At 43.4% G+C, this 57,671-nt stretch carries 50 protein-coding genes, 1 pseudogene and 2 riboswitches (1 of these 53 only partly in view); of the genes and pseudogenes, 23 read left to right on the top strand and 28 right to left on the bottom strand.

Annotated features, from left to right (window positions below):
* A protein-coding gene (ftsH2, locus tag V7K27_RS24525; protein ID WP_334950751.1) for an ATP-dependent zinc metalloprotease FtsH2 crosses the window boundary here: on the top strand, window positions 1–1,581 show its 3' portion. 306 nt of this gene lie to the left of the window's left edge; the window shows 1,581 of its 1,887 coding nt (coding positions 307–1,887); its start codon lies off the left edge, out of view; the stop codon is at window positions 1,579–1,581.
* 324 nt (window positions 1,582–1,905) lie between these two features.
* Here the strand turns inward: ftsH2 and V7K27_RS24520 are convergent, their stop codons facing one another.
* From V7K27_RS24520 to V7K27_RS24510, 3 genes are all read right to left on the bottom strand, one after another.
* Window positions 1,906–2,313 carry a type II toxin-antitoxin system VapC family toxin gene (locus V7K27_RS24520; RefSeq protein WP_334950749.1) on the bottom strand — a complete coding sequence of 136 codons (408 nt, stop codon included), beginning with the start codon at window positions 2,311–2,313 and terminating at the stop codon, window positions 1,906–1,908.
* A 2-nt stretch (window positions 2,314–2,315) separates the two neighbouring features.
* On the bottom strand, window positions 2,316–2,555 hold the full coding sequence (locus V7K27_RS24515) for a DUF2281 domain-containing protein (RefSeq protein ID WP_334950748.1): 240 nt from the start codon (window positions 2,553–2,555) through the stop codon (window positions 2,316–2,318).
* A gap of 151 nt (window positions 2,556–2,706) precedes the next feature.
* Window positions 2,707–2,892, bottom strand: a complete 186-nt coding sequence (locus tag V7K27_RS24510; RefSeq protein WP_334950747.1) for a hypothetical protein — start codon at window positions 2,890–2,892, stop codon at window positions 2,707–2,709.
* 204 nt (window positions 2,893–3,096) lie between these two features.
* Here V7K27_RS24510 and V7K27_RS24505 point away from each other — a divergent pair, with 204 nt between their 5' ends.
* Window positions 3,097–3,642 carry a hypothetical protein gene (locus tag V7K27_RS24505; RefSeq protein WP_334950746.1) on the top strand — a complete coding sequence of 182 codons (546 nt, stop codon included), beginning with the start codon at window positions 3,097–3,099 and terminating at the stop codon, window positions 3,640–3,642.
* Window positions 3,643–3,856: 214 nt separating this feature from the next.
* On the top strand, window positions 3,857–4,468 hold the full coding sequence (locus tag V7K27_RS24500; protein ID WP_334950745.1) for a hypothetical protein: 612 nt from the start codon (window positions 3,857–3,859) through the stop codon (window positions 4,466–4,468).
* Window positions 4,469–4,709: 241 nt separating this feature from the next.
* Here the strand turns inward: V7K27_RS24500 and V7K27_RS24495 are convergent, their stop codons facing one another.
* A complete protein-coding gene (locus V7K27_RS24495) occupies window positions 4,710–6,020 on the bottom strand; it encodes an aminopeptidase P N-terminal domain-containing protein (protein ID WP_334950744.1) in 1,311 nt (436 codons plus the stop codon).
* A gap of 612 nt (window positions 6,021–6,632) precedes the next feature.
* Here V7K27_RS24495 and V7K27_RS24490 point away from each other — a divergent pair.
* The gene (locus tag V7K27_RS24490; protein ID WP_334950743.1) at window positions 6,633–7,874 is read left to right on the top strand and encodes an FG-GAP repeat domain-containing protein; all 1,242 of its coding nucleotides are present in this window, start codon (window positions 6,633–6,635) and stop codon (window positions 7,872–7,874) included.
* A 401-nt stretch (window positions 7,875–8,275) separates the two neighbouring features.
* Here V7K27_RS24490 and V7K27_RS24485 read toward each other — a convergent pair whose 3' ends face one another.
* The 5 genes from V7K27_RS24485 to V7K27_RS24465 form a co-directional block, all read right to left on the bottom strand.
* Window positions 8,276–9,043: an MBL fold metallo-hydrolase gene (locus tag V7K27_RS24485; protein WP_334950742.1), complete on the bottom strand. Its 768-nt coding sequence runs from the start codon at window positions 9,041–9,043 to the stop codon at window positions 8,276–8,278.
* 3 nt (window positions 9,044–9,046) lie between these two features.
* On the bottom strand, window positions 9,047–9,646 hold the full coding sequence (locus V7K27_RS24480; RefSeq protein ID WP_334950741.1) for an anthranilate synthase component II: 600 nt from the start codon (window positions 9,644–9,646) through the stop codon (window positions 9,047–9,049).
* Window positions 9,647–9,973: 327 nt separating this feature from the next.
* Window positions 9,974–10,429, bottom strand: a complete 456-nt coding sequence (locus V7K27_RS24475; protein ID WP_334950740.1) for a diacylglycerol kinase family protein — start codon at window positions 10,427–10,429, stop codon at window positions 9,974–9,976.
* Window positions 10,430–10,579: 150 nt separating this feature from the next.
* Entirely contained in the window at window positions 10,580–11,107 is a 528-nt protein-coding gene (ybeY, locus tag V7K27_RS24470) for an rRNA maturation RNase YbeY (RefSeq protein WP_334950771.1), read from the bottom strand.
* Window positions 11,108–11,146: 39 nt separating this feature from the next.
* The gene (locus V7K27_RS24465; RefSeq protein WP_012408076.1) at window positions 11,147–11,302 is read right to left on the bottom strand and encodes a DUF3285 domain-containing protein; all 156 of its coding nucleotides are present in this window, start codon (window positions 11,300–11,302) and stop codon (window positions 11,147–11,149) included.
* A gap of 6 nt (window positions 11,303–11,308) precedes the next feature.
* Here V7K27_RS24465 and V7K27_RS24460 point away from each other — a divergent pair, with 6 nt between their 5' ends.
* Complete coding sequence (locus tag V7K27_RS24460; protein ID WP_334950739.1) at window positions 11,309–11,473, top strand: hypothetical protein; 165 nt, start codon at window positions 11,309–11,311, stop codon at window positions 11,471–11,473.
* 124 nt (window positions 11,474–11,597) lie between these two features.
* Here the strand turns inward: V7K27_RS24460 and prfB are convergent.
* Together prfB and V7K27_RS24450 are read right to left on the bottom strand one after the other, a co-directional pair.
* Window positions 11,598–12,717, bottom strand: a protein-coding gene (gene prfB, locus V7K27_RS24455) for a peptide chain release factor 2 (RefSeq protein WP_334950738.1) whose coding sequence is annotated in 2 segments (ribosomal slippage) — window positions 11,598–12,644 and window positions 12,646–12,717 — 1,119 coding nt in all. Because the reading frame shifts where the segments join, the coding sequence is not laid out codon by codon here.
* A gap of 326 nt (window positions 12,718–13,043) precedes the next feature.
* Complete coding sequence (locus V7K27_RS24450; RefSeq protein WP_334950737.1) at window positions 13,044–14,234, bottom strand: sensor histidine kinase; 1,191 nt, start codon at window positions 14,232–14,234, stop codon at window positions 13,044–13,046.
* Window positions 14,235–14,661: 427 nt separating this feature from the next.
* Window positions 14,662–14,855: riboswitch (cyclic di-AMP (ydaO/yuaA leader) on the top strand.
* A 97-nt stretch (window positions 14,856–14,952) separates the two neighbouring features.
* On the opposite strand from V7K27_RS24450, the gene ntrB reads away from it, so the two are divergent.
* The 4 genes from ntrB (at window position 14,953) to V7K27_RS24430 (ending at window position 19,679) form a co-directional block, all read left to right on the top strand.
* Window positions 14,953–15,804, top strand: a complete 852-nt coding sequence (gene ntrB, locus V7K27_RS24445; protein ID WP_334950736.1) for a nitrate ABC transporter permease — start codon at window positions 14,953–14,955, stop codon at window positions 15,802–15,804.
* 332 nt (window positions 15,805–16,136) lie between these two features.
* A complete protein-coding gene (locus tag V7K27_RS24440) occupies window positions 16,137–17,579 on the top strand; it encodes an ABC transporter substrate-binding protein (protein WP_334950735.1) in 1,443 nt (480 codons plus the stop codon).
* A gap of 53 nt (window positions 17,580–17,632) precedes the next feature.
* Window positions 17,633–18,469, top strand: coding sequence for an ABC transporter ATP-binding protein (locus V7K27_RS24435; RefSeq protein ID WP_334950769.1), 837 nt, complete (start codon window positions 17,633–17,635; stop codon window positions 18,467–18,469).
* Window positions 18,470–18,507: 38 nt separating this feature from the next.
* A riboswitch (cyclic di-AMP (ydaO/yuaA leader) is annotated at window positions 18,508–18,814 on the top strand.
* A gap of 244 nt (window positions 18,815–19,058) precedes the next feature.
* Window positions 19,059–19,679 (top strand): universal stress protein, encoded by a 621-nt coding sequence (locus tag V7K27_RS24430; RefSeq protein WP_334950768.1) that lies wholly within the window; start codon window positions 19,059–19,061, stop codon window positions 19,677–19,679.
* Window positions 19,680–20,275: 596 nt separating this feature from the next.
* Here V7K27_RS24430 and V7K27_RS24425 read toward each other — a convergent pair.
* Window positions 20,276–20,488: a high light inducible protein gene (locus V7K27_RS24425; RefSeq protein ID WP_334950734.1), complete on the bottom strand. Its 213-nt coding sequence runs from the start codon at window positions 20,486–20,488 to the stop codon at window positions 20,276–20,278.
* A gap of 484 nt (window positions 20,489–20,972) precedes the next feature.
* Between V7K27_RS24425 and V7K27_RS24420 the strand changes: the two genes are divergently transcribed.
* On the top strand, window positions 20,973–24,092 hold the full coding sequence (locus tag V7K27_RS24420) for an MFS transporter (RefSeq protein WP_334950733.1): 3,120 nt from the start codon (window positions 20,973–20,975) through the stop codon (window positions 24,090–24,092).
* Between the two features lie 385 nt (window positions 24,093–24,477).
* Here the strand turns inward: V7K27_RS24420 and V7K27_RS24415 are convergent, their stop codons facing one another.
* Together V7K27_RS24415 and V7K27_RS24410 are read right to left on the bottom strand one after the other, a co-directional pair.
* A complete protein-coding gene (locus tag V7K27_RS24415) occupies window positions 24,478–25,308 on the bottom strand; it encodes a dienelactone hydrolase family protein (RefSeq protein ID WP_334950766.1) in 831 nt (276 codons plus the stop codon).
* Between the two features lie 225 nt (window positions 25,309–25,533).
* Window positions 25,534–25,713, bottom strand: a pseudogene (locus V7K27_RS24410) (DUF3352 domain-containing protein); the annotation flags it as partial.
* A gap of 417 nt (window positions 25,714–26,130) precedes the next feature.
* Between V7K27_RS24410 and V7K27_RS24405 the strand changes: the two are divergent.
* Entirely contained in the window at window positions 26,131–26,427 is a 297-nt protein-coding gene (locus V7K27_RS24405) for a helix-turn-helix domain-containing protein (RefSeq protein ID WP_334950732.1), read from the top strand.
* Between the two features lie 338 nt (window positions 26,428–26,765).
* On the opposite strand, the gene V7K27_RS24400 is transcribed toward V7K27_RS24405, so the two are convergent.
* Window positions 26,766–28,424, bottom strand: coding sequence for a DUF3352 domain-containing protein (locus tag V7K27_RS24400; RefSeq protein WP_334950730.1), 1,659 nt, complete (start codon window positions 28,422–28,424; stop codon window positions 26,766–26,768).
* Window positions 28,425–28,583: 159 nt separating this feature from the next.
* Between V7K27_RS24400 and V7K27_RS24395 the strand changes: the two genes are divergently transcribed.
* The 4 genes from V7K27_RS24395 to psbA all read left to right on the top strand — a co-directional run bounded on the left by V7K27_RS24395 (window position 28,584) and on the right by psbA (window position 32,733).
* Window positions 28,584–28,916 (top strand): rhodanese-like domain-containing protein, encoded by a 333-nt coding sequence (locus V7K27_RS24395; RefSeq protein WP_334950728.1) that lies wholly within the window; start codon window positions 28,584–28,586, stop codon window positions 28,914–28,916.
* A gap of 431 nt (window positions 28,917–29,347) precedes the next feature.
* The gene (gene hrcA / locus V7K27_RS24390) at window positions 29,348–30,478 is read left to right on the top strand and encodes a heat-inducible transcriptional repressor HrcA (protein ID WP_334950726.1); all 1,131 of its coding nucleotides are present in this window, start codon (window positions 29,348–29,350) and stop codon (window positions 30,476–30,478) included.
* Window positions 30,479–30,608: 130 nt separating this feature from the next.
* A complete protein-coding gene (locus tag V7K27_RS24385) occupies window positions 30,609–31,277 on the top strand; it encodes a DUF2834 domain-containing protein (RefSeq protein WP_334950725.1) in 669 nt (222 codons plus the stop codon).
* Between the two features lie 373 nt (window positions 31,278–31,650).
* The gene (psbA, locus tag V7K27_RS24380) at window positions 31,651–32,733 is read left to right on the top strand and encodes a photosystem II q(b) protein (protein ID WP_334950724.1); all 1,083 of its coding nucleotides are present in this window, start codon (window positions 31,651–31,653) and stop codon (window positions 32,731–32,733) included.
* Window positions 32,734–33,147: 414 nt separating this feature from the next.
* Here the strand turns inward: psbA and V7K27_RS24375 are convergent, their stop codons facing one another.
* Window positions 33,148–33,828 (bottom strand): RibD family protein, encoded by a 681-nt coding sequence (locus V7K27_RS24375; RefSeq protein ID WP_334950723.1) that lies wholly within the window; start codon window positions 33,826–33,828, stop codon window positions 33,148–33,150.
* A gap of 184 nt (window positions 33,829–34,012) precedes the next feature.
* On the opposite strand from V7K27_RS24375, the gene V7K27_RS24370 reads away from it, so the two are divergent.
* Complete coding sequence (locus V7K27_RS24370; RefSeq protein ID WP_334950722.1) at window positions 34,013–35,386, top strand: DUF2252 domain-containing protein; 1,374 nt, start codon at window positions 34,013–34,015, stop codon at window positions 35,384–35,386.
* A gap of 381 nt (window positions 35,387–35,767) precedes the next feature.
* Here the strand turns inward: V7K27_RS24370 and V7K27_RS24365 are convergent, their stop codons facing one another.
* Both V7K27_RS24365 and V7K27_RS24360 read right to left on the bottom strand, forming a co-directional pair.
* A complete protein-coding gene (locus V7K27_RS24365; protein ID WP_334950721.1) occupies window positions 35,768–36,652 on the bottom strand; it encodes a succinate--CoA ligase subunit alpha in 885 nt (294 codons plus the stop codon).
* Window positions 36,653–36,689: 37 nt separating this feature from the next.
* Complete coding sequence (locus V7K27_RS24360) at window positions 36,690–37,928, bottom strand: succinate--CoA ligase subunit beta (RefSeq protein WP_334950720.1); 1,239 nt, start codon at window positions 37,926–37,928, stop codon at window positions 36,690–36,692.
* A 653-nt stretch (window positions 37,929–38,581) separates the two neighbouring features.
* Here V7K27_RS24360 and V7K27_RS24355 point away from each other — a divergent pair.
* Both V7K27_RS24355 and V7K27_RS24350 read left to right on the top strand, forming a co-directional pair.
* Complete coding sequence (locus V7K27_RS24355; protein WP_334950719.1) at window positions 38,582–40,411, top strand: hypothetical protein; 1,830 nt, start codon at window positions 38,582–38,584, stop codon at window positions 40,409–40,411.
* Window positions 40,412–41,581: 1,170 nt separating this feature from the next.
* Complete coding sequence (locus tag V7K27_RS24350) at window positions 41,582–41,836, top strand: ferredoxin-thioredoxin reductase variable chain (protein WP_334950718.1); 255 nt, start codon at window positions 41,582–41,584, stop codon at window positions 41,834–41,836.
* Window positions 41,837–41,841: 5 nt separating this feature from the next.
* Here V7K27_RS24350 and V7K27_RS24345 read toward each other — a convergent pair whose 3' ends face one another.
* The 8 genes from V7K27_RS24345 to V7K27_RS24310 form a co-directional block, all read right to left on the bottom strand.
* Complete coding sequence (locus V7K27_RS24345; protein WP_334950717.1) at window positions 41,842–42,063, bottom strand: hypothetical protein; 222 nt, start codon at window positions 42,061–42,063, stop codon at window positions 41,842–41,844.
* Between the two features lie 138 nt (window positions 42,064–42,201).
* On the bottom strand, window positions 42,202–42,597 hold the full coding sequence (locus tag V7K27_RS24340) for a YdcF family protein (protein ID WP_334950715.1): 396 nt from the start codon (window positions 42,595–42,597) through the stop codon (window positions 42,202–42,204).
* Window positions 42,598–42,763: 166 nt separating this feature from the next.
* Complete coding sequence (locus V7K27_RS24335) at window positions 42,764–43,132, bottom strand: hypothetical protein (RefSeq protein ID WP_334950714.1); 369 nt, start codon at window positions 43,130–43,132, stop codon at window positions 42,764–42,766.
* A gap of 316 nt (window positions 43,133–43,448) precedes the next feature.
* Window positions 43,449–44,465 (bottom strand): type I restriction endonuclease, encoded by a 1,017-nt coding sequence (locus V7K27_RS24330; protein WP_334950713.1) that lies wholly within the window; start codon window positions 44,463–44,465, stop codon window positions 43,449–43,451.
* Between the two features lie 193 nt (window positions 44,466–44,658).
* Window positions 44,659–45,969: a nitrogenase iron-molybdenum cofactor biosynthesis protein NifN gene (gene nifN, locus V7K27_RS24325; RefSeq protein WP_334950712.1), complete on the bottom strand. Its 1,311-nt coding sequence runs from the start codon at window positions 45,967–45,969 to the stop codon at window positions 44,659–44,661.
* On the bottom strand, window positions 45,969–47,438 hold the full coding sequence (gene nifE / locus V7K27_RS24320; RefSeq protein WP_334950711.1) for a nitrogenase iron-molybdenum cofactor biosynthesis protein NifE: 1,470 nt from the start codon (window positions 47,436–47,438) through the stop codon (window positions 45,969–45,971). Before nifE ends, nifN begins: the two co-directional genes overlap by 1 nt.
* Before the next feature lie 372 nt (window positions 47,439–47,810).
* Window positions 47,811–48,776: a nitrogenase iron protein gene (gene nifH, locus V7K27_RS24315; RefSeq protein WP_334950710.1), complete on the bottom strand. Its 966-nt coding sequence runs from the start codon at window positions 48,774–48,776 to the stop codon at window positions 47,811–47,813.
* 495 nt (window positions 48,777–49,271) lie between these two features.
* Window positions 49,272–50,588 (bottom strand): substrate-binding domain-containing protein, encoded by a 1,317-nt coding sequence (locus tag V7K27_RS24310; protein ID WP_334950709.1) that lies wholly within the window; start codon window positions 50,586–50,588, stop codon window positions 49,272–49,274.
* Between the two features lie 381 nt (window positions 50,589–50,969).
* On the opposite strand from V7K27_RS24310, the gene V7K27_RS24305 reads away from it, so the two are divergent.
* The 5 genes from V7K27_RS24305 (at window position 50,970) to cydB (ending at window position 55,780) form a co-directional block, all read left to right on the top strand.
* Window positions 50,970–51,134, top strand: coding sequence for a hypothetical protein (locus V7K27_RS24305; RefSeq protein ID WP_334950708.1), 165 nt, complete (start codon window positions 50,970–50,972; stop codon window positions 51,132–51,134).
* Between the two features lie 236 nt (window positions 51,135–51,370).
* On the top strand, window positions 51,371–51,934 hold the full coding sequence (locus V7K27_RS24300; protein WP_334950707.1) for a Uma2 family endonuclease: 564 nt from the start codon (window positions 51,371–51,373) through the stop codon (window positions 51,932–51,934).
* A gap of 359 nt (window positions 51,935–52,293) precedes the next feature.
* Entirely contained in the window at window positions 52,294–53,253 is a 960-nt protein-coding gene (locus tag V7K27_RS24295; RefSeq protein ID WP_334950706.1) for a tetratricopeptide repeat protein, read from the top strand.
* Between the two features lie 3 nt (window positions 53,254–53,256).
* Window positions 53,257–54,699: a cytochrome ubiquinol oxidase subunit I gene (locus tag V7K27_RS24290; RefSeq protein WP_334950704.1), complete on the top strand. Its 1,443-nt coding sequence runs from the start codon at window positions 53,257–53,259 to the stop codon at window positions 54,697–54,699.
* 73 nt (window positions 54,700–54,772) lie between these two features.
* On the top strand, window positions 54,773–55,780 hold the full coding sequence (gene cydB / locus V7K27_RS24285) for a cytochrome d ubiquinol oxidase subunit II (RefSeq protein ID WP_334950702.1): 1,008 nt from the start codon (window positions 54,773–54,775) through the stop codon (window positions 55,778–55,780).
* Window positions 55,781–56,088: 308 nt separating this feature from the next.
* Here the strand turns inward: cydB and V7K27_RS24280 are convergent, their stop codons facing one another.
* Together V7K27_RS24280 and V7K27_RS24275 are read right to left on the bottom strand one after the other, a co-directional pair.
* Entirely contained in the window at window positions 56,089–56,658 is a 570-nt protein-coding gene (locus V7K27_RS24280; RefSeq protein ID WP_334950701.1) for a Uma2 family endonuclease, read from the bottom strand.
* Window positions 56,659–56,701: 43 nt separating this feature from the next.
* Window positions 56,702–57,442: a Uma2 family endonuclease gene (locus V7K27_RS24275; protein ID WP_334950699.1), complete on the bottom strand. Its 741-nt coding sequence runs from the start codon at window positions 57,440–57,442 to the stop codon at window positions 56,702–56,704.
* Window positions 57,443–57,671 lie beyond the last annotated feature (229 nt).

Raw genomic sequence — 57,671 nt, 5'->3', positions numbered from 1 at the left:
AAAGACATTAGTTTTGATGCTCACCCCATGCGGAATGATGGCGCAATTTGGGGATTGTTGGGCAATCTCATATTTCCAGTTTTATTGATTACTGGGCTGTTCTTTTTGTTCCGGCGTTCTAGCAACCTCCCCGGCGGGCCAGGTCAAGCGATGAACTTCGGCAAATCCAAAGCGCGTTTCCAAATGGAGGCAAAAACCGGGGTCAAATTTGACGACGTAGCCGGAATCGAAGAAGCTAAGGAAGAATTGCAAGAAGTCGTCACCTTCCTCAAACAGCCAGAAAGATTTACCGCAGTAGGCGCACGCATTCCCAAGGGAGTGCTGTTAGTTGGACCTCCTGGAACTGGTAAAACTTTACTAGCAAAAGCGATCGCTGGCGAAGCAGGCGTACCTTTCTTCAGTATTTCCGGTTCGGAATTCGTGGAAATGTTCGTTGGTGTGGGTGCATCCCGCGTCCGCGATTTGTTCAAGAAAGCTAAAGACAACGCCCCCTGCATCATCTTCATCGATGAAATCGACGCCGTTGGACGCCAACGGGGTGCTGGTATCGGTGGCGGTAACGACGAGAGAGAGCAAACCCTCAACCAATTGCTCACCGAAATGGACGGGTTTGAAGGTAATACAGGCATTATTATTATTGCTGCCACCAACCGTCCCGACGTACTCGACTCAGCCTTGTTGCGTCCTGGTCGCTTTGACCGCCAAGTAACAGTCGATCCACCCGATATCAAAGGGCGTTTGGAAATCTTGCAAGTCCATGCGCGGAATAAGAAACTAGACACTAGCGTATCTTTGGATGCGATCGCTCGCCGCACTCCTGGATTCACTGGTGCTGACTTAGCCAATTTACTCAACGAAGCGGCAATTCTCACTGCTAGAAGACGCAAAGAAGCGATCACCCTCCGCGAAATTGATGATGCGGTGGATCGGGTAGTCGCTGGGATGGAAGGTACTCCTTTAGTGGATAGCAAGAGCAAGCGCTTAATTGCATACCACGAAATCGGACACGCCTTAGTTGGGACTTTGTTAAAAGACCATGACCCAGTACAGAAAGTCACGCTGATCCCACGAGGACAAGCACAGGGTTTAACTTGGTTTACTCCCAATGAAGAACAGGGATTAATTTCTCGTTCTCAGTTAAAAGCTCGAATTACTGGTGCTTTGGGCGGTCGCGCTGCCGAAGAGGTGATTTTTGGGGCTGCGGAAGTTACCACTGGTGCAGGTGGAGACTTACAACAGTTGTCGGGAATGGCACGGCAAATGGTGACGCGGTTCGGGATGTCAAACTTAGGCCCACTTTCCTTAGAAAGCCAACAGGGAGAAGTCTTTTTGGGTCGTGACTGGACAACCCGATCTGAGTATTCCGAATCCATTGCCTCGCGCATTGATGGACAAGTTCGGGAAATTGTTGAACAGTGCTACGACAATGCTAAGAAGCTGATCCGCGATCATCGCACTGTCACCGATCGCTTAGTCGATCTGCTCATCGAAAAAGAAACCATTGACGGCGAAGAATTCCGCCAGATTCTGGCTGAGTACGCTGAAGTACCTGAGAAGCAGGAGTATGTACCGCAACTGTAATAGGTGACTCTTTTCTGGCTACTATCTGGAAATGAGTAAAGAAGCAAAAAATCGAATGAGGATGCTATGTGCCATCCTCATTTTTTTTAGCTCTACCGTACTCTTCTTAGCTAGGTAGGATTTTTGGGAGTTTGGCGGCGGTTGATAAGGCAAAATCAAGGATAATCAATGCGATGTTCTTTGACACAAGCGTTTATCTGTTTTTTTGCTTCATCAATTGTCTACAGTTGTAGACAATTGATGAAGCTGCGGCTCAGAAGATTCTGGCGATGAAGCCTCCTAATTAAAACTGATGTCTGATGATACCAGAAGTATTAACCCAAGTCATTCCCAGAATCGGAAAAATCTGTTTGTGTGTTGGCGATTTACTGAGTTTAGTGTATTTTGCGTTAGTGATGTGTGTAATGATATAACGCCAATTTCTTGTAGTTGAGTTGTTTTGCGTTTACTCTTTTCTTTGGCTGCAAATCTTTTAATAATTTCCGACTTGAAATCTCCGTAAATTTCTGCCGTTTCATCATCAATTGGATAAATATCAATTCGGTTGAGAAATGCGTGAATTTTGATGAGATTTGCAGTTTTTTGTTGGGAGTTTTGTGCCATGAATCTGAGTTCACCTGCGACAATAGCACTGGTGGCGAGTGTAACCTTACCTAGTTCCCGAAAGTGATTGACAACTTTTGGTTCACCTTCTATCAAAAAAGTGCAATGATTTGTGTCAAGCAAATACATTCTTAAAATTCCAGTGACATACGAGTATCATGAACAAGCTGAAGACATTCTCTGATATCATCACCTGACCAAGTTCCGGCAAATTCTAGTAAATCTTCAGCTGTAGAACCACGTAAGTTATTTGTACTTGACTGTTTTGCTGTATGACTGGTTTTGATTTCTCGAATAAAATTAAGTGCTTCTGTTAACAATTGTGGTGGTAAAGTTTCTATTTCTTGGATTAATAATTCTTTGCTAGTCATCTTCTACCTCTAATCATCGTCCTTACTTTCCACATTGTAAACGGTAGGAATAGCGAAACAAAAACAGTCGGCGTATCTGCTTGAGTTTTAGCAATACGCCCTAATGCACCCATTACAGAACCTTTATCACTACCATTGTCATCCCAACCCGTTACAATATCCCAAAATAAAAGCTTCGAGGTGGCTGGGATATTTGTGTGAGTTGATGTAAGACTTGTTCAACAGGTTCTTCTTCGACACTTACAATATACAGCAGTGGATAACGGGCGCGGATCATTAAGTCTAACTGCTGGAGCAATTGTTGATGAGGCTGCTCATTTACAACATTATTCATCATTTAACACCCAATTTTCGGTGCTTGAAGAATTGGTGGGAAAAGTCAGCATAAGTAGTACAAAACTCCTAATCTCGGCTAAGGGAAATGCTTACTTGCTATTGTTCCCATCTGTACCAAGAAAGTCACAGCTTGCGTTAAATTCAGTATGGTCTTGCTGTAATTGGCTATTGTATATAAACATATACCCCTTTTTATTTGCAGAAAATGAATAGCAAAGCTAAATTATTGACTCTTAGTACCGTAATGCTTGCTCTTTCTTCTCTAACTGTCAGCACAGTTGTAGCACAGGCAAAACTAACAAACCAGTCTAAATTGTTCATCAATGGTATCGGACAAGTAAGAGTTGGGATGACTGTTTCCCAAGCGGCAAAAGCTACTGGTATTAAGCTAATTGGCGAATCACCGAATAATAGTTGCTACTACGTTAAGCCGCAAAACGAACCCAAAAATCTTTTGTTTATGGTTACAAAAGGTCGCATTTCTAGAGTAGATGTGCGTCATAATACCCAGATTACTACCCTCAAAGGTGCAAAAATTGGCGACACTGAAACGCAAATCAAGTCTTTATACCCAGGACAAATTCAAGTCACACCTCATAAATACGTCCAAGGCGGACACTACTTGACATTTGTACCGAAAGACAAATCTGACCAGAACTATCGTATAGTTTTCGAGACTGACGGTAAGCGTGTTACTCAGTTTCGGTCAGGTAAATTACCGGAAGTCAAATATGTTGAGGGCTGTTCTTGATGTGAGATATCATCAAACTCAGTTCTTTAACTTTTGCAAGTTGCGTAGCTTGCCGTCGTAGGCATCGCTGCATTTTACTCCAGTACAGTTCAGTATTTCTTGCTTTTCTTCCTTTGCGTTCTTTGCGTCCTTTGCGGTTCGTTAAAAAAATTGACTTTGACAAAGAGTTAAGCCTTAACTGAATCGGATTGCACTTTACTCCCAAGATGATCCAATGCCGTACAGCGCCTTTAATCTTAGCAAAGTAAAAACCGACTTTAAATTAATCTTTGTTGAAAATCAAGATTTATTTGGGGATGTACAGGCAGTTTCTCCTAGTGAATATCTAAATTTGATTTTCTCTGAACATCTACCTTTGGTGACAGCAATAAATACAGAAAAAGCTCGTTCTGAACTAATTATTATGCCTGTTTTAATTGAAGTTAAACGCTTCTTTAAATACCAAATTAGTATATTTTCTGGCTCAGAATTTAATGTAGATGCTTCTAAAGGCTTAGAAGGACGCTGTGATTTTATTCTCAGTTGTTCACCAGAACAATATGAAATTACTAGCCCCGTGGTGACTATTGTGGAAGCTAAAAATGAAAGTATTAAATCTGGTTTAGGACAATGCATTGCGACAATGATTGCATCTCAACTATTTAACCAACAACAAGGAAATATTATCAATGAAATTTATGGTGTAGTCACAACAGGAACAGATTGGAAATTTCTCAAACTTTGTGACAATACCATCTTTATCGATAAAAACGATTACTTTATTAAAGAAATAGATAAAATCTTAGGAATTCTGACAACGACTCTCATGGCTTGTCCGCAATTTTAGCTTAGGGATGGTGTGTACCATCCCTATGTTTTGACTAATTCTGTGGGTTTAAGTCCACCGCTTCTTCTTGCGAATTACCAATTATATCATGTCCGCTTGATTACTTACTAAACCCCAAGAACCCCACCCCGCCAAAGCTACGCTTTGTCTCCCCTCCCCGCCGGCGGGGAGGGGCTGGGGGTGGGGTGCAATGACTGTGGGAATGATAACTAATTATCGGGACTTGATATTACAAATTATTTTATCTTTCCACTTCATCCACTGCTTTGGGAACTCCCGCAGTTAATACCTCATGTCCATCAGATGTAACTAACACATCATCCTCAATACGAATACCAATGCCAATCCATCGAGGATCAGTCTCTGGTTGGTCTTCTGCTAGTTTGGTGTCAGGCACAATATATAGTCCTGGTTCTACTGTCAAAATTTGACCTGGTTGTAAAATCTGCGGTTTATCTTCACCGTGCTGGTAAACCCCCGCATCATGGACATCCAAACCTAACCAATGACTGGTGCGGTGCATATAATATGGTTTGTATTTTTCTTCTTCAATTAACTTGTCAATTTCACCTTTGAGAATGCCAAGTTCAACTAAACCTTCGGTGAGGACGCGCACTGCTGTATCATGAATTAATTTGAAGGGATTACCTGGTTGAACTTGAGCGATCGCTTGTTTTTGTGCCTCCAAAACAATCTCATACAGCGTCTTTTGTTCTGGCGTAAATTTACCCCCAACAGGAAACGTCCGGGTAATATCTGAGTTGTAATAACCGTAGGTACAACCGGCATCAATTAGCAGTAATTCTCCATCCTGCATTTGACGATTATTTTCAATGTAGTGCAGTACGCAAGCATTCACGCCAGAAGCCACAATCGAAGGATAAGCGGGGCCTAACCCACCCCGCACTCGAAAGATGCGTTCCATCTCCGCCTGTATTTCATACTCATAACGTCCGGGTGCGGCGATTTCTTGCGCGTAATTGTGTGCAACAGTAGCGATCGCAACTGCTTGACGCATTAATTCCAATTCAGCTTCACTTTTAATTAGTCTCATGCTGTTGAGGACAGTCCCAGTATCTTCAATAGCGATCGGCCCTGTACCGCGCTTAGGATAAGTCCGCAGCAAACTTTGGTAATGTCCCAGAATTTGATCATTGAAGGCGCGATCGCGTCCTAAGTGATAGTAAATCCGACTGGCTTTTTCCAAATACTGCGGTAACTTTTCATCTAACTCGCTAATCGGGTACGCTTCATCAGCGCCATAAATTTCCTTCGCTGCATCTACCCCAGAAAGATAACCAGTCCATACTTCCTTTTCGCGATCCTTCGGTTGGACAAACAGCACAAACCGATGTTCTGAATGATGCGGCGCTAACACTGCAACTGCCTGTGGTTCGTTAAAACCAGTCAGGTAGAAAAAATCACTGTCTTGGCGATAAACATACTCGACATCGTTGTGCATCACTGCCATTGGCGCACTGCGAAAAATGGCTGTGCCATCACCAATTTTTGCCATTAACTGCTGGCGACGCTGCCGATATTCTGCTTGCATAGCTGATGTATATATGAAAGTATTGTGTTATTTTACACTTTTGACAACTAGATGATGCACAGATCATGCTTCTCCGTAGTTGCTAATCTAAGTTATTCTATCCAATATTTGTTTAAACTGAAGTCATAAATTATTAGACATCTCCAGAAATTAAATATGCGTTATCCATAACCATCTGAAAAACCTCTCTCTAAATCTTTAGGAGAGAGACTTTGAATTTTCCCCTTTCCCGTGTCGGGAAGGGGGTTAGGGGGTTAGGTTTTTCATGGGCTATTTCCAGATGACGTGAAAAGTCAGAGTCAGAATTATATATATGTGTATGTTTTAATTCAACATTTGCAATGTCAAATAAAATAAATAAGATTTTACAATTTTATCTCTAAATCATCACATAGATAAGGCACAAAAAATATTTTATAATTGCTTATATAGAACTTGAAAATTTTATAAAAATCGTTTAAAACAAACAGATGTTTATCTTTAAAGAATGACATTAATAAAGAAAAAATAGTTATAAAGAAATCTGGAAAACCTGGTAAATGTTATTTAGTTACAGAAAGAGACTATCAAAAAAAGTTAAAAAAATATGATAACCAATCATAAAAATACCCCATGTCTGTAAATACAAATTCCTCACCCTTAACTTTGAATACATCTGGATGGGCATCAGACTCTTTTGCAAAATCACAAATCTTGACATCTTCTTTTGAGAATTTAAATTTTGATTCGGGGTTTTTGAATAAGAGTTCCTTCCAAGCACTAGAAAGTCAACCGTTGACTCAGCCTATCAAAACGTCAGCAAATCCCAATCCTAATCCTTACTTAACTAGTGCGGCGATTACTCCTGACTTTAACGGTGATGGCAAAACGGATAAAGTATGGGTCAATTCTACAACCGGTGAGATTATCATTCGGTTGATGGATGGAACAAAAGTTCTCGAACAGGGTTCTCTAGGTAATTTCGACCTATCCGCCTATGATTATAAAATTGCTGACTTCAATGGTGATGGCAAAACCGACTTCTTATTACGCAATAAGACAACCGGCGAGAATAGCATTGTGCTGATGGATGGCACAAAAGTTGCTAATGCGGCTGCTCTAAGCAGCGTTGACCCAGCTTGGACTCCTGAGATTGGCGATTTCAATGGCGATCGCAAAACCGATATCTTCTGGCATAATGCCACAACTGGTGAGAACGCTATTTGGGAGATGGATGGCACAACAGTTCTGAATGCAACTGTTTTAGATAAAACAGACCCAGCACTAACTCCTAGCATTGTTGATTTCGATGGTAATGGCAAGAGCGACATTTTCTGGCGCAATCAGACAACCGGCGCTAACACCGCTTGGTTTATGGATGGTACGCAAAAGACTGAATTGGCGCTGCAATCACAAGATGCCGCCTGGACTCCTACCCTTGGTGATTTCAACGGCGACTATAAGACTGACATTCTCTGGAGAAACGCTCAAACAGGTGAGAACAAGGTTTGGACGATGAATGGGATCTTAGTCACAGAGGGTGCTTTGAAGACACTTGACCCAGCCTGGACTTCTAAAATTGGCGATTTCAACGGCGATGGCAAGACCGATATCTTCTGGCACAATGGCACAACTGGTGAAAACACCGCTTGGTTGATGGATGGTACAACAGTTGCTACTGAAGCTTTCTTACCAGCTAATAATCCAGCCTTGACACCATCCCTTGGCGATTTCAACGGCGATGGTAAAACCGACATCTACTGGCGCGATCAGACAGCAGGTGCAGACAGCATTTGGACTCTAGATGGGACAACAGCCACTCAGAATCCCATCAGCGATGCCGATAAGCTTACCCCAGAATGGTATACATTCTAAAATCAGAATTCAGAATTCAGAATTCAGAATTCAGGAGTCAGGAGTTATATCATGTCCGGGTAATTAGTTATGATTCCATAGTCATTGCACCCCACTCCTTAATCCCCTCTCCGCAAGCGGGGCTACGGTGTACACACAAGTCTGAAATAGTTTACTCACCTGGTTTTTTGCGTCAGTTTTACCCCACCCTAACCCTCCCCTTGTAAATGGGAGGGAACTAGATTCCTGTTTCCCCCCAATATATCGGGGGGATTAAGGGGGGTTATTTGACTTGTGTATACACCGTAGGCTCTTTGGGAGGGGAGACATAAGCACAGCTTTGGCTCTTTGGGGTTCTTCGGGTTTAATAAGTAATCAAGTGGACATAATATTAGGAATTCTTCTCCGGCTTCCCCGGCTTCTCAAAACTTGTAACTCAAAACCTGAATCACGCTATTTTCCGGCAAATCTTTAGGGCTAATGGAAATACTATCTCCGTTGCTACGCCGCACTGTCATACCTTTCATCAACGTCAGAAAATCATCGAGTGGCGAAAGATTGCATGTAGCAGCATCAGCCGCCTGTGTCCGGTAATGGGTGGGAATCACTAGCTTGGGATTTAACACTTGAACCGCCTGCTTTGCTTCCTCAGCATTGTAGGCTTTTGCACTGCCTCCCACTGGAATAAATGCCACATCAGGACGCCCCATCAGGATTTTTTGCTCAATGGAAATGGGTGCAGCAGCTCCCCCTAAATGTAAAATATTAATTCCGCCTTGCTTCCAACTCCAAGCAGTATTTAAGCCAAACTGCCTACCACCTTTGCGATCGTGGTCTATGGCAATTCCTTGGAACTTAATGCCTTTAAACTCGTAAACTCCTGGTTCGTAGATGAGTTTTGCATTTCCCGGTAGTACGTCCACAGCACCTTCATCCAGCAGTTGGCTGCTAATTAGTACTAAATCTGCTGCAACTTTTGGTAGACGATACCCAGCAGTACAGCCGACCGCCCGAAATGGATTGACGAGAATTTTCGCACCGCTACCAGTAAAAAGAAAGCAAGTATGACCCAACCACTGAACTGATAAACCGCTAGATTGTGCATCAGCTTGAGATTCAGAACCCAAGTTAGTAACTAAAGCTGTTACCAACCCCGCCCCAGCATAGCCCATCAACTGTCGTCGTTTCATTAATTATGCTCTTGACTGTAACTGTTCCAGAAAATTTCGCAATAACTGTTTTCCTGAAGATGTCAGGACACTCTCTGGGTGAAACTGGACGCCCTGAATGTGAGGATAGTTCCGGTGTCGGACTCCCATAATGGTGTTATCTTCAACCCAAGCGGTGATTTCTAACACATCTGGGCAAGTCTCACGTTCGATCACCAAACTATGATATCTGGTGGCGGTTAGAGGATTTTCCAATCCCTGGAACACCCCCACCCCATTGTGAGACACCTGAGAGGTTTTGCCATGCATCAACTCTGGAGCCGGAATTATTTTACCACCGAATACTTGACCGATGCTTTGATGTCCCAAACAGACACCCAAGATTGGCAACTCTTGGCCTAGCTGTTCAATCAATTCTAAAGAAATGCCAGCATCTTCCGGGCGACCTGGCCCGGGAGAAATAACCACGGCTTCCGGCTTTAATGCCCGAATCTCATCTATGGATATTTTGTCGTTACGAAAAACTTTAATATCATCTGCCACTGGGAATTCTGCTGCCAATTCCCCCAGATACTGCACTAAATTATATGTAAAACTGTCGTAATTGTCGATAACTATAATCAAAGCTCATCACTCCTGGTTTTTACCACTCATCAGTTGCAAAAAGCATAGACCAATATCTCATGCTATTTGTTCGCTAGGGTAAAATAATGCTAACGTGGATGCGTAAATATAAAGCGGCTACTCTACGATAAGCCAGTTCCTAAAGATTACCAAGTAACCCTTTAGCCAGGATGCTTGGCGTCGCAGCTACGCCCGTCGTAGACATCGCATTATTTAAATTTGGAATAGCTGATAATGTGTTCTCCAAAGGGGATCGGATAGAGTCTGCTCTCTTACCGAGTCACTTGCCGATACCTGCGGTGGGCTGTTCGGTGACGCAAATCACATCTATAAAGCCGATATAATTAACCTTACCAGAGGAGGGAGCAATAGCGTACCAGCTACCAGCACCGCTACCAAAGCAGAGACAAGGACTGCACCAGCCGCACAATCTTTAGCAATTTTTGCCAAATCATGGTATGTCTGCTTAACGGTTAAGTCTACAAGGGACTCGATCGCGGTATTTAGTAACTCTAATGCCAAAACTAAACCACTAGTTATGCCAATTACAGCTATTTCCACCGCTTGCAGATGCAAAAAAACGCTTAAACCGATTGCCAAAGCGCAAACACTTACGTGGATGCGAAAATTACGTTGAGTTTGAAAACTATAGCTGATTCCAGCCCAGGCATATTTAAAACTAACAAATAAATTAGAGGCTACTTTCCAGGAGAATTCCCGTTCGTTAGACACGAGTGTTTGTAACGAGGTGGGCGTTGGTGATGGAGAAATTTTTTGGGACATAGACTTAAAAACACAAGAACAGAGTTGCTACAGTGGGAATATTCGCCGATCTTAATGGCGGAATTAACTTTGAGACAATATTTAAGCAATTTTCCCCAAAAGTATTATAAAAGTATTGCCCAAAATTGGCACTAAGAGATACACATACTGCTATTCCATGTCAATAGCAATACCTATTGCGTTCAGCAATTTCACTTGCTGTTCTAACATTCGCCCCAAACTTTCTTCATCAGGATGATCCCAGCCCAACAGATGTAATAATCCGTGAGCAGCTAACCAGGCTAGCTCAGTTGATAAACTATGTTCCTGCTGTTGAGCTTGACGTTGTGCTGTATCTACAGACACAATAATATCACCTAAGTATAATGGTATAGAGGCAAGCATTTCTTGGCTTTGAGGAAAATCCACCTCCAAAGCAGCAAAGGCTAAAACGTCTGTGGGTTTATTTTGTTGACGATATTGGGCATTCAGTTCTTGAATTTGCGAGTCATCTGTCAAACGCAGCCCGATCTCATAACTTGGCGCTGGCGGAATATGAGGGTGAAGTATTTCTAACCAGCGATTAAACCAGTTTTCCCAAGTTTCAGGAGTAATTCGGGAATGAGTATCCCCAATCTTTACAGATGTTGTCGGGGACAACTCGTAAAAATACTCCTCCACATATAGTTCAACTCTCAGGGGCACACACTCTCCTAGTCTGAGGTTTACGGTTTGTCGTTAGTGAGTTAGGTAAGCAAGACCAACAAGGAGAGCTAGAAGCCCTACGGCAGTCAACGCAAAATGTTTAAGGGAAGTTGCACCCTTCCGCACCATGTTTCGCATGGCGAGTTTTACGTAGCTAGGTTGAGGTTCTGTTGAAGGAGAGTTGCTCATAGTTATTTGTCTACAGACTCTTTTATAACTGTAACAGTTGGTCTGGCACAGAATTGCGATCGCTGCATGTTGCTATGGGATTTCTTTAAAAACGCACTAATGATATGGGGTGCGATGCGATCGCGCTCATCTTACAGCAGAAATCATCTATTTGAACCACATCTGTTGTAGGGGCACAGCATTGCTGTGCCCCTACCGCGTGGTCTATTTACCTGAAAATAGCTGTAAATGCGAGAAAATAAATCATCGGTACTAAGTAAAAAAATACCTAGTACCGATTGCTAATTCCCAATTATCAGGGAGTGCTTTCTACCAGTTTATTTTCTTGGCGCAGATAAGCTTGGATGAATGTATCAAGTTCGCCATTCATCACATCGCCAATCCCGGTTGTTTCGGTATTTGTACGTAAATCTTTCACCATCTGGTAAGGGTGAAACACATAGTTACGGATTTGGTTTCCCCAGGAGGCTTCCACCATATCGCCACGAATTTCGGCAATTTCTTGGGCGCGTTGCTCCTTGGCTATGACCAACAGCTTTGCTTTGAGACGATTTAAGGCTTTCTCTTTATTTTGCAGCTGCGATCGCTCTTCTGTACAGCGCACGGCAAGACCGGTAGGAAGGTGAACCACCCGTACTGCTGTTTCTACTTTGTTGACATTCTGCCCACCTTTCCCACCAGAGCGAGTTGTGGTGATTTCCAAATCCTTGTCAGGGATGTCCAACTGTACAGAGTTATCGATCTGTGGCATCACTTCCACCCCGGCAAAACTGGTTTGTCGCTTGCCGTTAGCATTAAAAGGTGAAATCCGCACTAAGCGATGTGTACCCATCTCCGATCGCAAGTAACCATAAGCATAACGACCAGTAATTTCTAGGGTTGCCGATTTAATTCCGGCTTCATCACCCTCTGACTCTTCTGCTAAAGTTACCTTATAGCCGTGAGCTTCGCCCCAACGGGTGTACATCCGCATCAGCATAAATGCCCAGTCTTGAGCATCAGTGCCACCAGCACCAGCGCTAATCGTCAGTACAGCACCTTCCGCATCATAGGGGCCAGAAAGTAACTGTTGTAACTCCCACTGATCCAGGTCACGATTGAGTTTAGTGATGGTAGATTCCGCTTCTTGCAGTAGTGCTTCATCGGTTTCTAACTCCAATAACTCAACAACTGCCTTAGTATCTTCTAGATTCGTATGCCAGCGATCGTATTGCTGGAGGTGGGCTTTCAGGTCGTTGAGTTCTTGCAGCGTTTGTTGGGCTTGGGTTTGGTCATCCCAAAATTCTGGTTGAGCGGATATTTTTTCCAGGTCTTGAATTTTGGCTGTCAGTGCAGGTACGTCAAAGATAGTCCTGGGTTTTACCCAGGCGGCCAGACAACGTTTCGATTTCGCGTTTGAGTTCTAAGACTTCCATAGTGCTTGCTGTAATGATAGATAGAGCGCTTTGGAGAAAGAAAATTGCTCTTTATTCTACTATTTATTAATTTTAGCTGTATTTGGGCAAATTATCTTTGCACTAATTATATAGGACTCCTGTTTGATTTCTGAAAAATCTCGGTAGTCTTGTACTGAACCCTCTAGCCTAAATGTAGGTTGGGTGGAGGCTTTGCGTAACCCAACATCCTGATAATCAGTTGGGTTGCGCTCCACTCCACCCAACCTACCTCTACGTCTAATGCACTTATTCCCTATTCCCTACTCCCAGCCTACGCAAGTCAGATAAAAATCCGAGAAACTTTCTCAAATCTTCGCTTCTAAGGGCAAAATTACGGTAAAAGTAGAACCTACGCCTACCTCGGAAACTAAGTTAATTTGACCTTGTAGTAGTTTCACCAACCGCGAGACGATCGCTAACCCCAATCCAGTACTATCAGGAAGATAGGAACGATCGCTAGAACTGACGCGAAAGTAGGGTTCAAATATCTGCGCTTGGTTTTCTGGTGCAATGCCAATTCCAGTGTCAGAAATTGCGATCGCCCATTTCTGGTTCTCCAACACCTGACATATTATAATAATAGTCCCCGACTCTGTATAACGAATTGCATTACTAATAAGATTTGTGACAATATGTTGGAATTGAAAAGAATCTGTGATTAATTCTTTGGGAAGGCGATCGCAATCTACGACGATTTTTAAATTTTTCCCAACTGCTAAAGGTTCCAACATTTCACATACATTATTAATTAATTCACGCACATCGGTAGGCGCTAGTTGGAGTTTTATCTGCCCTGCGTCATACCGCGAAAGTTCTAATACATTGTTAATCAGGTGCAGTAATTGTCTACCATTGCGTAGCACGCGCTCAATATGTTCTAAATTGGCAGAAGTGTCTTTCACCTCCGTCTTTCGTCGTTGTTGACGTAAAAACAAATCCGAGTAACCAATAATAGAAGTTAGAGGATGTTTCAATTCGTGGGCGAGTTGGGAAAGATACTCTTGATTAGCGTTAATTAAGCGTGTGAGTTCCTGATTATGGAGCGTTAGTGATGACTGCAACTGCTGTAATTCTCGCAACCTCTCTTCAACATAACTCTTAAAACACCGAGCGATCGCTTCATCTACAATTGCGTCTATCAAACGCATGGAACGAATTATCTCTGATGGGGTTCCACTCAATAAATCTGCTTGTAGAGCATCAAATATTACTGTTCGCAGCAGATGATATTCTCTGGCAATTTCTCCTGGGTCAAACCCTTGTTCAGCTCGAATAGCTCCATGCTCGAAACTGGCAATAACTATCGACTGAATATCATTATCCTGGGATTTTGAAAGCACTGTCACCATAGCTTTCAAAACATCAGGGATATGATTTTTGATCGCTGTGTAAGATAAGTCATCAGCGCTTTCAATTCGTCTATCCTTGCGAACTGCTACAATCCATTGATCAAGGATGGTGTCCCCTTTTTCAGCCAGTACTTGACTAAAATCCATTATGTTAAATTCAGCTAGGAGATAGATAAGTAAACTTCCATATCCAAATAGTTTAGCGAGTGCAGTCGTTTTTTACCAGAATTAGCGATTTAATTAACCTATCAAAAGAAATAGATTTTATATGTTTTTTTGTTTGCTGGATTAACTATCAGTGTATAAAATTTGCAAAGTATAATATAATTCTTATTAAGAAATGTTAATCAAAGAGGTAACAGACTTGATGATTGATTCAACTATTGTTGTTTAGCTCTCTGTGCAATGGGTTCAGTCACAATACAACTAAAATTATCAAAAATTATAAATGTTGTTAATTACCGAAAAGCAAAGAGACACACTTGATTTTGGTATTGAAATAAACAACATTTATCAGAATGCAGCTGGCTTTTACTGAGCATTGATGTTATATTGTTGATAACTAGTATCCATTAGAGTAAGTCAGCCTAATCCATCACATCACAGTACGTGAGGTTGGAGCGGAGGAACCAAATTGTGGGGCGTATCTCAGAGAAAGTGAGAAGTTACTTTACTAAATATTCAACTCATAACTCATAACTTTCTTCAGAAGGGCATCTTTCAGCCCTAGCCCGTCAGCTAACTTCGTAGGCATTGAGAGGAGACTGAAGAGACGACATTTTTATAATGTTCCGATCTCATCGGTGTCCAAGGCTGGTACTGCTCAAATTTTTTGTACCTGCACTTAAATCTGTTGAGGTCGTAAATGATATTTCAACTAAATTTGGTTGCGATCGCAGCGATCGCTGGACAAGCCACTTGGAAAAAGGCAAAACCTGTCATCTTTAGAGATGTCTTCATTTTACCTGTATTGGGTTTCTTGGGAATAATTGTGTTGTGGTGGATTGTTGCACTTGCCAACCATGAATTGATGCCTACCCCACCAGAAGCGCTAATCGCTAATCTAGACTACATCTTAAATCCCTTCTACCAAAGAGGGCCAGGCAACTTGGGAATTGGTTGGTTGTTGATAGCAAGTCTGCGCCGGGTATTACTAGGCTTTTTGTTAGGTGCAGTAGTAGCGATTCCTCTGGGGTTTCTAATTGGCATGTCCAGACCGGCAATGTTAGCGCTCAATCCGATCATTCAAATTTTTAAACCCGTATCCCCCCTAGCTTGGCTGCCCATCGCCTTAGCAATTTTCAATTTAGCAGATCCTTCAGCGATTTTTGTAATTTTCATTACCTCCTTATGGCCGACAATTATTAATACCGCTTTAGGAGTTTCTAGCGTTCCCCAAGATTATTTAGATGTAGCACGAGTGCTGGAAATGCCTCGTTGGAGACGAATTACAAAAATCATCTGGCCTGCAAGTTTGCCGTATATTTTTACAGGTTTACGAATTAGTTTAGGGATAGCTTGGCTAGTAATCGTCGCCGTGGAAATGCTCACAGGCGGTATTGGTATCGGCTTTTTTGTGTGGGATGAATGGAGTCGCTTAAACCTGAGTTCAGTGTTTTTAGCTGTGTTGATAATTGGTTTAACTGGGTTAATCCTAGATTACGGCGTGGGCAAAATCCAAGAATTAATAACTCGCCGCCCGACAGCTTCTAACTAAGGGACTGACAAATAAAAAAATACTCAACTACTTCTTGTGGGGTGGGCAACATGAGCGCCCGTATAGAAAGGCGCTCATGTTGCCCACCCCACAAGATTGGGTAATTTATTTGTTGTCAGTCCCTTAACAAAAGTTGGCTGCTATCAAAACAGCAAGATGTAACGATACTCTGCACCTAAAACACGAGTAATTAACAAGTTCCGTGGATTTAAGTCAAGAGCAACTATCAAGCAGCAAGTTTTGCGGTGGCGTTAAAATCCCCATTGCAAAACTTAATTACGAATTACGAATTACGAATTACGAATTATTTAATCACCAATGGAGCTATAAGAATGGGTGATAATAGCTGGACTCGACGAGACTTTATCAAAGGAATAGGAGCAACCACAACAGGAATAGCGCTGTCCTCCTGTGCGATTTCAGGAGATAGATCAGCTAAAGGATTGACTGAAGAAGCCTTAGCTGTACAACCAATAATTAGATCCCAAGACCTAGAAAAATCTGATCTCACCATTGGTTACGTTCCCGTTAATGATTGTGCGCCATTTGCGATCGCCTGGAAAAAAGGCTTCTTCCGCAAATATGGTTTGAACGTCACACTCAACCGCGAAGCTAGTTGGGCCACCTCCCGCGACGGTTTAATTTTTGGTCGCCTGGATGCTTCGCCCGTAGTATCTGGTGCAGTCACCAACGCCAGAATTGGTGCTGAAGGCGCACGCCACGCCCCCTTGTGTGCAGCGATGACCATTCACCGCCACGGTAACGCCATGACCATGAACAAAGCCATGTGGGATTTTGGGCTACGTCCGTGGTATGAGTATCAAGAAAAATATGGCGATGGTGCGCTAGAAGCCTTTGGGCGCGATTTCCGAGGCTACTTTGACCAGCAGCCGCCAGAACGCAAAGTTTGGGCAGTTGTTCTGAGTTCCGCCATTTACGAATACTTTGTCCGTTACCTATCCGCCGCCGCCGGTGTTGATCCGCTTAAAGAGTTTCGCGTCATCATCGTTCCGCCCCCCCAAATGGTGACAAATGTGCGGATTGGTGCAATGCAAGCTTACATGGTTGCAGAACCTTGGAACACACGCGCAATTACAGGTAATGAAAACATCGGCTTTACCTTCGCACAAGGTAAAGAAATCTGGTTGGGACACCCAGATCGACTGTTGGGGGTGATGGAATCTTTCATCGAAAAATATCCTAAAACCTATCGTTCCTTGGTGAAGGCGATGATTGAAGCTTGCCAGTATTGCAGCAAAGTAGAAAATCGTCAAGAAGTAGCCGAACTGATCACAGACCGTTCCTTTACAGGTGCTAGACCTAAAAAGAAAGATGCCCCAATTGCGAAGTTTACAAGTCCCGGAATTCTCGGCAACTACAACTATGGCGGCTTTGACGGCAAAGACCGTACCATCAAAGCCGATGACACCACGATTTTCTTCGATATTCCTGATAACCTACCCAAACAGCCAGCAGAACACTCGACATTCTTATGGAGATCGAGAAGTATTTGGTTGATGACACAAGCAGCGCGATGGGGACAAATTAAGGAATTCCCCAAAAATGCCGAGAAAGTAGCAGAACTTGGTTGGAGAACAGATTTATATCGGGAGATAGCATCTGAAATAGGCATCGAGTGTCCCAAGGATGATTACAAGGTCGAACCACCAGAAGTATTTATAGATAAGAAAGGCTTCGACCCCAGCGATCCTGTGGGTTATCTAAATAGTTTTGCCATCAGGGCTAACGCTCCCACTAACTTTTTCATGTCTTAAATTCCAAGTTCAAATATTGACTGATGACTAAATTATTTGTGGAGCATTTGATGATGGAATATACCTCATTACCTATTAATACCCAGAGCGAAGTTCTGTCCCGCCCTGGATTTTTAGAAATTGAAAATTTAGTCAAGTCTTATCCGACACCTGATAAAGATGATTTTGTCGTTTTAGATGGAGTTAATCTTACGATTGGTGAAGATGAATATATTTCTGTAATTGGTCACTCAGGTTGTGGAAAATCAACTCTACTAAAGATAGTAGCTGGTTTAGAAAAAGCCACTTCCGGCTCAGTTCGGCTAGATGGACAAGAAATTCGTCAGCCAGGAGCCGAAAGGATGGTGGTATTTCAGAACTATTCGCTGTTACCTTGGTTAACAGTGCGAGAAAATATCCGTTTAGCCGTGGATGAAGTGTTAAAAAATGCTCATAGATCTGAGAAAATCAGCATTGTAAATCAACACTTGGCAATGGTAAACTTGACGGCGGCGGCTGACAAATATCCTGATGAAATTTCTGGAGGTATGAAACAACGAGTAGGTATTGCCAGAGCTTTAGCAATTCAGCCCAAAATGTTGCTGATGGATGAACCTTTTGGGGCACTAGATGCACTAACTCGCGGCAAATTGGAGCGGCAAGTATTAGATATTTGGGAAAACCATCGGCAAGCAGTGATGATGATTACCCACGATGTAGATGAAGCAATTTATATGTCCGATCGCATCGTATTGATGACCAATGGCCCGGCTGCTAGTATCGGGGAGATATTAAAAATTCCTTTTGAGCGTCCACGCGATCGCGCCGCCATGCGAAACTCAAAAGAATATTTTGAACTCCGCAACCACGCCCTGAATTTCCTTGATCGATATTTTACCCAAGACGAGTAAGTTAGATTATCATGTTTTTTAGTGGGTAGCCTAATTCAAATTCATGAAAGCTGAATTTGGAGCGGAGGAACCATATTGTGGGGCGTATCTCATAGAAAGTGAGGAGTTAGGATAGGACTTACGCAAAACTACACGCGGTAGGGGCAATTCATGAATTGCCCCTACTGGGAAATCGGGGTTTTAGCTATTGTTTGCGTAAATCCTATAGGAGTTAGGAATTATTAATCTTTAACTCAGCACTGGCTAAAGCCTAGCTACCCCTAACAGCACTCAGCACTGTTAAGAGAGAGACACCTTCCAGTCTTAGCCCGTCAGCTAACTCCGTAGGCAATGGAAGGAACCCCCAAGACTTTGGCTGTAATACAGTTATTATTGGGGTTTCCTTGACTGATTTCAGATTTGAGATTTTGGTTATCGTCACTCAATCTAAAATCCAAAATCGTTCGATGGTTGCTGAGCCTTGTCGTTCGCGTAGCGTCCCGCAGGGAAGGAGTGAGCGTAGCCGAAGTCTAAAATCTAAAATTTGTCCCCCTGCTTCTCATTGCTAATTCATTTCATTAGGAGAAGTAAAGCTGTGCAAATTAAGCCAATGTTAGCACGTCTGCAAAGTGCCACAGGCCGAGATGACTTAATTGAACAAATGGTACTGTTGCCAGAACCAAAAAAACCTTTTTCTAAAAAACCTCAAAGCTCAAAAGCAGTTAATTTAATTGTTGCATATAACGCATCTCCTAACAGTCATACGGCACTAGATATTGCCTTTTGGATTGCCCATCAAACGCGTTTAGCCACTAATGCAGAAGTCACAGTTCAAGCCGTTTATGTGGTAGAAGATAATCAAAACAGCCAGCATCCAAACATCTTGAGCTTTCCACAAGTACAGCCTTCATTGGAATGTCAAATCAGTGAAGTATCAAAGTCTGTCACACTGGTATTAACTCAACCCAAATTGCAGACAGTGGTAACACCCCTACAACAAGCAGATATAATTCTCTGGCAAGCCCGAAGTCTTGCTGAAGAATGGCAGGGTTCCTTCAAATCTCATTTGCGATTTGGCTGCATTTCCATAGAACTTAACAAAGTTGTTGAATCAGAAGCTGCCGATATTCTGTTTCTAGGTTGCAACTCTGTCAATCATCCGATGATTGAGGCACTAGGTTCTAATTTTCCCTGTGCTGTTTTGGGCATTCCTAGTTGTATTGATGAATAATCGCTGTTGATAATTTCAGTAATTTTTATCAAATTATAATCAAAAAAAAGTCACCTATAACTAGGTGGCTTTTTTCGCTATTAAATAAACGAGGTATTAAGCAATTAGAATCGTGGCAGGGAGTCATTAAGATATCTTTGGATGAAGTTACAGCAGAAATCATGTATTTGAACCACATCTGTCGTAGGGGCACAGCAATGCTCATTGGTGTCAACTTAACGTGAAAAGGGCGGTTAGAAACCGCGTCTACACGAGGCAAAACCCACCTTTCCTGCGGAACGCCAAGGGCGAACGTGGGTTAAGAATCCTTGATTATCTCGTTAAGAGTCTCCGACTGGGAATGCCCCTCATTGAGGCTCCGCCTCTGTAACTCGCGGCAGAGCCACCAGGATTTGCATTTCCAGCAAGAAGCTGGAAACGAGATTTTAAATCAGTTTTGGCTTAAGTTGACACCAATGAGCTTTTTCTGTGCCCCTACCGCGTGGTCTATTTACCTGAAAATAGCTGTAATATAATAAGTTCAAACTGATCAACGCCACTTGCTATAAAGGAGGAACCCCCGCAACGAGTGGCTCCTCCTAACTCCTTAGCTATTGCTAATATCCAATAATGTGTAGCACGTCACGAACAACGCTATAACCCGCCAAATCCCAAAGTAAATAGGCAACGAAGCCAATAGCTGCCAAGCGACCATTCCAAATTTCGGCTTGGGGAGTCCAGCCAAACAAAAATGCATTGCGATCTACACCGTTGTATTCGGGTGCAACAGGTGGTAAACCAGTAGAAGGGCGAGTTTCTGGAACTGCCATTTTTTTGTCCTCAACGATTTGTTTGTTAAGTTTAATGTAGCTATCTACAACTGAGATCCTATCTGTCTATAGGCATAAACTACAGGCACTTATTGCTGATGATAATCAATAACATCTTGGTACAGACAAATCCACCCTGAGAGGGTGATAAAAATCTAATTATAAAGAAATGTGAAATTCTCAGGATTAAACTGCAATTTTCGCAAAATAAATAGTTGTGACTTAGTAATTAAAAATTAAAAAGTAGCAGCCAATAATTAGCCAAATTTTTCATCTGATCGTGAATATTTTTAGCGTTAGATATAAAAGTTATATCTTTCGCCGGATAGACTTTTCAGCCTTTGGAGAGATGCTTTAAACAGCTAAATTCCACGATTCTGAACTAAACAGTTAGGTATTGCCATAGGTACAAACATAAATACTAAGAGTTGCTTCTCAAGAAATTCTTAATTCCCCAAATTTAAACTTAGTAGAAGGAAATACAATGTTCCAAAGTACGGAAATCATGGTGGGACTCTACAAACCACTATTGTGGATGGCACAGGTTCCAGTAGATACCTCAAACATCACGCCAACACAGGCATCGGCTCTCATTTCGGGGCCGCGCTTTTTTGTGGCTTTAATCTCCGGCGTGATTCTAGCCTTTGCTTTCCAATTAGTTCTAACTAATCTCTCCCTTGCAGCCGGTATTTCCTACCTGGGGCACTCATCTGACTCAGATTCAGATAGTGGGGAAGTCGGAAGTTTGGGCGGTAGCATTCGCAAAATCGGCACAGCAGTGGGGATTTGGACATTAGTCACTGTGACGATCGCCTTATTAATCGCTTCTTTCCTCGCGGTGAAATTGAGCCTTGTAATCTCAGACCGAGGATTGGGAGCGATTCTCGGCTTAGTGATTTGGGGTGCTTACTTTTTGCTCCTCGTTTGGGTAAGTTCCACCACCGTGGGTTCCTTAATTGGCTCAGTCGTCAATACAGCAACCTCCGGCTTTCAGGCGATTATGGGGACAGCCACCGCCGCACTGGGCGCAAAAGCTATCAATAACCAAGTTGTAGCGACAGCTGAAGCCGCCGCCGCCGCTATCGGTCGGGAACTAGGGAGCGCCATCGACCCAGTGAGTATCCGGGAGAACATAGAGGATTACTTAGAAAAGATCCGTCCTCCAGAGCTAGATGTGTCGAAAATTCGGAGTGACTTTGAAAATTTACTCAACGATCCGCAATTAAAAGCGATCGCGGGGACTCCAGATATTCGCAATATCGACCGCGAAAAGTTTATCGAGTTAGTCAGCAGTCGCACCGACCTTTCCAAAAAAGACGTTAGCCGCATTGCTGATACGTTGTATAAAGTTTGGCAGCAAGTGGTAAGTCAGCAGCCACCCACCGAAGACCGTTTGGGCGAGTTAATCGATTATCTCAAATCACTCCCAGCAGGACAAACTAAAACAGATGAACTTAACGCCAAGCTTGATCGGTTAGTCACAGAAACGCGTGGCTCGAAAGGATCTGACCAAAAGGCAGGTACTGGACCAATTCAAAGTACACTCCAGCAAGGAATAACTGCCTTAACCAGCATTGTTTTGGGACGGGCAGATTTGCCTGATTTGGATGTAGAAAAAATCTTGCGTAGCCTAACCACTGCCAAAGAGAAAGTCACCCAAGAAGCAGATAAGCTAGGGTTGCCAACACCATCGCAACCCTATAGCCCAATTCGGGCTGATGTCGAAAACTACCTATACAACACTTATGCTTGGCAACTGAGTCAGGAAAGAATTGTTCAGGAATTTCGTGATGTCATCTACGACCCAGCAGCTGACCCTGGAATAGTCCGCAGAGAACTAGAGCGACTATCCCGCAACGATTTCATCAATATTCTGCAACAGCGAGGACTACTTACCCAAGCCGAAATTCACCGCATTGCAGATCAGCTAGAAGTTGTCCGCCAAGATGTGCTAGTGACAGTGAAAGTTGTCGAAGAAAGAGAGATAGTCCAAGACTTGCAACGGGCTGTGGAAAGTTATCTGCTCGTTACCCCGAAAGCAGATTTGACACCTGAAGGCATTGAGCAGAATTTCAAACCACTGTTGGAAGACTCAGAGGCAGATGATGAAACCCTGACATTGCGACTGGCACACCTTGAACGTCAGGAGATTCGGGAGATATTGCTGCAACGTAATGATGTCCAGCTATATGAAGTAGACAGCATTCTCGATGAGTTGGAAAAACAGCGCGATCGCGTCTTGGTAGAATCCAAAGGACTAGCAGAACAGGCACAATATCAAGCAGAAACCCTGTGGCTGAATGTAGAATCATATCTGCGTAACACAGGAAAATCAGAACTGAATCCTGATGCTATCCGCGCGGAGTTCAAAAAGCTACTGGAAGATCCCCAAGCTGGAATTGCCTCAATTCGGGCGCGGTTGTCTCGCTTTGACCGCGATACCTTGGTACAGTTGTTGAGTCAACGGGAAGATTTGAGTGAAGATCAAGTTAATCAAATCATCAATGCTGCTGAGGAGTCGTGGCATAGCATTCGCCACACACCACAAGCGGTAGTGGATAAAGCTAAAGAGCAATACGACTCTGTGACTACGACGATCGCAGATTATCTGCGGAATACTGGTAAACAAGAACTCAACCCAGAAGGTATTCAACGAGATTTGACCAGATTGTTTGAAAATCCCCAGCAGGGAGCCGTCGCACTGCGCCGTCGGTTGTCGCAGGTAGACAGGGATACACTGGTGAAGTTGCTCAGTCAACGCCAAGATTTGAGTGAAGAACAAGTCAATGAAATCATTGATTCCACCCAAACTTCGATTCGCAACTTTGTACGTGCGCCTCGTCGCCTAGCTAGCCGCACACAGCAAAGAATAGAAACATTCAAAGGTTATCTGGAAGAGTATTTGCGGCAAACTGGCAAGGAAGAACTTAATCCAGAAGGTATTAAACGCGACTTGCAATTATTGTTGCACGATCCGCGAGTTGGGGTAGAAACTTTTAGCGATCGCCTTTCCCATTTTGACCGTTCTACGATCATCGCCCTGCTGAAAATTCGGGAAGATATTTCTGATGAAGAAGCGGCGCGGATTGCCGATAACATGGTATCCGTAAGGGATCAATTTGTAGAACAAGTGCGGAACATCCAACGAGGCATTCAAGATGCAATTGACGGGGTTTTTGGCCGCATTCGCAACTATCTCAACGCCCTGGATCGCCCGGAACTTAATTACGATAGTATCAAGCGCGATGTTCGCACATTTTTTGACGATCCCCAGGCGGGATTTGATGCCCTGCGCGATCGCCTATCCTCTTTTGATCGTGATACCCTAGTGGCAATTATGAGTTCTCGTGAGGACATCTCCGAAGCAGATGCCAACGGGATCATTGACCAAATTGAACGGGCACGCAACACAGTATTGCAACGTGCAGAACGCATACAGCACGAAGCTCAACGCCGCCTAGAAGAGGTGAAGCGTCAAGCACAGAAGCAAGCAGAAGAAACCCGCAAAGCCGCAGCTACAGCAGCGTGGTGGCTGTTTGCTACAGCATCCGTCTCTGCGGTTTTCTCAGCATTAGGAGGAGCGATCGCTGTAGTTAACGGCTAATCTCACAAGTTTTCTCCGCTAACTTTTAAGCCTCCCGCTATGGGGGGCTTTTCTATGTTTTGCAGACTTAGACTAATGGGGAGATGGGGGAGATGGGGGAGATGGGGGAGATGGGGGAGATGGGGGAGATGGGGGAGCAGTAGAAGTAAGCGAACAATTTAATTTAACGTGAGTTCGACAAGTTTTATTTGACCTCTCCCCCAACCCCTCTCCGACGCGGAGAGGGGAGCAAAAAGCTGAATTTTTCGTTGCTCCTCCCTTTCCGTTTCGGAGAGGGAGGCTGTCCGGGAGAGGTTCATCGAACTCACGTTAATTTATTATTATTCTTCCTCATCCCCCTCATCCCCCTCATCCCCCTCATCCCCCTCATCCCCCTCATCCCCCACTACACGCCATGCTGCTTAAACCATGCCAAAAGACGTTTCCAACCTTCCTTAGCTTCTTTCTCGCGGTAGGATGGGCGATAATCGGCAAAAAATGCGTGGGGTGCATCGGGGTAGACGATGATTTCAGATTTGCTGCTGCTTTCCTTTAAGCGATCGCGCATCTGCTCTACTGTATTGATGGGAATACCTGTATCTTTGCCGCCGTAGAGTCCGAGAATCGGGACTGTCACTTTTGATGCAATATCGATGGGATTCTGCGGCTGAAGTTCGGTAGCATCGCCCACAAGTCGCCCGTACCAAGCCACGCCAGCCTTCACCTTGGGATTATGTGCTGCGTATAACCAGGTAATGCGTCCGCCCCAGCAGAAGCCTGTAATTGCCAATTTATCAGCATTACCTTTAGCTGATTTCACCGCCCAGTGTACCGTAGCATCGAGATCGGATAGCACCTGAGCATCTGGCACTTTGGCGACAATTGGGCGAATTTCGTCTATGCTGCTTAATTTCGAGACATCGCCTTGACGGATGAATAATTCGGGTGCGATCGCTAAATATCCCAACTGAGCAAAGCGACGAGTGATATCCTGAATATGCTCGTGTACGCCAAAGATTTCTTGAATTACCAGGACGATGGGGAAATTTTCACCACTTGCAGGTGCTGCTCTATAAGCAGGAATTTCCCCATCTTTAACAGGAATTTTCACCGCACCAGCTACCAACCCCTTAGCATTGGTGGTGATGACTCCAGCAGAAATGGGTTGTACTGCGAGGGCAAAACCCGTCGCTAAGGTGGCTGTTGCAATAAATTTGCGGCGAGTTACTTCTTGCATCATCTCTACCTTGAATTGGCGAAAGTTTTATTGTTGGTTGACCGTACAGTACTATAATGCGAATACTACGGTTTACCAATTAGTTTACTGCAATACTGGCTGCGTTTGCTACCTCAGTTTTCGCCTATATACAAAGAGCGATCGCCTTATTTTTCCCGATTATTAAGAAAAGGCAAAAGGTAAACAATTCTTTTGCCTTCTGCACTTTGAGCTTCTATGAAAATCTCACGAATTATGAAGTTTAAAGAAAACGCCCCCTTTGAGCGATCGCGTCTCAGTTCCATAACTACTGACTGTGAGCGATCGCAGGTTGTTAAAAAATGGTTTACCTAAGACTTCCACTAACTTCAGAATCGGTACTTGACGCTCTAACAAATTCTGGCTCTTTATCCAGTCAAGATATAATATCGGCACGAAGGGCAACAAAATATGAAAGAGCTATTTGCTAGCAAGCAATAAGCTAGACAAAACTAGACTTATGTAGAAAAACTTGGACTATTTTTTGTTGCCAAAAATGAGTAATTCATGTATAATTTGAATTATCTCAAGTATTTAATAAAACTATTACTTAAGCGAAAACCAAGCAAAGATAGTGATAGTTTTTTGGGATTTAAACAATAAAGTGAAAGAATCGCGTTTGGCTAAAGCGTCTAAGCTTACTGAGGGATAACCGCTCCCATGCTCCCATTGAAGTAAGAAGTAAATGTCTAGACTTGTCTAGGATTTATATAGCAGACGACTATTACCGCCAGAATGCAGCAGGATGGGACGGTTCTTGAAATATTACCGGACGGTAACGCACAGACTATTTCCGGGGAGCCTATGCGTCCCATGACAGAGGAAGAGGTTTTAACCGCCGCATTAACCGACCCGGATGCTATTCCCATGACGGAAGCTCAGATAAGGAATGCCCGTCGGGTTTCCCGTGTCAAAACCATGCGTCGCGCCCTGCAACTCACCCAAGAGGAATTTTCGGAGCGTTATCATATCCCGCTTGGCACTCTGCGCGATTGGGAACAGGGACGCACCGAACCTGACCAGACCGCACAGGCATATCTCAAGGCGATCGCCGGCAATCCTGAAGCGGTTTACCAGGCATTACAGTTCAAGCCACAGTGATTTCAAGAAATGATTTTTATAGGCAACATAAAACTATGGGTATGGGACATATTCAGGGATAAATTGCCACTTTTGGCAATTAGCCTTATTTTTATTTAGAAAAAATAAATAAAATGTAATCGATGATCAGCATTGAACTGAGATGCGGCCACTGCAATCATTTAGAAATAATTGGAAATATAATCAATCGTGCTAATTGATTCCTGTGGCTAGAAATTACCGTACTGAAATATAAATAAAAAAATATTACAGAATAACTACGTAAATATCCTAGTACAAAAAAATGCAAAAGGCAAAATAATTTTTTACCTTCTGCACTTTCAGCTTTTATGAAAATCTCACGAATTATGGAGTTTGAAGAAAACGCCACCTTTGAGCGATCGCGCCTCAGTTCCATAACTACTAACTGTGAGCGATCGCAGATTGTTAAAAAATGGTTTACCTAAGACTTCCACTAGCTTAAGAATCGGTACTTGACGCTCTAACAAATTCTGGCTTTTTATCCAGTCAAGATATATATAGCCTTGGTTTGGTCGGGGAATCGCAGCGATACTATCTTTGAAATTGGGATTGTCAATTATGGAATTATCCTTGGTTGTGAGGATTTCATTTATCGTCTCTAAGTCAGACGTGAAAATTTCATAATTTCCTAAAGTTGTATGCAATCCCCGCACTTTTGTTTCAATGCTGAAAGATGTTCCCTCTTTAACATCAGTTTTTTTTGTAGCCGTAGTTAACTCAGTCCAAGCGGAGATTTTTTGCTTATCTATAGTCAGGGGATTGATGCTGAGTCCGTTGGATGAAGCGATCGCATCCAAACGAGCAACGCCTTGTTCTACACCCTCGGATTTTTCCACCACAAAAATCCAATGGGGGGTTGTTTGCTCTTTCTCAGGTAACAATGCTATGGCATATTCTCCCTGTACCCAGCTAAAAATATCCTCTGGTAAGTTTATCCCCCAGCGTTTTTGAATATCCGCCAAGGGTTTTGCTAATCGAGAAACCACATCCTCAGAACCATATATAGTTGCTGTTGCTTGTCTCCAGAGTTTAGCTAAATCACTGTTAGCCAAATTACTCAAATTTGAGCCGGAAATTGCCAAACCTACTGATGCTGGAATATACTGCAATGCTCCCACAGGTTTAGATAGCGGTGCAGATGGAGAAACAATTTCCGATGAAGTCAGAAAGGTGGTTTCTGCTAGCAATCCTTTGGGGTTTAACGCCAAGGATATGATTTGGCTGTTATAAAGTTCTTCTGGTAACTCTAAGCCTTGCCATTTTGCCACAATGGGAAGATTCAAGAAAGCTACAGCTAAACCCCCTTTGGGTAGTTCTTTGGTAGCTTTTTGATATTCGGGAGAGCTAGTCAAATTTAAATCGGGCGCTTGAACGTTATTGATCGCATCTCGCAGCACCTTCGGATCGTTGGCAAACAACACAAAGCCTTCACCAACAACAGCACCAGCTAGCAAATCTTGTTTTGGTTGAGAATTGTCAGAAATCAGCTTTACGCCTTTGTATTGTTCAACAGCTAAGGTTGCTCCAGCTAACGCCCGTTTGGAAAACAACAACTCAACAAACTCGCGGCTTTTCTCCGGTTGCTTGGTTGCTAGTGCCAAGAGATACCCTGGCTGCTGTCCGTTTTCTAAGTCCCGATCAATATCTAAGGTGGCGATCGCTAATGTAATTTCGTCCCCTAACCAGGGTTGAATGTCTTGTTTGTAATCTATGCCACTTTTGGCGAATAAACTGGTTTTGAGTTTAGATAGTTCCTCTTCCCGTCTCAACGCTTGCAAACGGTCAGGATTCGCCAGTAATGATACCATTACAGGCGAAAGTTTCGACACGAATATAGCTGCACCAGTCCCAGAGGTAGAACCAATGAGGTTAGCCGGACTTTTGCCGAAAAACCAGTAAAAGCTAGCGATCGCAATTACTAGCAGTGCGATCGCACCAGCGACGATAAAACCGATAAATGAACGTTGCCTATTCACATTAAACCTATTAAAAAAGACGGTTTACAGCCATTTAAACAGAAAGCTTACCAAAATCAATCAGCCCTGTTGAGAATGGATGCTCATGCCAAGGCAGAGATTTTCTGTCACCATAAATAATATTAGGACTGTTTACAAAAACCTCATGACAGGGAACTGATGAACCAAATTAGTGTAAAAGAACTGGCGCAACGTCTATCTTCTAGTGATCCAAGTATTCAGCTAGTAGATGTGCGTGAACCAGAAGAATTGGCGATCGCTAGCATTGAGGGCTTTGTCAACCTACCTTTAAGTCAATTTGCCGAATGGGGAGATCAAGTACCCAATCTGTTCAATCCCCAAGCTGAAACTTTTGTGCTATGTCACCACGGCATCCGCTCCGCCCAAATGTGCCAGTGGTTAATTGCTCAAGGTTTTACAAATGTGCAAAATATTTCCGGTGGTATTGATGCTTACTCCTTATTAGTTGACCCTTCAATTCCCCAGTATTAATTTCTGACTGTAATCCATAACTCAGCTGGGATTTACTCTTCCAGCTGGCTTCTGCTATTGTAAAAATAGGACTAGATCAACTTAGGGTTTTGAGGGGAAACTTTACACCTTTTGCTAGTGAGTATATATTTACGGAGCTTTTCGACTCAAATATATCATCTATTCCAGAAAAATACGTATTCAATAATACTGTTATAAGTTTAAAGTTATGCAAAAATACTGTTATGAGTAAAGGCAGCTTTTGCAGTATAAATCTAGCTCCTATTTCCAGCGCACTCTCAAAAAATCAACACGTAAACTTTAAAAATACTTATCATTAGAGAACTGGATAATTTGGTATCTTAATTAATTATTAATAATCTTTGTTTGCGATCAAATCCAGAAATTTTTTCAGAGTTTGATTAAAATTTGCCTTCAGTAAAAGATGCCTTATGGAAGTCCAGTTAACAAATCGACAACAGCATATACTTTGGGCAACGGTACGTCACTATATTGCTACAGCAGAGCCGGTTGGTTCAAAAGCTTTGGTTGATGAGTACGACCTGGGTGTAAGTTCAGCCACAATTCGCAATGTGATGAGCGTTTTAGAAAAGTCTGGGTTACTTTACCAACCACACGCCTCCGCCGGACGAATACCTTCAGACTCAGGCTATCGCATTTATGTTGACCAGCTAATTACACCTTCTCTGCGTTCGCGCAGCGTGTCGCAGACAGATGCTACGCGAACCGAAACTTTAGGGCGAGAAGTAGAGGTAGAACTGCAAAAGCTTCTCCACTGGGAAGATCGGAGTTTAGAAACCCTACTGCAAGGAGCTGCCCAAATTTTAGCAACCTTGAGTGGTTGCATTAGCTTGATTACCATGCCCCAAACCACTACAGCGATCGTGCGGCATCTGCAATTAGTGCAAATAGAAGCCGGAAGGATCATGCTAATTGTGGTAACAGATGGTTATGAAACACATTCCAAGTTGATGGATTTGTCGCCAATACCAGAGGAGACACAACGCGAACCAGAAGTCATCGATCGCGAGTTGCAAATTGTTTCTAACTTTTTGAATAGCCACTTACGGGGGCGAAGTCTGTTGGAATTAGCCAACCTCGACTGGACTGAACTAGATCAAGAGTTCCAACGCTATGGAGAATTCTTAAAAAATTCAGTTACCGAATTGACTCGTCGCACTCTTGCACCGACTGCAACCCAAATTATGGTTCGGGGTGTGTCAGAAGTTTTACGCCAGCCGGAATTTTCCCAGTTACAGCAGGTACAAACGATTATCCACCTGTTGGAAGAAGAACAAGACCAACTATGGCGATTAATATTTGAAGAACCAGAGTCTGAGGATGTGGGGAAGCCAAAGGTAACGGTTCGCATTGGGGCAGAAAATCCTCTAGAACCGATACGCACCTGCACCTTAATTTCTTCCACCTATCGCCGAGGTTCAATACCAGTAGGAAGTGTGGGAGTTTTGGGGCCAACGCGCCTAGATTATGAAAGTGCGATCGCAGTCGTAGCATCTGCTGCTGATTATCTCTCAGAAGCTTTCAGTTATTTTAATCCTTAAATAGAGATTAATCGGATCATCTGATATTTAGCAAAAAGTCGCACTGGTTTAGGCAGTCAATAATACAATAGCAAGCAGATAGCCCAATTTTTAGCGGCAAAATCAATAATTAATACTACTTAAATCTTTTATGGGGAGAAAAATTGCCTTTGGGGTGCTGTGGCTGGGATTCATTACCTATGCTTTTTTCTTTGCTCCTCCTGAGCAACCCGGTACATTCGAGTTAATTAAAAACCTTTCTATTGGCCAGTGGCAAGGCGTTAACCCGTTAGTAATAGCACTATTTAACCTCATGGGCATCTGGCCTCTTATTTACAGCGCAGTTGTGTTTATTGATGGCAGAGGGCAAAAAATACCTGCTTGGTTATTTGCGATCGCCTCTTTCGCAGTTGGTGCTTTTGCCTTGTTGCCGTACTTAGCCCTACGAGAACCAAATAATAATTTTGTCGGTAAAAAGAATGCCTTGCTCAAGCTGCTAGATTCTCGTGTGACTGGGATTGTCTTGACTGTAGCCACGGTTATTCTAGTTGCCTACGGTTTAACAGCAGGAGATTGGAGCAGTTTTGTACAACAGTGGCAAAGCAACCGCTTCATTAATGTGATGAGTTTAGATTTTTGCCTACTTTGCCTAGTCTTTCCCACATTACTAGGGGATGATATGGCGCGTCGCGGTTGGAAAAATCCGCAGTTGTTCTGGTTAATAGCGTTGATACCGCTATTCGGGCCATTGATTTATTTATCTGTGCGATCGCCTTTACAAGGTGTAGAGTCAATATCCAAGCAGCCAGCAGTGAATTGAAGAAGAATATATGTTATATAGATAGAAAGTGTTTAGTTTCGTTAAGAGTAGACGTAGGTTGGGTGGAGCGGAGCGCAACCCAACTGATTATCAGGATGTTGGGTTACGCAAAGCCTCCACCCAACAAAGCAATTTTTTTTGCAACATAGAAAGTGTTTAGTTTCGTTAAGAGGTTTTTACAAACTTTTATAGAACAGAATTTACCCAAAGTCCCCTTTTTCAGTAGATTGGGGATTTTCTGTTACGGATGCGTAAATTCCAAGAAAAAAATTTTTCTGAAAGTACTTTACAAAACTAAATAAATTATTTAAGATGTGTAACAGGTAGTCAAACCTACCTAAATTCATTCACAAACAATCGCATTTATAAAACAATGACAACAACCTTACAACGTCGCGAAAGCGCCAACGTATGGGATCGATTCTGCGAGTGGATCACCAGCACCAACAACCGCATCTACATCGGTTGGTTCGGCGTAGTCATGATTCCCACCCTGCTAGCAGCCACCGCCTGCTTCGTAATCGCTTTCATCGCCGCACCTCCAGTAGACATCGATGGTATCCGTGAACCCGTTGCAGGTTCTTTAATCTACGGAAACAACATCATCTCTGGTGCAGTAGTACCTTCCTCCAACGCTATCGGCTTGCACTTCTACCCAATTTGGGAAGCAGCTTCTCTAGATGAGTGGTTGTACAACGGCGGCCCTTACCAATTGGTAATTTTCCACTTCCTGATTGGCATATTCTGCTACATGGGTCGTGAATGGGAACTATCCTACCGCTTAGGAATGCGTCCTTGGATTGCGATCGCATATTCTGCACCAGTAGCAGCAGCAAGTGCAGTATTCTTGGTATACCCCATCGGACAAGGTTCCTTCTCTGATGGTATGCCCTTGGGAATAAGCGGAACATTCAACTTCATGATCGTGTTCCAAGCAGAACACAACATCTTAATGCACCCCTTCCACCAATTAGGTGTAGCTGGTGTATTCGGCGGAAGTTTGTTCTCTGCAATGCACGGTTCACTAGTAACTTCTTCCTTGGTTCGTGAAACAACTGAAACCGAATCACAAAACTACGGTTACAAATTCGGTCAAGAAGAAGAAACCTACAACATCGTTGCAGCCCACGGCTACTTCGGTCGTCTAATCTTCCAATACGCTTCCTTCAACAACAGCCGCAGCTTGCACTTCTTCTTAGCAGCATGGCCTGTAATCGGCATCTGGTTCACCGCCTTGGGTGTAAGCACAATGGCGTTCAACTTGAACGGTTTCAACTTCAACCAATCAATCATTGATTCTGAAGGTCGTGTGATTGCAACTTGGGCAGATGTAATCAACCGCGCTAACCTGGGTATGGAAGTAATGCACGAGCGCAACGCTCACAACTTCCCCCTAGATTTGGCTGCTGGTGATTTTGCTCCTGTAGCTCTAACCGCTCCTGCTATCAACGGTTAATTCTGAAGTTTAGCTAAATTAAAAAGCGCTCTCCCAGATTGGGAGGGCGCTTTTTAGTATCCCTGCGTGTCAACATCAGGTGAAAACTAGCCTAGAACCAGCTTTTAGCAGATTATCTCGTTATCTCGTTCCCAGTCTCCGACTGGGAATGCCCCTCATTGAGGCTCCGCCTCCGTAACTTGCGGCAGAGCCACCAGGAGTTGCATTTCCAGCAAGAGGCTGGAAACGAGATTTTAACTAAGTTTAGGGGTTTAAGTCCCCTGCTTCTATCAAGCAGCGCGAATTGAAGCCTAAGGTAAATCCCCGTCACAAAACTTACTTGCGACTTGCGACTTGCGACTTGTTTTAAATGAGTTTGGGCTTAAGTTGACACCAATGGTCACTATCAACGCGCTTAATTCTAGCAGCGCATTCTCAGTAGAGTGTACGGTAGTGTAAAAACAACTCACTTCCAACCTGACGAGTTTCGACGAGTTGGAGATGAGGAGCAGCATTGGGAACAAAACCTTCTCCCTCCACTGGGCTAGGGGCGTGCTTTCCTCCATAAATGACAGGCCAAATTGTCAACCACCAATCGTCAATTCGCTTTGCTTGCACTAGAGAAGCTGTTAAAGAGCCGCCTCCCAAAGCAACGACTTTGTGAATACCCCGCTCTGCCATCAAGGTGTAAGCTCGATCCCAGTCCAGGTTTGTATCTCCCAAATCAATTAATTCAGCCAGTTTTTGCAAGGTTGTTGCATCAGAATTGCGCTCCAAACCAGTCCGTGTCGTAAATATCCATCGCTCAATGTCCTGGCTCAAAAAAGGCAAGTCCAGCGATAGGTCTAGGGAACCTGAGACAACGCAGGTAATGGGCTGGGGAGGCTGACCCCGAACCTTACGTGCTGCCAACAGTTCGGGATTCCGAATTGTATAGGTTGACCCCTCAGCCCGAATCGTCCCTGCTCCTACCAAGACTAAATCAGCAAGGGAAACTTGATACTCCAAGTGTGCTTGATCAGCTACATCGGAATCACGAGGTGCTTTCGGATCTACGGCGCTAATCTTTCCATCGGCCGTCATGGCAAGAACCACAGTTGTTTGAATAGCTGACATGATTACGTTCTGATGGTTCTTTATAATTTTACCTTTTTGAATTCTTTGGTATGAATAGTTGCTGCATTGTGCTTTAAATCAGTTTCTAAGTTATGGTTCAAGGTGGTAAAAGAATTGTTGTTGGATGATTGCCTTTACACATGAGTCTAACAAGAGTCAACTTTTTTACGCCTAAGATACTATTATGCTCAAATACATATCTGCGATCGCATTTATCTTAATTTTAGTTTTGGGGTTCGCATCTCCAGTTCAAGCTGCAACTCCCCGTTTAACTTGGGTGAAGAATGAAATTTACCAATATAATCATCCCTTTGCTTCTCAATTGCCTCAAGAACTGGCAACGAAAATGCAAAAGATGACAGTTGGTCCTTTCGCCTTTTATCGGGGGACGGCTCACATTTTTTATCGTGATATGCAGACCTTACCAAGTTCAGGATTTGTGAATTCTTCAACCTCAGCCATCTGGTTAGAGGGAGATATGCATCTGCAAAATCTTGGGGGGATCAGAGATAGCAACGACAACAACGTTTTTGACACCACTGACTTTGATGAAAGCTATCTTGGCCCCTACGTTTGGGACTTGCGACGGATGGCAGTCTCCATTCTATTGGCAGCTAAAGAGAACGGTCTTAGCTCAAGTGATGCTCAAGATATTGTCCGAAATTTCTTGGATGCTTATCTGAACAAAATGAGTGACTTTAAGGGAAGCAATGATGAACTGTCATACCGTTTGGAATCCAGCAATACGAACGGTGTGGTCAAAGATTTGATTCAAAAGGCATCAAACAACAGCCGTTCTAGCTTGCTGAGTAATTACACGCAGTTAAATAACAGTAATAATCGAGTCTTTCAGACAACCTCGGAACTCCAGCCTGTATCCAACAGCACCTATTCCGACATTGCTGGGGCGATGAGCAGCTACATCTCCTCAATTCCTAGCAGTAAGCGCTACAACAATAGTTACTACACCCTCAAGGACATTCGGCTCAAATTAGGTTCAGGCATTGGTAATCTTGGTAAGTACCGATATTACTTGCTGATTGAGGGTCCAAGTTTAGCAGCCGACGACGATCGCATTTTGGAGATGAAGCAGGAAGGCAGTAGCGCCGTAGCGATCGCAGTTCCAGGTCTGCTGCCAACTTCAGTTTACGGAAACCAAGAAGGGGCGAGGGTGACAATCGCCATGAAAGCAATGCTCTCCAATACTGATCCCTTGGTTGGCTACACTACGGTCAGTAGCATCCCCTTTATGCTGCATGAAAAATCACCCTACCAAGTGGACTTTGACTATACTTTGCTAACCACTAAGTCAAAATTCATGGATGCGATGGGGTATGCAGGGAAAGTCGTTGCCAAGAACCATGCAATCTCTGATAAAGACTATGATGCTGCGATTATTCCCGTAAGCGTTGACAAAGAAGTGACTGACATTGTTAGCGGTAATAAGGCTGCATTCAAAGATGAGATCGTTAATTTTGCGGTAAACTATGCAACTCAAGTCGAGTATGACCACAGGAGTTTTGTAGATGCTTATAATCAAGGGGTGACACTCTACTAGAACACCGATTTAGTCATTAGTCATTAGTCATTGGTCATTGGTCATTAGTCATTAGTACCAATGACTAGTTATATCATGTCCGCCAAGTTACCCATAATAAAAGAACCCCACCCCCAACCCCTCCCCGCTTGCGGGGAGGGGAGCTAAAGCGCAGCTTTTGCGGGGTGGGGTTCCGGTATTATGCTTAATTGCCCGGACATCATCTGACTCGAAATCCCACGGCTTCAAGCCGTGGGATGAGTTAACAATTCTTCCTTGTGCCTTTTCTCATTTAAGATTTTTAACATTAAACGTACAGAAGCTTTTTTTAACATCTATTCATTAACAATCAGTAGAGACGGAGCAACTGCTACGTCTCTCCATTCTTTTTCACGCCTATATCTATAAGTTAATCTCCTTTCTCAATAATTCTGGAATCTGAGAAGGACGTTCGGCTACTGAAACTTGCGCTTCTTTGAAAGCAGCTAATTTACTTTGGGCTGTGCCAAAGTTAGGATCGCGTCCGATAACGGTTGCTAAAGTCCCAGTTTCACGCCAACTTTTTCCTGGTGGTGCGTGTTTGCCTGCAATGTAGGCAATTACTGGTTTATCGATTGCCTCAGCAATGTACCGGGCTGCTGCTTCTTCACTACCACCACCTGGTTGACCGACTAAAACGATCGCCTGTGTAGTTTCATCTTCATCGAGAATTTGCAACCATTGGAGAAAGGAGGAACCGACGATCGCATCACTACCAATACTGACACTAATCGACTGCCCCAAACCTGCTTTTGTCAATTCGTAGGCGATTTCGTAAGTGAGGGTACTGCTACGACTCACGATCCCCACTGTTCCAGGGGTATAAAACTCGCTAGGTTGAGTACCTAAAAGAATTTTTCCCGGCACAATGATCCCCGGACTATTTGGCCCGACTACCAAAGTTTCACAGGCTTCGGCTTTGCGGAGTAATTGCACCATATCTAAAGGCGGCACGCCAGCAGTGATAATAATGATCTGGCAAATATGAGATGCGATCGCTTCTAATGCCGCATCCAAAACGTCGTAAGGATCTACACAAATAATTGTCGTGTCAATTGTCCCAAATTCTTCTATTACTTCCTCTACTAAGTCAAATACTGGCAGTCCATGCAGTTCCTGTCCGCCGCATCCAGGATTTACACCAGCTACCAAATTCGTGCCATAAGCTTTCATTTGAGCAACATGAGTGCCTGATATAAATTCACAAAAGCCTTGAATTAATACTTTGCTGTCTGGCGTTAGGTTCATAAAAAATTACCGTAAGTTTGGCAACCCAGTGCCATGACTACTTCTTATTAGCAGTTTTATTAGCAGTTGGTTTAGCAAGGCGAACTGCTGCCGCCACTGCCTCATCTAAATCTTCTACCACCAGAAGCGCGTCGCTGTGGGTTTTTAATGTTGCTAAATATTTTCTAGCAGCATTAAATTCAGAACCAGCAAGGCGGACAACTAAGGGTGAAAAATTCCGCTCTCGCCGACTTTTACTACCATTAGAATGTCCAACCTGTGATTGAAGTTCGCTGTTGTCTTGCTGCACAACTCTGGCTATAACTTCGGTGACTTCCTCAGTTTGAGGAATCGTACCCATAAAGTTAATTAGTATTACTTGAATGCTTTTGTCAGCCTCCAGGATTTTCAGACCTGTCTCTAGGCGATCGCGGAAGGTAGTTGGTGTAGTATCTGTGAGGAAAGCATGACGTAGATTCAAACAAACACCTGGTTTGCCACCAGCGTTAGCGACTAAATCCAAAGTTGCCATCACTGAACCAGTACCATTACCTAATATACCGATTTTTCCATGCATTTGCACACCATCCCAGTCGCCCAAAATACCGTTGATTTCAGTACTGGTATGACGGCTAATAATTTTTGCCGCCATCTCGTCAAGATCGGGATGACGCTTGATCGCCCGTTCGTTGACTCTGACTTTACCATTAAGAGCCATAACTTGACTAGTTGCACTGACTGCCAAGGGATTTATTTCGACTAAATCCAGGTCTTTTTGCACAAATAAGTGATACATCTTCTGGACAACGCTGCTTACCGACTGCATCAGCGTTCCTTGCAAACCCATTTTCAAAGCCAGTCGTCGGGCATAAAATGGCGAGAATTCCTGATCTACAACGACATAGTGCATTTTTTCCCCAGCCGATTCCCAATCGATGTCTGCTTCTTTGCAACCTAAAAGTACTGGTCGGCAAACAGCAGTGTCTAAAACCACCGCTAGATAAAATTCCTGGCTAGCATCGTATTGGGATTCTGCCAGCACAACTTCCGGCAATTCGCCCCATATTGGTAAACTAAAGATATTTTGAGCAGCTGCGATCGCATCGATAGTCGTCTCCGCAAACCTGACTCCACCAGCTTTAGCCCGTTCCGCTCCATGTACTTGAGATTTCAGTACAATTGGAAAACGAATTTTTAAACGTTTCAAATCTGTAGGATGGTCAATTCGTTGCGAGGGCAATACAGGAATGCCTATCTTCCCAAACCATTCTTTAACTTGGTACTCTAATAAATCCATTGATACACCTTGTATTGACACTTTCCAAGCCTTTGCTTAGTGCTGTTTTAATATTTTGCAGCACCTTTATTGCAGAATTAAGCTTTTGGCAGCTATAAAAATTTATTTTTCACGGATCAATTTTATCGAATTCAGCAAATGAGGCACATTAATTTTGATAGTCAACCTGTGTGTGCCAGAGCCACAACACGTAATTAATCTCCTTAGTAAGTTTTCCAGCATAGAAGATAACTAGCATTTCTGTCAAAACCCTCTGACACAGCATCCTTTTCTTAACCCTTGGATAATTTTGTCACAACTGCTCTGCAACCAGAATTTTGCACACCAGTGGCTCCAGTGAATTTAATTGTCGCAAAATAATCCAGTGAAAATACTCAAAAAATCTATTATTCCCATTTTTTAGTTGTAATTTATATCTAACTAAAGATAGATTATTTATTTTTGCATTTAGCACTGTAAAAATGTAGCGGCGCGAACAATAACTGCTTTTTAAATTTTTGGTGAAAAGTCAGAATTTGTGTTAGAAAGTTGGTCGTTCAGATTTTCAGGCTGTGATTGATTAAAGTGTGCATTTGCATTCAACAAACCGAGAAAGTTCATTTCATCCCCTTAAAGATAATCAAAACAATATAGAAATTTAGCGGGAAAGCTCTATGAAAGTAGCAGTCCAGCAGGAAGATTTGCAGCTTTTAGCCAAAACTGTGCAGGAACAATTACTTGTAGAAGTCTCAACGGCTGAAGTCTTCGAGGTTAAGTGTGCCGTCAAGAAAGACGAATTAATGATTTTAACGCAACACACATCAGATGTAATAGTTGACGCTCAACTAATTTTTGCAGTAATTGAGGAAGTACTTCAGTCTTTAGCACCCCATAAAGAGCAGAGGGTGCAATGTTTCCTCAGAGTTTTTGGCGAACAACTCCCTTATGCCAAATGTTTCTTAGCGTTGAAGCAGAAGGGGGGATGGGGAGCAGGGGGAGATGAGGAAGCAGGGGGAGATGAGGAAGCAATATCCTACTCATCCCCCTCATCCCCCTCATCCCCCTCATCCCCCTCATCCCCCTCATCCCCCTCATCCCCCTCATCCCCCTCATCCCCCTCATCCCCCTCATCATCTCTGACATATTTTCCATTAATCGATGAGACTAAAGAGGAGGAACCCTTTGATCCGTTTGCAGATGCGCCGAATTTGTCGGCTTCAAAGCCAGCATTCCAAGTCAAACCTATCCTACTGGGTGCAGCATTGATGGGAATTGTAGTCTTAGGCGGTGGTACTTACTTATTGACTCGCCCTTGTGTGATGTCCGAGTGTAAAGAAATACAAAATGCCGAGCAATTAAAAACAAAATCTCCCCAACTGATGCGCCGCGCCAACTCTGAAAAAGAATTAGTAGCTGTACAACAGCAACTTGCAGCAGCCAGTACAGCCCTGAATGTAATTCCTAGTTGGTCGCCCCGTTACCAGGTGTCAGAAGAACTAAAAGCAACTTTGTCTGGACGATCAGAAAAAATCAACCAGGTGGTCAAGGCTTTGCAGATGGCATCCTTGGCGGCACAAAAAGTTGCATATAGCCTAGAGGAATTACAAGCTAGGCAGCACTTATGGCGACAGGCTATAGCGCCACTAGAAACTATAAGTTCCAGTAGTGAACTCTATGGACTGGTGCAAGGGAAATTACTTAGTTATCGTGTCCGTTTGCACGTTGTAAATCAACAGATATTTACTGAGGAAAAATGGCTGAAAAAACTAACAGCAGCAAAATCTGTAGCCAATGCAGCCGAGAACCGAGAAACTACTGCTAAATCCTTGAATGAATGGCAAAAGGTGCAGTCTACTTGGCTAGTGGTAGTTAATGCCTTGAATTCCATTCCCCAAACTAGCGCTGGATACCAAGAAGCCCAAAAGCTGTTAATAGATTATAAACCTAAACTAGTTGCAGCACGCGATCGCGCTACAAAAGAACAATTTGCTGTTAAAACCTACCAACAAGCCGTTAACAGTGCCAAGCAAGCCAAAGTTTATGAGCAACAAAAGCAATGGCTTGCAGCAGCGACATACTGGGATCAGGCTTTGCAAACTGTTAAAAAAGTTTCCCAAGATAGCTTGTACTACACTCAAGCTCAGTCTCTCATCGAACCCTATTCAGCAGCCCTCAAACAAGCACAAGAAAAACTCCAAGTTGTTAGTAGTTTGCAACAAACCCGCACCGACTTAGATAAAACCTGTATTAATGGAATTCGGATTTGCACATTTAGCATAGACAACACAAGAATTATTGTCCGGCTAACCCCTGAGTATGACCAAGTAAGGCAAAATAACTTGGCTAATCCTGATTCTAAGAACTCGGATACTGGTGTTGATGTCACCAATCACTTACAAATCTTACGGCAAGCTTTAGCTGTAATTAGTGACAATGCCAACCTGTCCCTTTTCCTCTATGATTCCCAAGGTCAGATAATTTATACGCGAACTTTAGGGGGGTAGAAAAGTAAATAGACCACGCGGTAGGGGCACAGCACTGCTGTGCCCCTACGAGAGATGTGGTTGAAATACATGATTTCTGCTGATTAGGCTAGTAACTGAAGCGATCGCTGAAAATACTGAGCGTCCTTTTTCTTTTTATGAAGAACTGGGATTTGCTTCTGGTCACTGGTATCAGATAGGAATCCCCCAGACGTGCAAATTTATCCACGAACTTCGCCTAATAACGGGTCTAACTCAAGAACACTTTGCAGCAGCATTAAGTAGGTCGGCGCAATTAAAGCTAACTGGTGAAGGCTGTCATTTGTCCTCTCTTACAAAGTTCTGAGCGGAGGAAACCTCCGCTCAGACTTTGCGCTTTGTCACTTGTACTGAGCGACGTCGAAGTATTGGTCAATGCCTTTCCAGTCTTACAAAGAAAGGCAGAAGGCAGAGGGCAGAAGGCAGAGGGCAGAGGGCAGAAGGAAAGAAGTATTAATAAAAACTTTAGTTGTGGGTTTAAAGCCCACTAGTATAAAAAGATTTGTGTCGAGATGCGTAGCACGAGACACAAGGTGTCCTTATTTCAATCCCACGTTTTTAAACGTGGGTTCCCTTCTGCCTTCAGCAAGAACTGCCTTCTGCCTTTTGAAGTTCGCTCCACAGACTGTCACCGAGCGTCAAACCCTGGCACCAAAATCGCCATTATTGCCGCCAAAAATTGCATTACTTTCTGCCTAGAAGGAATCTCGTTAAAGTACCATTAAAGGTCGCAAAGGTCAATTAGAAAAATTAAAACCCGTCCCTGGCTGGCGGGTGCCTACTCTCAATCTAAAGAGTGGATTCCATAACTCACCATCTTGGCAACATCTTAAACAGCGCCTCTGCGATCGAAAATTGGTGAGAGAGTTGACCTGGGGAACATCCTAGAGTGAAGATAAAAGGGTTAATTATAAAGTATTCCAAAAAGTTGACGCGGCAAAAAACTTAAAAAAGTACGCACGACGGATTGCTAAGACGTGCGCCAGTCGCCTACGGAGGGAAACCCGCCTACAGCGCTGGACTCACCGCAACGCGTTGCCTTGCCTGAATGCAGAGGTTTAAATGCGCCGTCTTACCCCGATGACGCGTCAAGAAATAGCTGATTAAATCAAATTCTAGACGGTTTAATCATATATTTTGTAGCAGATACTTATGGAAAAGCAAATGCTAGGTGTAAATGTTGTTATGAAAGTTGGCGATCGCATCCGCGTTAAAGATTCGGTAGTAGTGTATCATCATCCTGAACATCGGAATCAGCCTTTTGACATCAAAGGTACAGAAGGCGATGTAGTAGGTATTGCCACCCAATGGCAAGGCAGACCGGTAAGCGCTAATCTGCCGATTCTAGTCCAGTTTAGTAAAAAATTTAAAGCCCATTTGCGTGAAAATGAGTTAGAAGTCATCTAAATCACTTATCGGCGGCGAAACCACTGAAAAATATTCAGTTCGCCGCGCATTCTTTTAAGCTCTTGGCGGTGCTGTTCTGCCGTTGTATAATACCATTCACAATAACGCTGAAACTCTGACCGTGACCGAACTTCGTGGTAAAACTGGTGGGTTGTTTGGTAAGTGGCAAAAGCTTCCTCAACTTGGGGTTGAGGCGATGGCATAATATAAGGTAAATTTTTAGACATAAAGTTAAAAGTGGAGTGGGGAGTGGGGAGTGGGGGGTTTTAAATTCAGGCAATTACCGCACTTCATAATTAATAACTCATAACTCATAACTCCTGTACAGACGCGATTAATCGCGTCTCTCCTAACTCATAACTTGATTAAAGCCAACCGCGTAAGCGATATACAAAAGAACCAATGTACTCTTTTAAAGCGGTGGTAAATTGGTGTAAGTTGTCGCTATCAGGTAATAAATTCAGTATGGCGGCTTTAGGAGTGCTGCTGAGTTCTTGCAACTCACCCTCACTTACAAGAAAGTCAGTGGGTGTGGGAATGGCATTGATTCCTTGACGCTGGAAAATTCTTAGCGATCGCACTAATGATTTAGCAATCCAAGCATTCCTACAAAATAGCAATAAAGTTAGAGCAAAAGCAATTGCGATCGCCGCAGTACGCGGTCGTTTCCATAACGTCACTAATGCTACTACCAAGCTTACGCAGGCTAGTCCTAGTGGATAAAAAAATAGTGGCAGTAATTTGGATAATAAGCCAAGCAATGTTAAATCAACCTCTCCAGCCTTTACTTTCCGTGAACTACCTACACCGCCCTGACGGGTCGGTGTAGGCTTCCGGTTTCATCGACAAATGCCTTGCTCAAATACCCTAATTTTACCCTACCAGTCAAGCAAGTAACTTTTCGTAATTGCACCCAAAGTCGGGAAATCATAGCAAGTGTTCTTGTTCTTGTGTTGCAAGCCATTGCAGTTCTAACCACAAACGCGGATCTGTCTGCTTTACCTTCGACATTGGATCTCGCAGCAGATGTGTAGCATTTAGGCAGACAACCTCAACTAATCCGGCATATTCTGCTACTTCTCTGAGTATAGATATCTGGGCTTTGACAGCAGCAATCAGATTGTCAGGACAATAAATTGTGAAGTATGGCAGAAAGTGAACACGGGGTCTTCCCCAATAAGATTCAATGAGTTTAACATGACAGTATTTTAGCAATTCCTCGACTTGTGGGAAAGAATGAGCAATAACCGTTTTGAATTCTTTGACTAGCTCTTGTTCATACCAACTTGTGTTCATAGTTATAACTTTCATGCTGAAAGTAGCAATTGGGAATTTTGAATTGTGAGTTAGTTTTTCTATTAATCACTGATAACTCAGCACTTACCGAATTTTAGATTTTAAATTTTGGATTTTGGATTAAAGATTCAAAGTCCCTCTTGGAAAGTTTGCTCAAGTCAAGCCACTCCGTTGCGGTGAGGTAGTCGCTTAGAGGGGGTTTCCCCCCGTTGTAGTCAGTGGCGCGGCAGAGCCGCAAGAGCAACTTTGGGCAAAATCTAAAATTAAATAACAGAGCTAGTGACTTGATTGCTCTTTTCAATCTAAAATCTAAAATCTAAAATCCAAAATTGTGTGACCAGCCTTGGCGCGAAGATTTTTTGGGATACTGTGTAGTACAAAAAGGTCGGCGAAGCAATTTTTTACTAATACTGGTTCCGTTCTCCTCAAACACTATCAAGTGCAATATTTGCTCTAGAAAACGCCGTTTGTCAAAAATGCCTTGAATTAACACCTCTAGCTCAGTTGCGCCCTTGGCAGGAAAATCTTCCCCATCAATCGTGCGCCAGGGTAAAAACTCCTGCCAGTCTGAGGTTAATGTCCCGACTCGTGCCTGATTTCCATAAGTAATAACTAGGAACGTATTGTAGTAAAACAGCTTCGGTATTTGTTCAATGTAGGTCTGAATTCGCTGATAACCTGCTTTGAAAGTGGCCTGTTCATCACTTGGCTGAATTGAGACAATAACTGCCAAAGGTAAACCATTGATAAACACAACTACATCAGGACAGTGAGTATAACTCCCCTCAACTACAGTCAAGGGATGAATAGCTAGCCAATCATTTTTCAGTAGATTAGATGTATCAATGAGCCACACAAAGTCATGAACTATTTCTTGGTTATACAGGTATTCAACTTCCACACCATTGGTCAAGAATTTGTGAAAGCGACGGTTATTTTCCAGCAAGTCGGAACTCTCTATGCAAGTAATCTGATGGATAGCTGCGGCGATCGCTTCATCAGGTTTTTTCGGGTTAATTTTCTGCAAAGCACTATAAAGGCGCTGATACAAAACCACATCACCATAACTACTCCGCCCGATCTGATGCTTACCCAAAGCAATATCTGGCTCTAACAAAACTATGTAGCCAATGACCTCGAACCAAGTGAGCGCATATGGTGCGATCGCTTTGCCCAAAGCAGGCATCGCTTCTTTACAAGAGGCTCCGCCAACGCGTGGCTGGCTTTTGAGTACGGCAGGCATCGCAGATTGTCTCAGGTCAAAACGGCGGCGAAGTTTTCTGGTAACACGACTCGCTTTGGCAGTTGTTTTTTTTAGCTGTGCTGGATTCATGAAGAAGACTTAATTTGAGTCAATGCAGGAGCTAGGCACGAGCTTGCTGACATTGGTTAGTATATTCACTCATGGCCGTATACGGCTTGATAGTAATTATCAAAGCTAAACTTGATCGGCAATATTGTATCCTGTGCTACATATTACCAATATTCTTGGTAAGATTGCGATCGCAGTTGGAATTGGCTCTGTATTAATGCTTAACTTTTGTTTCCTGCTCTAAAAACAGGTTGCCAATATCAAATAAAAGTTGCATAGTACCTCGATAGCCAACCTTGGTAAACTGACCATGATCTAAGCGGTCAAAAATGGGAATCCCTTGACGATAGAGAGGAATTTTTAAGCGTTGGGCGATCGCCACTCCATGAGAGTTGGTAATTAGCAAATCAGATCCAACCGCCAATTGTTCAAAATCTTCCAAATCGCCGATAGTGACGCTCTTAATCGGAAGTTTTTCTAGCAGAGGAAAGCGTGTTGTTGTCACTGCTGAGTGAATTTCAACTCCAAGCGATCGCAAAAAAGAAACTGTTGACCAAAGTAAATCTGGTTCCAGCGCCAAAGAAACTCGCTTGCAACCAAAGTAAAAGTGATTCTCCAACATCATATATTGCAACTGACGGCGTTGACGGCGGTATTTCTCTGGTACGCTGACACCACTGATATCCGCCAAAGCTTGCAGGAATTTATCTACTGCTGCTAGTCCCGTCAGTTCACCAAATACCTCATAAGGTATATTGAATCTCTGCTCCAAAATTTGCGCCCCAGCCCGCATACTATCACCTAGTGCCAAAGTGAATACAGAGCTACCAATTGAGCGCAACTGTGCTGCATTTGTGCCATTACCTGTAATGGCACTAGAAGAATCTTCTATATGACCATCTAATGAGCCAGAAAGATCAGGTACAACAATAGGTACAAGTCCAAAGGAAGTGACAATCTCTTTAATTTCCTGGACATCCCCTGGTGTGAAGGCAGAACTAGCCAAAATAGTGATTTGTGTGGGGCAAGCGTCTTGCTTGGAGCCTTTTTGGGGGATTTCCCTGACTATACTTTCAACTGCACCAGCAAAGCCATCCTGTAAAGTACCTTTGAAATCCGGTGTAGAGACAAGCACAATTGGTAAATAATCTAGTTCTGGGTGACGGTGGCGAATCTCCTTAACAAAGCGCCCCATGTCATCCCCTCTGGTTTCCACCAGTCCAGTGCTACAAAGACCGATAATTTCTGGTTTGGATCTCTGCACCAAAGTCAAGATTGCTTGTTCAACTCTTTCCTCGCCACCCAAAATGGTTGCTACTTCGGTCATCGCTGTACTGGAAAGGGGAATCGCCTGACGGAAATGCTGTACTAATACTGCCTTAGTCAAAGCAGTACAACCTTGAGAACCGTGTAATAAAGGCATCATTCCCTTCAATCCCAAAAAGGCTAAAACTGCACCCACAGTTTGGCTTTGCTTCAGGGGATTAACTGCAACTGATGTACTCGTAACGCTAATAATCGCCATTAGATTTCCTCCTCTTGAGAAGATGAGGGGGATGAGGGGGATGAGGAAGTAATTTCTCCCTCATCTCCCCCTGCTCCCTCATCTCCCCCTGCTCCCCCATCTTCTGACCACGGGGCTGGCTGGCATAATTGCTCCCACACAGGGTTGTAAAAAGCGGCATACAGTTCTCCTGCTACCTCTAAAATTCCCATATAGCCTGCATAGGGATGGTTCCGTTCTTGATTAATGTCTAGGAATGGAATCTTAGCTGTGAGAGAAGTGTCTTGATGGCGTTTATCAGCAATTAACATATCAGCTTGATTTTCGTTAATTATCTGTAGGATTTCTTCAGGACTATTTTGTTCTAGAATTATGCCATCTTGACCCAGCAAGCTTTTGACTCTAATTCTATCTTCCTCACTATTATTCTTGGTAAGAATAGCAATAACTTCCATCCCCAATTTCTTAGCCGTAAAGATAATTAACCAACTCTTGAAACTTCCAGTAGAAAGGATAACGCGCTTACCTTGCAATCGGGTGATATAAAGAGCGAGTTTTTCATCTATTGCAGCAGTTTCTTCTGCAATTAGTTTTTCTGTACGTGACTGCAAATCAGAATTACCCAATTTTGAGGCAATATTCCTTAAACACTGATTGATTTGCTCTATGCCATAAATAGACTCTTCAATATAGGGAATGCCATATTCTTTTTCCATCCCTTTTGCCATATTGATTAGTGCTTTAGAGGAGAGGATCACGTTAAGCTTGGCACGATGGGCATAGCAAACTTCTTTGTAGACAGCATCGCCTGTAATTTTTGCCAAAACTCTGATACGTAATTTCTCCAATAATGGTAGAACATTCCATATTGCACCTGCAATGTTGTATTCACCAATTAGGTTGATGTCATAGGGTGTAGTAGTATCTGGTTCAGCTGTTCCAATAACATGTGAAAGCATTGCTTCACCAGCAACACGATTGCCCAAATTTTGGTTCCCAATGAATCCAGGGCAATGTACAGGGATAGTGGGTATTCCTGTTTTCTCGGTGGCATTTTTGCAAACTCCCTCAATGTCATCCCCAATCAGGGCGGTGATGCAAGTCGAGTAAACAAATACTGCCGCAGGTTTGTAGCGTCTTTCCAATTCTAAAATGCCTTTGTACAGCTTTTTGGCTCCACCGAAGATGATATCGTTCTCATCGATATCGCTGGTAAAGCGTATTTTGTACAGCATCGAACCAGAGGAGAGACTGCTGTAACTTCCCCAAATACTGGCAGCACAGCCGCTTGGCCCGTGAACTACATGAGCAGCATCGGTGATTGGTACTAGGGTAATCATTGCACTATCAAAAGCGCAACTCCCTTGAGTAGTTCCAGGTTGGGGTAATTGTGTGGAAGGCTTTTTTTTCTTTGGTATCTGCTGCTGACGAGCATCTTCAGAATTGGAGTCACTGAGTGAATCGTTGGTTTTTCCTGGAGTGGGATTCATTTTTTTTGGTGACAATAGGTAGAAGTTATTAGGTGTTAACTGAATTCCCAAAGGCTTTTATCGGATTTTCATTTATTCACTATATCTAAAGTATGGAATAAAAGGGAATGATCAAGATAATTTCCCATCCCCTAAAACATAAATATCACCTAGGTTAGAGAAGGAGAAAACAAAAGCACTAACTAGACTATTAAGGTATTAATTTTGCCGTCTATACCTTGACTAATTAGTGTAATCACGATGAAGAAAAAACACACAGAGTTAAGATTAGTTATTCGATTACCTCCATTTTAAATGATTTGTGAGAGGGTGGGCTATTCTCGCCCACCTGATATTTACTCTGTATTTAGCATCGAAGTCGGAACAAGAACTTTACTTCTTCTCGCTACCGGAAACTATTTCTACATTTCCTTTTTTCAGTGCTTCTAGTGCTTCGCCTTGAGCATCTTCTTGCTTTTTAGCAGCGTCTGCTTGGCTAATCATTTTCGCAGCATTTTCTTCACTTTCAAGGATGCCGAACTCAATCAACAAATCTTCTAGCTCATCCATCTCGATGGGTGTGGGAACTGTCAGATTTGTATTGTTGATAATCTTGTCTGCTAATGTGCGGTATTCATTAGCTTGTTTGCTGTCAGGCGCATACTCGTTCACCGTCATCCGGCGCAATTCGGCGTGTTGCACGATATTGTCACGCGGGACGAAGTGAATCATGTGGGTATTCAATCTGGCTGCTAAGGTGCTAATCAGTTCGTCTTCCCGGTCAGTTTGACGGCTGTTACAAATCAGCCCACCCAAGCGCACGCCACCAGTATGAGCGTACTTGAGAACGCCACGAGCAATGTTGTTAGCTGCAAACATCGCCATCATTTCACCGGAGGTAACGATGTAGATTTCTTGGGCTTTACCTTCACGAATAGGCATGGCGAAACCACCGCACACAACGTCGCCCAATACGTCGTAGGATACGAAATCTACATCTGCGTAAGCGCCGTTTTCTTCGAGGAAGTTGATGGCGGTGATGATACCGCGACCGGCGCAACCTACACCAGGTTCTGGCCCGCCTGATTCTACGCATCTGATATCCCGGAAGCCAGTGATTACCACTTCTTCGAGTTCGATATCTTCCACAGCGCCCCGTTCAGCAGCTAAGTGCAACACGGTAGTTTGGGCTTTACAGTGCAGAATCAATCGGGTAGAGTCAGCCTTGGGGTCGCAACCCACAATCAAGATGCGTTGACCCTTTTCCGCCATAGAAGCGAGGGTATTTTGGGAGGTAGTAGATTTACCAATACCGCCTTTACCGTAGAAAGCAATTTGTCTAATTTTTCCGTCGGACATGATGATTAATCCTGTAATTGTTTGTGTGGTGGGTCTGTCGGTTTATGAGGCGTTGGCACAAAGTGCCTACCGGAGCTACTTGCTGTCAAGTTACAGCAGTAACCTTATGTAGAACCTTGTTGGAGGTGCTCGTTCTACAGCAAAAAGAGCCGAAAGAAAGAACATATTCAAGTTTTGGTCAGTTTTCATTGACCATTAGTCATTGTTTTTTCTGACAATGGCTAAAGCGATAAGACATCACTCAAGGAATATTGCAGGTATTACCAGACGCTCACCCAAATGATTTCTCTGGCGGTAGTAATACCAACAGGAAAAAAGAAAGCTACAGATTCCAAGCTGGAAACCACAATTCAATCCGAATTTCCTAATTACGAATTACGAATTACGAATTACGAATTATCAAAGGTTGCTCATACCTAAAGCGTGGTTGCAGCCGGAATTTAAATTTACGCTAAGTTATTCCCTAAAACACACAACCAACCATTGCAATCCACTCTAAACAGTCGCTACAACTTCCCCGATTTTGCTGATATCGTAACCGCCGAGAATTTCAAATTGTGAGTGAACCATCCGATGTCCCAAAGTACTGAGCAACTGCTGTACTGGTGCTTCTTCCAAATATTCCTTGAGAATCACCAAATCATATCGTGACTGATGTAAAGGGATAAATCCCAGCCCAAAAGCAGTAGCTACAGATGCCGTACTCATACCAGCATCGGCAACTCCTCCTACTACAGCTTGGGCAACATCTTGGTGACTTTTGAGTATATTATCAAAGCCCTGAACAGCATCGAACGGTATCTGCTCTTTTTGGAGTGTTTGTTCCAAAAGCATCCGACTACCAGAACCTATTTCGCGGTTGACAATAGTCGCTCCCCCTGCAACTAAGTCAGTAACTGTTCTAATTCCCATCGGGTTCCCTGACTTCAATAAAAGTCCCTCCTCCCAGACACCAAGGGTAATCAGAACTGCTTCCCTCCCAACCAAAACATCTCGAACAAAGGGAGTATTATACTCACCAGTCTCAGGATCATACAGATGCATCCCAGCGATGTGCGCCTCACCTCTGCATAAACTGTGCAATGCAGCCATGCTATTGGCGAAGTTATATTGGACTCGCAGTTGGGGATGCCAACGTTCGGTGGCTCTTGCCCATAGTGAAATCACAGGGGCACAACCAGCAATCACAACGGTGTTGTGAAGTGTGTCGAGATTATCGTCTAGTAGCCTGACTCGAACTTTATTTGTACCTATTTGGCTAGTGCCTTCACCCTTCGGGTTCAGCAGTTTGCTTATGCCGGGGGACCCGTCCACCCTTACGGGTTCGCCACTCCCTACAACGGGGAGGCAGTCCGTTGGGCGGCTTTGCCGACTTGTTCGCGCAGCGTCTCCGACAGGAGAAGGAACTGCCGTGGGAACCCCCGCAAAGGGGTGGCTCACCGCAACTGCTTCACCATCAGCCGGAATCATGTCTTGGCGAAAAGCATCCTTGCCAATCAAGGGATAAGCTATCCATTGTCCTCCTACACGAGCCATGCTAACTCGTAGTTGCTGACCATTAGGAACAGGTTTGGCAAGAACGGCTTCAATTTCAGGTAAATCCCGCTCTAACCAGAATAGATCCTCAACTTGACAGCCAAGCGCTTTGGCCAAGCGAAGTGTTATGGCTACTGAAGGAGCATATAATCCCGACTCTACACCACTAATTGTCTGACGAGTCACACTAGCGATGTTAGCCAAATCTTGTTGACTCATGCCTAAGCGAGTTCTAATCGACTTCAAGTTATTACGGAGGTCACTATCCTGCTTCATTGGCTTTGTCTCTTGGTTTCAAAAAGCCGTAGCGGATTTAAACATTGCATCTGCCAAGGCGAAAGTCTGGTCTTTGAGTTTATATTATTTCTCTTTGAAGACTTTTTGTGCTTTCGCTGTCTTGATTCCCCATATAAAAAGACTATCACAGAAATTGCCAATTTGCTTGCGAAGCGCAAATTATTTTTGCGGGGTGAGGCACAACTCATAGAAATCGCCTCTATGCCAGGGTGTTATCGATATTCTCTAGATTTGTTGCTCAAATAGCAGCTGACTTTTCACGTTATGTGGAAAAGCCACGAAAACCTAACCCCCTAACCCCTTCCCTACCAGGGTTGGGGGAAAATTCAAAGTCTCTCCTTTTAGGAGAGAGAAATAGAAGTGAGGTTTTCCACATACCGTGAAAAGTCAGAAATAGCACAAGTGTCTGAGTTAGCAATTAATGCGATGCCTACGGCGGTAAACTACGCGACTTTTCCCCGTTATCCCCGAATTGCGATGGGCTACGCTCCACCAGAGGCGATCGCTACAACCTATAATTATTAAGAATTTATAGCAATAACTTCAATTCAACAACACCGATAATTTAAAACACTTGTAAGTTTGTCCGCAAGTGTAGAGGTTTGTCAACCAAGGATTACTCTACAGTTTCTGAGTCGATACTACTTTGAAATCGTTCAGGTTAATAGGTGATACTCCGTCGAACTCAAGTTAATTTACTACTGCTAAACTTTTAACTAAAGGTAACTTATGTTAGCAACAAAGGCACGAGGAAAGGTTCAATGAATACTGTTGTGCTTAATCTAGAACCCATTGCTCATTTAACCGATGAGCAATTTTATCAATTGTGTATTGCCAATGGCGATTTAAGCCTGGAAATGAATGCAGCCGGAGAATTAATAATTATGCCACCAGTAGGAGGAGAAAGCGGAAATCAAGAAGCAGATTTAATTACAGACTTGAATAATTGGAATCGTCAAGCGAAATTAGGGAAAGTTTTTAGTTCTTCAACTATCTTTATACTTCCAAATGGTGCAAAACGTTCCCCTGATGCGGCTTGGGTAAAGTTGGAACGGTGGGAAGCTTTAACACTAGAACAGCGAAAAAAATTTCCGCCACTTGTACCCGATTTTGCAATTGAACTGCGTTCCGAGACAGATCGGCTTGCACCTATTCAAGCGAAAATGAAGGAATACATCGAAAATGGTTTGCGTTTGGGTTGGCTAATTAATCCTCAAGATAAGCAAGTGGAAATTTACCGACTTTTGAAAGCTGTAGAAGTTATTCAAATGCCAGCAATTATTTTTGGAGAAGATATATTACCTGGATTTGAGTTGCAAGTATAGGTAGTGACAACCCGCATAGCGATCGCACAGAGCCAAGCCAGACAGTTTGACAGTCTGTCATTTGACGACACCACCTATGAAGAAGAGAATTATTGAGGATGCCGAATAAGCCTTGATTGCAGAGGGAACATTGGGATGAAAAAGATTATCGAACAGGAGTCAGAATTCAGGAGTCAGAATTCAGGAGTCAGAATTCAGGAGTCAGAATTCAGGAGTCAGAATTCAGAATTCAGGAGTCAGAATTCTTCTTATAAAGTCAGAATACGAAAATAAGGCTGTTGTTCTGGAATTACCAAATAGTAGGTAGGCTATGTGCCTTACTTACTGGTTTTGTTTTGCTAGCAAAGTGAGATATCATTATGAGTCGCTTTTACCGATTCATGCTCAATTTTTATATTGCCGTTGCACTCGTCTGTCTTTTTCTCACTTCACCCGCATATTCATTATCTATACTGGATAGGCAAATCCCAGAAGACAACTTATTCAAGCTAGGGATTGAAAAAATGCAGCACGGCAGTTACCCTGAAGCTATTCAAGATTTTACTGAGGTGATTAAACTCAAAAACGATTTTGCTCCAGCTTACAGCAATCGTTGTCTTGCTTATCTGCAATTAGCAGATTATCAGAATGCGATCGCCAATTGCAATCAAGCTCTAAAATTTATGCCTAACAATGTTGAAGCATACCTCAATCGTGGACTAGCATATTACAGACAAGGGGATTATCAAGCAGCGATCGCGGACAATAATCAATTTATCCTACTTAAACCTAATGATTTCAGAGCCTACTACAACCGAGGGCTAGCTCATGCTATGTTGGGTAATCACCAACAAGCAATATCAGATTACAATCTAGCACTCACTAATATTTCCCAATCATCCAGTTTACTAAAAGCGGATGTTTACAATGACCGAGGACTAGCTCATTTTGAGTTGTTGGACTTAAAAGCAGCGATGCTCGACTTCTCAGAGGCAATTCGACTTAATCCCAATAACTACAGAGCTTATTATAATCGGGGTTGTGCTTGCGGCAGAAGTGGCGATCGCTCTTGTGCTGTTAGGGATTTCACTGAGTCACTCAAACTTAACCCAACTAATGCCCAAACTTATCTGAATCGAGGTATAGCTTACCATCAACTTGGTCATGAACAAGCGGCAATTGCAGACTTACAAAAGGCGGTTGAATACTTTGCCCAACAGGGAGAAACTAAAACCTCTGAAAAAACTTTCTTGTTACTGAAAAATTTACAGCAACAACTCTCATTTTTATCAGAAATTGCTCTCGTGGAGTGTCAAGATTTAAACGAATTCAGAGGTTAGTTCATGGATTTTCTATCGGACACCGTTGCCCTATCGCGGATGCAGTTTGCACTGACGGCGATCTTTCACATGCTATGGCCTGTTCTCACCACTGGGATGGGCATTTATCTAGTCATCGTCGAAGGAATGTGGCTAAAAACACGCAATCCTGATTACTACCACCATGCTCGTTTCTGGGCAAAGCTATATGTGTTGAATTTCGGCATTGGTGTAGCATCCGGCTTGCCAATGGAGTTTCAATTTGGCACGAACTGGGCACCGTTTTCTGAAGCAGTGGGTGACTTTTTTGGCAGCATTTTAGGCTTTGAGGCTTCGATGGCATTCATGCTAGAAGCCGGATTTTTGGGTATTATGCTGTTTGGCTGGGAACGGGTAAACCCAGTGATTCACTATTTCGCCACAATTATGGTTGCCTTTGGCGCAAACCTATCTACCTTCTGGATTTTAGCAGCAAACTCTTGGTTGCAGACCCCAGCAGGCGGAGAAATGGTAAACGGGAAGTTTATTGTAGATGATTACTTTCAGGCAATCTTAAATCCCTTCATGCTCAACAGCGTCTCGCACATGTTTTTGGCGACGCTGGAAACTTCTCTATTTGTGATTGGGGGAATTAGCGCTTGGTATATTCTCAATAACCGTCATCAGGCTTTCTTTGCGCGATCGCTCAAAATTGTCTTGGCAACAGCGATCGCTGTAACCCCGTTGCAAATCTATATCGGACACCTCAGCGCCGAGCAAGTAGCTGACTATCAGCCCACCAAGCTAGCCGCAATGGAAGCGAAGTGGGAAACTACTCCCAAAGGACAGCCCGCGCCCTGGAGTGTGCTGGCATTGCCCAATAACCAGACTGAGAAAAATGATTGGGAACTCTCAATTCCCAACGGCTTAGGCTACATTTTGGAATTCAAACAGAACCTTTCTAAACCCGTTCGAGGACTGAAAGAGTGGAAGCCTGAAGATCGCCCCCGGATGGTGGGTTTGATTTTTTACGCCTTCCGCATCATGAGCGGTATTGGCTTCTTCTTAGCTGGATTGATGAGCATTAGTGTGATTCAGTGGTTGCGGGGCAAACTCTCGCCAGAAGCGATCGCCGGGCAGAAATGGCTACTGCGAATCTGGATTTTGGCGGCTCCACTGGGCTACATTGCCGTCGAATCAGGCTGGATTGTGCGTTGTGTTGGGCGGCAACCCTGGATCGTTTACGGGCAAATTCGCACAGCAGACGGAGCTTCCCACCTACCCGCTAGTGAAGTTTTAACATCCCTGGTGATTTTTGCTGGAATTTATACAGCCCTGTTTATTTGTGCTTTATTCTTTGGTAGTCGGATCATTCGTCAAGGCCCCAACCTAGAGCTTCCGGTTCCAGGCATTGACACCCAACCTGCCGTAGAAACTACTCCGGCTGAATTTGTTCCAGATCAACGTCCTGTGGAAGCAGAGCAATAAAGAGTGGTGAATGCTGTTAGCGGATAGCTAAGGTTTAGCCCGTGCTGAGTATGATAAATCAATAGGTAACTATATGGAGAATCTAGAACACTTTTTAGCTCAGGTTTGGTTTGTGATTTTGGCTCTGTTTTTATTTCTCTACGTCATGTTAGATGGGTTTGATCTAGGCGTAGGCATCCTATCGCTAACCAGTTCCAATGACGACCGACGCGATATTTTAATGACGAGTTTGGGTAATATTTGGGATGCCAATGAAACCTGGTTGGTGTTGATGGGGGGTGCGTTGTTTGGGGCATTTCCGCTCGCTTATGGCACCATTCTGAATGCGCTCTACATTCCCATTTTTGGCATGATCTTTGGCTTGATTTTTCGGGCTGTGGCCTTTGAGTTTCGAGAGCATTCTACGAACAAAATGTTTTGGAATGTGGCGTTTGGAGTTGGTAGTTTCATGGCCGCGCTGTTTCAAGGATTTGCTTTGGGCAGCATTCTGGAAGGCATTAAGGTGGATGAAGCGGGTCACTTTATCGGCAGTATGTGGGACTGGCTTGATTGGCGATCGCTCTTAGTTGCCTTGACATTGATCCAAGGTTATGTATTGATTGGCTCCACCTATCTGATCTTAAAAACTGAGGGAGAACTGCAAACGTCCCATTATCGCACAGCAAAACTCGCTGCCTGGACAACACTCTTAGGTGCAATCTTAATCACGATCGCCACCCCTGTTGTATATGAAAATGCCAGGGCAAAGTTATTTCATCAGCCAGAAGTGTATCTATTTTCAGTCATTCCCGTGCTAGGTGTGCTGCTGATTGGGTTATTGATTCAAAGCCTGAACCGCAAAGCAGAAACTACTCCCCTCGTTTGGACAGTGCTGCTTTTTCTACTTACCTTTGTCGGGTTAGGATTAGTTGTTTTTCCCTATATCATCCCCCCAGGTATCACCATTTATCAGGCAGCCGCAGCACCTAGTGCATTAGTCTTCATGATTATCTTCATTGGATTTCTGATTCCCATTATGTTGTTCTACAACATCTACAATTACATTGTGTTTCGAGGGAAAGTGGCAGGCACACATTATTAAAAAAGTCGGAAGTCGGAAGTCGGAAGTCGTTCGTCTGAAGCGTTGCCCTGAGCTTTGTCGTTCGCGCAGCGTCTCTAAGAGTTGGGTACAGTTTTGTAACGGGGATTTAGATTTAGACATCAAAACTTACGGCTTGCTTGAAGCCGGGGACTTAAACCAAACCGTTGTTTGTTAAAATAATTCGTAATTCGTAATACTTCTCTACGAGAGGCTGCGCCAACGGCTGCGCTCAATACAAGTTCGTAATTAAGTTTTGTAACGGGGATTTAAACTGAACATACTTTGTTGAAAATAAGTTTTCGCCAGAATTATCCAAAAAAACGCTGAACTCGAACGCAGAAACCGGGTAACAATGGTGATCTGATTTCGTCATCAGCCAGCAAGGTTGCGATCAGTTTTAATTGGGCAGATTCTCGGCGATAAACTTCTAGCTGCTGTAATTGCCAATTTGCAATCCAATATTCTTGGACTCCTCTATATGAGTATAGTTTCAGCTTGGCTTCTCGATCCCGACGTTCGTTAGTTGTACCAGGAGAAAGCACTTCCACAATTAGTTCTGGCGCTCCTCTCAAATGCCCTTCGTCATCAAGCAATTGTCCTAAACGCTCACGACTAATCCAAACTACATCGGGTATGATATTATCGGCATCTGTAAAAATTATACCGGGAGTTTGACGGGTTTCCCCCAGCCCACTAGAGCGCGACCAAATTTGTAATTCTAAGCAGATATTACCCGCAGTCCCTTGATGTTTCCAGTGAGGCGCTCTACTCACAAATAGTTCTCCGTCAATAATTTCATAGCGCTTCCATTCATCAGTTGTGAGTAATTCTAAGTCTGAGGTTGTCCAGCGTACTCTATCGGATATTGTTTGGTTCATAGCACTATTTTCCCATGCCTAGTTTAGAGATAAAATTCTATTTTCAGAATATTTGCTCAGGATCAATACCTGCGGCTCGTAAGCGTTCTGCCAATATTGCAGCCCGTTGGCGCTCCTGTTCTAGTTGTTGATTCGCTTGCTGTAACTGTTGATTTGCTTGCTGTAACTGTTGGTTTGCTTCGTCTTCTGGCAATATCACCAGTTGTCCATCTGGAGTAAAAAAGCGTAATTTACCAGACTCAACTCCTAAATACAAATCTAACTGCTGACTCCACAACCAACCCGACTCAGTGGGTATAAGTTCTTGGTATTGCCCATCAACTATGTGAAATCCCTGAAATTCTAGGTTATTTGGGTCAAACCAAAAGTAATCAGGGGTGCGAAATGTATTCTGGTATATCTGCTTTTTCAAACCTTTATCAACTGAGGCAGTAGAATCCGATAGCATCTCAATAATCACATTGGGATATTTGCCGTCTTCTTGCCACACAACCCAGCTTTTACGGTCTTTTTTTTCTGTATCTAAAACCACAAAGAAATCAGGCCCTCGAAATTCTTCTGATTTTTTCTGGTTAGGGCTGAAATAGATAGTTAAATTGCCAGTAGCATAAAAATCCTGACGATCGCGCCACCACCATTTAATCAGGCGGATCAGTAAATCAATTTGTTCGCGGTGTAAGTCAGATTCCAAGGGGGGTTCGTCACTATAGATGTCGCCTGGTGGGAAAATTATACTCTCAGTGACAGCTTCTAAACTAGGGGTGGTGGCAAAGGGCTGAGACATACAAAATAGTTTTTCTATTTGTATCTATGCTATCGTGACAAACCTTTGCATAGAAGTGCGTCACCGAACAGCCCGTCGTAGACATCGCACAAAACAGAATTCAGGAGTCAGTCGTCAGAATTCAGAATGAATTATGTACCAATACGCTTGGGTTAAGGCTAAAACTCTTTGTGAAAGTTAATTTTTTTAACATAGACGCGTTCGCGGAGCGTCTCGTAGAGAAGCGGCT

It is taken from the genome of Nostoc sp., from assembly GCF_036919575.1.
Lineage (GTDB): Bacteria > Cyanobacteriota > Cyanobacteriia > Cyanobacteriales > Nostocaceae > Nostoc.
This window is presented reverse-complemented; position numbering and strand designations above follow the sequence as displayed.

Coding starts and splice junctions, on each gene's coding strand:
- V7K27_RS24520 (WP_334950749.1), bottom strand. CDS start 2,313: ATGTATTTGCTTGACACAAATCATTGCACTTTTTTGATAGAAGGTGAA.
- V7K27_RS24515 (WP_334950748.1), bottom strand. CDS start 2,555: ATGACTAGCAAAGAATTATTAATCCAAGAAATAGAAACTTTACCACCA.
- V7K27_RS24510 (WP_334950747.1), bottom strand. CDS start 2,892: ATGATGAATAATGTTGTAAATGAGCAGCCTCATCAACAATTGCTCCAG.
- V7K27_RS24505 (WP_334950746.1), top strand. CDS start 3,097: ATGAATAGCAAAGCTAAATTATTGACTCTTAGTACCGTAATGCTTGCT.
- V7K27_RS24500 (WP_334950745.1), top strand. CDS start 3,857: ATGCCGTACAGCGCCTTTAATCTTAGCAAAGTAAAAACCGACTTTAAA.
- V7K27_RS24495 (WP_334950744.1), bottom strand. CDS start 6,020: ATGCAAGCAGAATATCGGCAGCGTCGCCAGCAGTTAATGGCAAAAATT.
- V7K27_RS24490 (WP_334950743.1), top strand. CDS start 6,633: ATGTCTGTAAATACAAATTCCTCACCCTTAACTTTGAATACATCTGGA.
- V7K27_RS24485 (WP_334950742.1), bottom strand. CDS start 9,043: ATGAAACGACGACAGTTGATGGGCTATGCTGGGGCGGGGTTGGTAACA.
- V7K27_RS24475 (WP_334950740.1), bottom strand. CDS start 10,429: ATGTCCCAAAAAATTTCTCCATCACCAACGCCCACCTCGTTACAAACA.
- V7K27_RS24465 (WP_012408076.1), bottom strand. CDS start 11,302: ATGAGCAACTCTCCTTCAACAGAACCTCAACCTAGCTACGTAAAACTC.
- V7K27_RS24450 (WP_334950737.1), bottom strand. CDS start 14,234: ATGGATTTTAGTCAAGTACTGGCTGAAAAAGGGGACACCATCCTTGAT.
- ntrB (WP_334950736.1), top strand. CDS start 14,953: ATGATATTTCAACTAAATTTGGTTGCGATCGCAGCGATCGCTGGACAA.
- V7K27_RS24440 (WP_334950735.1), top strand. CDS start 16,137: ATGGGTGATAATAGCTGGACTCGACGAGACTTTATCAAAGGAATAGGA.
- V7K27_RS24435 (WP_334950769.1), top strand. CDS start 17,633: ATGGAATATACCTCATTACCTATTAATACCCAGAGCGAAGTTCTGTCC.
- V7K27_RS24430 (WP_334950768.1), top strand. CDS start 19,059: ATGTTAGCACGTCTGCAAAGTGCCACAGGCCGAGATGACTTAATTGAA.
- V7K27_RS24425 (WP_334950734.1), bottom strand. CDS start 20,488: ATGGCAGTTCCAGAAACTCGCCCTTCTACTGGTTTACCACCTGTTGCA.
- V7K27_RS24420 (WP_334950733.1), top strand. CDS start 20,973: ATGTTCCAAAGTACGGAAATCATGGTGGGACTCTACAAACCACTATTG.
- V7K27_RS24415 (WP_334950766.1), bottom strand. CDS start 25,308: ATGCAAGAAGTAACTCGCCGCAAATTTATTGCAACAGCCACCTTAGCG.
- V7K27_RS24405 (WP_334950732.1), top strand. CDS start 26,131: ATGCGTCCCATGACAGAGGAAGAGGTTTTAACCGCCGCATTAACCGAC.
- V7K27_RS24395 (WP_334950728.1), top strand. CDS start 28,584: ATGAACCAAATTAGTGTAAAAGAACTGGCGCAACGTCTATCTTCTAGT.
- hrcA (WP_334950726.1), top strand. CDS start 29,348: ATGGAAGTCCAGTTAACAAATCGACAACAGCATATACTTTGGGCAACG.
- V7K27_RS24385 (WP_334950725.1), top strand. CDS start 30,609: ATGGGGAGAAAAATTGCCTTTGGGGTGCTGTGGCTGGGATTCATTACC.
- psbA (WP_334950724.1), top strand. CDS start 31,651: ATGACAACAACCTTACAACGTCGCGAAAGCGCCAACGTATGGGATCGA.
- V7K27_RS24375 (WP_334950723.1), bottom strand. CDS start 33,828: ATGTCAGCTATTCAAACAACTGTGGTTCTTGCCATGACGGCCGATGGA.
- V7K27_RS24370 (WP_334950722.1), top strand. CDS start 34,013: ATGCTCAAATACATATCTGCGATCGCATTTATCTTAATTTTAGTTTTG.
- V7K27_RS24365 (WP_334950721.1), bottom strand. CDS start 36,652: ATGAACCTAACGCCAGACAGCAAAGTATTAATTCAAGGCTTTTGTGAA.
- V7K27_RS24360 (WP_334950720.1), bottom strand. CDS start 37,928: ATGGATTTATTAGAGTACCAAGTTAAAGAATGGTTTGGGAAGATAGGC.
- V7K27_RS24355 (WP_334950719.1), top strand. CDS start 38,582: ATGAAAGTAGCAGTCCAGCAGGAAGATTTGCAGCTTTTAGCCAAAACT.
- V7K27_RS24350 (WP_334950718.1), top strand. CDS start 41,582: ATGGAAAAGCAAATGCTAGGTGTAAATGTTGTTATGAAAGTTGGCGAT.
- V7K27_RS24345 (WP_334950717.1), bottom strand. CDS start 42,063: ATGTCTAAAAATTTACCTTATATTATGCCATCGCCTCAACCCCAAGTT.
- V7K27_RS24335 (WP_334950714.1), bottom strand. CDS start 43,132: ATGAACACAAGTTGGTATGAACAAGAGCTAGTCAAAGAATTCAAAACG.
- V7K27_RS24330 (WP_334950713.1), bottom strand. CDS start 44,465: ATGAATCCAGCACAGCTAAAAAAAACAACTGCCAAAGCGAGTCGTGTT.
- nifN (WP_334950712.1), bottom strand. CDS start 45,969: ATGGCGATTATTAGCGTTACGAGTACATCAGTTGCAGTTAATCCCCTG.
- nifE (WP_334950711.1), bottom strand. CDS start 47,438: ATGAATCCCACTCCAGGAAAAACCAACGATTCACTCAGTGACTCCAAT.
- nifH (WP_334950710.1), bottom strand. CDS start 48,776: ATGTCCGACGGAAAAATTAGACAAATTGCTTTCTACGGTAAAGGCGGT.
- V7K27_RS24310 (WP_334950709.1), bottom strand. CDS start 50,588: ATGAAGCAGGATAGTGACCTCCGTAATAACTTGAAGTCGATTAGAACT.
- V7K27_RS24300 (WP_334950707.1), top strand. CDS start 51,371: ATGAATACTGTTGTGCTTAATCTAGAACCCATTGCTCATTTAACCGAT.
- V7K27_RS24295 (WP_334950706.1), top strand. CDS start 52,294: ATGAGTCGCTTTTACCGATTCATGCTCAATTTTTATATTGCCGTTGCA.
- V7K27_RS24290 (WP_334950704.1), top strand. CDS start 53,257: ATGGATTTTCTATCGGACACCGTTGCCCTATCGCGGATGCAGTTTGCA.
- cydB (WP_334950702.1), top strand. CDS start 54,773: ATGGAGAATCTAGAACACTTTTTAGCTCAGGTTTGGTTTGTGATTTTG.
- V7K27_RS24280 (WP_334950701.1), bottom strand. CDS start 56,658: ATGAACCAAACAATATCCGATAGAGTACGCTGGACAACCTCAGACTTA.
- V7K27_RS24275 (WP_334950699.1), bottom strand. CDS start 57,442: ATGTCTCAGCCCTTTGCCACCACCCCTAGTTTAGAAGCTGTCACTGAG.